The 55,538-nt window shown below is 69.1% G+C and carries 52 protein-coding genes (2 of these 52 only partly in view); 24 read left to right on the top strand and 28 right to left on the bottom strand.

Annotated elements, in window-relative coordinates; genetic code table 11:
* Positions 1 to 747, bottom strand: partial view of a CapA family protein gene (locus RZE79_RS04695; RefSeq protein WP_319359224.1) — the start only. 4,041 nt of this gene lie to the left of the window's left edge; 747 of the gene's 4,788 nt are visible here — the first part of the coding sequence; it begins with the start codon at positions 745 to 747; its stop codon lies beyond the left edge, outside the window.
* Positions 748 to 827: 80 nt separating this feature from the next.
* Positions 828 to 1,706: a LysR family transcriptional regulator gene (locus RZE79_RS04690; RefSeq protein ID WP_319359223.1), complete on the bottom strand. Its 879-nt coding sequence runs from the start codon at positions 1,704 to 1,706 to the stop codon at positions 828 to 830.
* Positions 1,707 to 1,847: 141 nt separating this feature from the next.
* Between RZE79_RS04690 and RZE79_RS04685 the strand changes: the two genes are divergently transcribed.
* Complete coding sequence (locus RZE79_RS04685) at positions 1,848 to 2,822, top strand: DMT family transporter (protein ID WP_319359222.1); 975 nt, start codon at positions 1,848 to 1,850, stop codon at positions 2,820 to 2,822.
* Between the two features lie 22 nt (positions 2,823 to 2,844).
* On the opposite strand, the gene RZE79_RS04680 is transcribed toward RZE79_RS04685, so the two are convergent.
* On the bottom strand, positions 2,845 to 3,375 hold the full coding sequence (locus tag RZE79_RS04680) for an N-acetyltransferase family protein (protein ID WP_373696537.1): 531 nt from the start codon (positions 3,373 to 3,375) through the stop codon (positions 2,845 to 2,847).
* Between the two features lie 2 nt (positions 3,376 to 3,377).
* Positions 3,378 to 3,980 carry an XRE family transcriptional regulator gene (locus RZE79_RS04675; protein WP_319359220.1) on the bottom strand — a complete coding sequence of 201 codons (603 nt, stop codon included), beginning with the start codon at positions 3,978 to 3,980 and terminating at the stop codon, positions 3,378 to 3,380.
* Between the two features lie 159 nt (positions 3,981 to 4,139).
* Between RZE79_RS04675 and putA the strand changes: the two genes are divergently transcribed.
* A complete protein-coding gene (gene putA, locus RZE79_RS04670; RefSeq protein ID WP_319359219.1) occupies positions 4,140 to 7,883 on the top strand; it encodes a trifunctional transcriptional regulator/proline dehydrogenase/L-glutamate gamma-semialdehyde dehydrogenase in 3,744 nt (1,247 codons plus the stop codon).
* Positions 7,884 to 7,889: 6 nt separating this feature from the next.
* Here putA and RZE79_RS04665 read toward each other — a convergent pair whose 3' ends face one another.
* A complete protein-coding gene (locus tag RZE79_RS04665) occupies positions 7,890 to 8,282 on the bottom strand; it encodes a carboxymuconolactone decarboxylase family protein (RefSeq protein WP_099795158.1) in 393 nt (130 codons plus the stop codon).
* A gap of 169 nt (positions 8,283 to 8,451) precedes the next feature.
* Here RZE79_RS04665 and RZE79_RS04660 point away from each other — a divergent pair, with 169 nt between their 5' ends.
* Entirely contained in the window at positions 8,452 to 9,921 is a 1,470-nt protein-coding gene (locus RZE79_RS04660) for a YadA-like family protein (RefSeq protein WP_319359218.1), read from the top strand.
* A gap of 5 nt (positions 9,922 to 9,926) precedes the next feature.
* Complete coding sequence (locus RZE79_RS04655) at positions 9,927 to 10,325, top strand: outer membrane protein assembly factor BamE (protein ID WP_319359217.1); 399 nt, start codon at positions 9,927 to 9,929, stop codon at positions 10,323 to 10,325.
* An 11-nt stretch (positions 10,326 to 10,336) separates the two neighbouring features.
* Here the strand turns inward: RZE79_RS04655 and RZE79_RS04650 are convergent, their stop codons facing one another.
* Complete coding sequence (locus tag RZE79_RS04650) at positions 10,337 to 10,774, bottom strand: YbaN family protein (RefSeq protein WP_319359216.1); 438 nt, start codon at positions 10,772 to 10,774, stop codon at positions 10,337 to 10,339.
* Positions 10,775 to 10,891: 117 nt separating this feature from the next.
* Between RZE79_RS04650 and RZE79_RS04645 the strand changes: the two genes are divergently transcribed.
* Complete coding sequence (locus RZE79_RS04645; RefSeq protein ID WP_101491125.1) at positions 10,892 to 11,404, top strand: bacteriohemerythrin; 513 nt, start codon at positions 10,892 to 10,894, stop codon at positions 11,402 to 11,404.
* A 40-nt stretch (positions 11,405 to 11,444) separates the two neighbouring features.
* On the opposite strand, the gene glmS is transcribed toward RZE79_RS04645, so the two are convergent.
* Entirely contained in the window at positions 11,445 to 13,325 is a 1,881-nt protein-coding gene (glmS, locus tag RZE79_RS04640) for a glutamine--fructose-6-phosphate transaminase (isomerizing) (RefSeq protein ID WP_319359215.1), read from the bottom strand.
* 141 nt (positions 13,326 to 13,466) lie between these two features.
* Between glmS and RZE79_RS04635 the strand changes: the two genes are divergently transcribed.
* Positions 13,467 to 13,949, top strand: coding sequence for an Lrp/AsnC family transcriptional regulator (locus RZE79_RS04635; RefSeq protein ID WP_153280583.1), 483 nt, complete (start codon positions 13,467 to 13,469; stop codon positions 13,947 to 13,949).
* Positions 13,950 to 13,967: 18 nt separating this feature from the next.
* Here the strand turns inward: RZE79_RS04635 and otsA are convergent, their stop codons facing one another.
* From otsA to RZE79_RS04615, 4 genes are all read right to left on the bottom strand, one after another.
* A complete protein-coding gene (otsA, locus tag RZE79_RS04630; RefSeq protein WP_153280584.1) occupies positions 13,968 to 15,353 on the bottom strand; it encodes an alpha,alpha-trehalose-phosphate synthase (UDP-forming) in 1,386 nt (461 codons plus the stop codon).
* Positions 15,350 to 17,284, bottom strand: a complete 1,935-nt coding sequence (locus RZE79_RS04625; RefSeq protein ID WP_153280585.1) for a glycoside hydrolase family 15 protein — start codon at positions 17,282 to 17,284, stop codon at positions 15,350 to 15,352. The genes otsA and RZE79_RS04625 overlap by 4 nt, the downstream gene beginning before the upstream one ends.
* Positions 17,281 to 18,075: a trehalose-phosphatase gene (gene otsB, locus RZE79_RS04620; protein ID WP_153280586.1), complete on the bottom strand. Its 795-nt coding sequence runs from the start codon at positions 18,073 to 18,075 to the stop codon at positions 17,281 to 17,283. Before otsB ends, RZE79_RS04625 begins: the two co-directional genes overlap by 4 nt.
* Positions 18,076 to 18,147: 72 nt before the next feature.
* Entirely contained in the window at positions 18,148 to 19,419 is a 1,272-nt protein-coding gene (locus RZE79_RS04615) for a multifunctional CCA addition/repair protein (RefSeq protein WP_319359214.1), read from the bottom strand.
* Positions 19,420 to 19,583: 164 nt separating this feature from the next.
* On the opposite strand from RZE79_RS04615, the gene RZE79_RS04610 reads away from it, so the two are divergent.
* A complete protein-coding gene (locus RZE79_RS04610; RefSeq protein WP_153280588.1) occupies positions 19,584 to 20,321 on the top strand; it encodes an OmpW family protein in 738 nt (245 codons plus the stop codon).
* Between the two features lie 16 nt (positions 20,322 to 20,337).
* Here the strand turns inward: RZE79_RS04610 and RZE79_RS04605 are convergent, their stop codons facing one another.
* From RZE79_RS04605 to RZE79_RS04595, 3 genes are all read right to left on the bottom strand, one after another.
* The gene (locus RZE79_RS04605) at positions 20,338 to 21,024 is read right to left on the bottom strand and encodes a glutathione S-transferase family protein (protein WP_319359213.1); all 687 of its coding nucleotides are present in this window, start codon (positions 21,022 to 21,024) and stop codon (positions 20,338 to 20,340) included.
* A 109-nt stretch (positions 21,025 to 21,133) separates the two neighbouring features.
* Complete coding sequence (locus tag RZE79_RS04600) at positions 21,134 to 21,685, bottom strand: MgtC/SapB family protein (protein ID WP_319359212.1); 552 nt, start codon at positions 21,683 to 21,685, stop codon at positions 21,134 to 21,136.
* A 1-nt stretch (position 21,686) separates the two neighbouring features.
* Entirely contained in the window at positions 21,687 to 23,717 is a 2,031-nt protein-coding gene (locus tag RZE79_RS04595) for a transglycosylase SLT domain-containing protein (protein ID WP_319359211.1), read from the bottom strand.
* Between the two features lie 9 nt (positions 23,718 to 23,726).
* Here RZE79_RS04595 and RZE79_RS04590 point away from each other — a divergent pair, with 9 nt between their 5' ends.
* Positions 23,727 to 24,344 carry a 5-formyltetrahydrofolate cyclo-ligase gene (locus RZE79_RS04590; RefSeq protein WP_319359210.1) on the top strand — a complete coding sequence of 206 codons (618 nt, stop codon included), beginning with the start codon at positions 23,727 to 23,729 and terminating at the stop codon, positions 24,342 to 24,344.
* Between the two features lie 120 nt (positions 24,345 to 24,464).
* Here the strand turns inward: RZE79_RS04590 and RZE79_RS04585 are convergent, their stop codons facing one another.
* On the bottom strand, positions 24,465 to 25,448 hold the full coding sequence (locus RZE79_RS04585; RefSeq protein ID WP_319359209.1) for a LysR substrate-binding domain-containing protein: 984 nt from the start codon (positions 25,446 to 25,448) through the stop codon (positions 24,465 to 24,467).
* A 173-nt stretch (positions 25,449 to 25,621) separates the two neighbouring features.
* Between RZE79_RS04585 and RZE79_RS04580 the strand changes: the two genes are divergently transcribed.
* On the top strand, positions 25,622 to 25,939 hold the full coding sequence (locus RZE79_RS04580; protein WP_319359208.1) for a DUF2917 domain-containing protein: 318 nt from the start codon (positions 25,622 to 25,624) through the stop codon (positions 25,937 to 25,939).
* 121 nt (positions 25,940 to 26,060) lie between these two features.
* Here RZE79_RS04580 and RZE79_RS04575 read toward each other — a convergent pair whose 3' ends face one another.
* Positions 26,061 to 26,495 (bottom strand): BLUF domain-containing protein, encoded by a 435-nt coding sequence (locus RZE79_RS04575; protein WP_319359207.1) that lies wholly within the window; start codon positions 26,493 to 26,495, stop codon positions 26,061 to 26,063.
* 91 nt (positions 26,496 to 26,586) lie between these two features.
* On the opposite strand from RZE79_RS04575, the gene RZE79_RS04570 reads away from it, so the two are divergent.
* The gene (locus RZE79_RS04570; RefSeq protein WP_194274005.1) at positions 26,587 to 27,357 is read left to right on the top strand and encodes a Crp/Fnr family transcriptional regulator; all 771 of its coding nucleotides are present in this window, start codon (positions 26,587 to 26,589) and stop codon (positions 27,355 to 27,357) included.
* A gap of 21 nt (positions 27,358 to 27,378) precedes the next feature.
* Here the strand turns inward: RZE79_RS04570 and RZE79_RS04565 are convergent, their stop codons facing one another.
* A complete protein-coding gene (locus tag RZE79_RS04565; RefSeq protein ID WP_319359206.1) occupies positions 27,379 to 28,227 on the bottom strand; it encodes a DUF6279 family lipoprotein in 849 nt (282 codons plus the stop codon).
* Between the two features lie 49 nt (positions 28,228 to 28,276).
* On the opposite strand from RZE79_RS04565, the gene glmU reads away from it, so the two are divergent.
* Positions 28,277 to 29,707, top strand: a complete 1,431-nt coding sequence (gene glmU, locus RZE79_RS04560; RefSeq protein WP_319359205.1) for a bifunctional UDP-N-acetylglucosamine diphosphorylase/glucosamine-1-phosphate N-acetyltransferase GlmU — start codon at positions 28,277 to 28,279, stop codon at positions 29,705 to 29,707.
* A gap of 46 nt (positions 29,708 to 29,753) precedes the next feature.
* Here glmU and RZE79_RS04555 read toward each other — a convergent pair whose 3' ends face one another.
* Positions 29,754 to 30,080 (bottom strand): hypothetical protein, encoded by a 327-nt coding sequence (locus RZE79_RS04555; protein ID WP_319359204.1) that lies wholly within the window; start codon positions 30,078 to 30,080, stop codon positions 29,754 to 29,756.
* 171 nt (positions 30,081 to 30,251) lie between these two features.
* On the opposite strand from RZE79_RS04555, the gene RZE79_RS04550 reads away from it, so the two are divergent.
* Positions 30,252 to 31,766: a PLP-dependent aminotransferase family protein gene (locus RZE79_RS04550; protein WP_319359203.1), complete on the top strand. Its 1,515-nt coding sequence runs from the start codon at positions 30,252 to 30,254 to the stop codon at positions 31,764 to 31,766.
* Here the strand turns inward: RZE79_RS04550 and RZE79_RS04545 are convergent.
* The 8 genes from RZE79_RS04545 to RZE79_RS04510 all read right to left on the bottom strand — a co-directional run bounded on the left by RZE79_RS04545 (position 31,739) and on the right by RZE79_RS04510 (position 39,179).
* Positions 31,739 to 32,665, bottom strand: a complete 927-nt coding sequence (locus RZE79_RS04545; protein WP_319359202.1) for an ROK family protein — start codon at positions 32,663 to 32,665, stop codon at positions 31,739 to 31,741. The genes RZE79_RS04550 and RZE79_RS04545 overlap by 28 nt on opposite strands.
* A gap of 40 nt (positions 32,666 to 32,705) precedes the next feature.
* Positions 32,706 to 32,900, bottom strand: a complete 195-nt coding sequence (locus RZE79_RS04540) for a DUF2905 domain-containing protein (RefSeq protein ID WP_056575522.1) — start codon at positions 32,898 to 32,900, stop codon at positions 32,706 to 32,708.
* Between the two features lie 10 nt (positions 32,901 to 32,910).
* Positions 32,911 to 33,687, bottom strand: a complete 777-nt coding sequence (gene hisN, locus RZE79_RS04535; RefSeq protein ID WP_319359201.1) for a histidinol-phosphatase — start codon at positions 33,685 to 33,687, stop codon at positions 32,911 to 32,913.
* Positions 33,688 to 33,787: 100 nt separating this feature from the next.
* Positions 33,788 to 34,657, bottom strand: a complete 870-nt coding sequence (locus tag RZE79_RS04530; RefSeq protein ID WP_319359200.1) for an ABC transporter permease — start codon at positions 34,655 to 34,657, stop codon at positions 33,788 to 33,790.
* A gap of 121 nt (positions 34,658 to 34,778) precedes the next feature.
* Positions 34,779 to 35,651, bottom strand: coding sequence for an ABC transporter ATP-binding protein (locus RZE79_RS04525; RefSeq protein WP_319359199.1), 873 nt, complete (start codon positions 35,649 to 35,651; stop codon positions 34,779 to 34,781).
* Between the two features lie 60 nt (positions 35,652 to 35,711).
* Positions 35,712 to 36,722: an ABC transporter substrate-binding protein gene (locus RZE79_RS04520; protein ID WP_319359198.1), complete on the bottom strand. Its 1,011-nt coding sequence runs from the start codon at positions 36,720 to 36,722 to the stop codon at positions 35,712 to 35,714.
* A gap of 39 nt (positions 36,723 to 36,761) precedes the next feature.
* The gene (locus RZE79_RS04515; protein ID WP_319359197.1) at positions 36,762 to 37,661 is read right to left on the bottom strand and encodes a TauD/TfdA family dioxygenase; all 900 of its coding nucleotides are present in this window, start codon (positions 37,659 to 37,661) and stop codon (positions 36,762 to 36,764) included.
* A gap of 405 nt (positions 37,662 to 38,066) precedes the next feature.
* Positions 38,067 to 39,179 carry an SAM-dependent methyltransferase gene (locus RZE79_RS04510; protein WP_319359196.1) on the bottom strand — a complete coding sequence of 371 codons (1,113 nt, stop codon included), beginning with the start codon at positions 39,177 to 39,179 and terminating at the stop codon, positions 38,067 to 38,069.
* A gap of 39 nt (positions 39,180 to 39,218) precedes the next feature.
* On the opposite strand from RZE79_RS04510, the gene RZE79_RS04505 reads away from it, so the two are divergent.
* The 6 genes from RZE79_RS04505 to RZE79_RS04480 all read left to right on the top strand — a co-directional run bounded on the left by RZE79_RS04505 (position 39,219) and on the right by RZE79_RS04480 (position 43,463).
* A complete protein-coding gene (locus RZE79_RS04505; RefSeq protein WP_319359195.1) occupies positions 39,219 to 40,001 on the top strand; it encodes an SDR family oxidoreductase in 783 nt (260 codons plus the stop codon).
* Positions 40,002 to 40,015: 14 nt separating this feature from the next.
* A complete protein-coding gene (locus RZE79_RS04500; protein ID WP_056576172.1) occupies positions 40,016 to 40,393 on the top strand; it encodes a dihydroneopterin aldolase in 378 nt (125 codons plus the stop codon).
* Positions 40,394 to 40,445: 52 nt separating this feature from the next.
* Positions 40,446 to 41,375, top strand: a complete 930-nt coding sequence (gene ttcA / locus RZE79_RS04495) for a tRNA 2-thiocytidine(32) synthetase TtcA (RefSeq protein WP_056575545.1) — start codon at positions 40,446 to 40,448, stop codon at positions 41,373 to 41,375.
* A 74-nt stretch (positions 41,376 to 41,449) separates the two neighbouring features.
* On the top strand, positions 41,450 to 42,055 hold the full coding sequence (locus RZE79_RS04490; protein ID WP_319359194.1) for a DUF4136 domain-containing protein: 606 nt from the start codon (positions 41,450 to 41,452) through the stop codon (positions 42,053 to 42,055).
* A 22-nt stretch (positions 42,056 to 42,077) separates the two neighbouring features.
* Complete coding sequence (locus RZE79_RS04485; RefSeq protein ID WP_153280607.1) at positions 42,078 to 42,728, top strand: histidine phosphatase family protein; 651 nt, start codon at positions 42,078 to 42,080, stop codon at positions 42,726 to 42,728.
* Between the two features lie 42 nt (positions 42,729 to 42,770).
* Positions 42,771 to 43,463, top strand: a complete 693-nt coding sequence (locus RZE79_RS04480) for a Crp/Fnr family transcriptional regulator (protein ID WP_319359193.1) — start codon at positions 42,771 to 42,773, stop codon at positions 43,461 to 43,463.
* Between the two features lie 239 nt (positions 43,464 to 43,702).
* On the opposite strand, the gene RZE79_RS04475 is transcribed toward RZE79_RS04480, so the two are convergent.
* Positions 43,703 to 46,867, bottom strand: a complete 3,165-nt coding sequence (locus RZE79_RS04475) for an efflux RND transporter permease subunit (protein ID WP_319359192.1) — start codon at positions 46,865 to 46,867, stop codon at positions 43,703 to 43,705.
* Entirely contained in the window at positions 46,864 to 48,018 is a 1,155-nt protein-coding gene (locus RZE79_RS04470) for an efflux RND transporter periplasmic adaptor subunit (RefSeq protein WP_373696563.1), read from the bottom strand. The genes RZE79_RS04475 and RZE79_RS04470 overlap by 4 nt, the downstream gene beginning before the upstream one ends.
* A 254-nt stretch (positions 48,019 to 48,272) precedes the next feature.
* Here RZE79_RS04470 and RZE79_RS04465 point away from each other — a divergent pair, with 254 nt between their 5' ends.
* The 6 genes from RZE79_RS04465 to mdoH form a co-directional block, all read left to right on the top strand.
* Complete coding sequence (locus RZE79_RS04465) at positions 48,273 to 48,731, top strand: hypothetical protein (RefSeq protein WP_319359190.1); 459 nt, start codon at positions 48,273 to 48,275, stop codon at positions 48,729 to 48,731.
* 90 nt (positions 48,732 to 48,821) lie between these two features.
* Positions 48,822 to 50,183: a tRNA (N6-isopentenyl adenosine(37)-C2)-methylthiotransferase MiaB gene (gene miaB / locus RZE79_RS04460; protein WP_319359189.1), complete on the top strand. Its 1,362-nt coding sequence runs from the start codon at positions 48,822 to 48,824 to the stop codon at positions 50,181 to 50,183.
* Positions 50,183 to 51,610, top strand: a complete 1,428-nt coding sequence (locus RZE79_RS04455; protein ID WP_319359188.1) for an ATP-binding protein — start codon at positions 50,183 to 50,185, stop codon at positions 51,608 to 51,610. The genes miaB and RZE79_RS04455 overlap by 1 nt, the downstream gene beginning before the upstream one ends.
* 86 nt (positions 51,611 to 51,696) lie before the next feature.
* Positions 51,697 to 52,308, top strand: coding sequence for a hypothetical protein (locus tag RZE79_RS04450; RefSeq protein WP_373696536.1), 612 nt, complete (start codon positions 51,697 to 51,699; stop codon positions 52,306 to 52,308).
* 61 nt (positions 52,309 to 52,369) lie between these two features.
* Positions 52,370 to 53,758, top strand: coding sequence for a sigma 54-interacting transcriptional regulator (locus RZE79_RS04445; RefSeq protein WP_101491163.1), 1,389 nt, complete (start codon positions 52,370 to 52,372; stop codon positions 53,756 to 53,758).
* Positions 53,759 to 54,160: 402 nt separating this feature from the next.
* Positions 54,161 to 55,538, top strand: the 5' portion of a protein-coding gene (mdoH, locus tag RZE79_RS04440) for a glucans biosynthesis glucosyltransferase MdoH (protein ID WP_319359186.1). The gene runs 638 nt beyond the window's last position; only the first 1,378 of its 2,016 coding nucleotides appear in the window; its start codon is at positions 54,161 to 54,163; the stop codon falls past the right edge of the window.

The following is a 55,538-nucleotide window of genomic DNA, read 5'->3' as shown; positions in this document are numbered from 1 at the left end:
AATCGCGCGATCGAAGCACGGGAACCAGCCGTAGTGGAACTCGCCCGTGGGCTTGACCTGCTCGGCCAGGTAGTCGCTCGCCGAATCGACCAGCGCGCGCACCTGCGCCGCGTTCCAGTCGGTGAGCGTGCGAAAGCCTGCGGCCTGCCCTTCGGCCGTCAGCGGCCAGGCGCCGTCGGCATCGACGTACACGGCGCGCGTGGTGAAGCACCACACGGGCGCGGCGTCGTCGGTGGGAAAGTCGCGCTCCTCGCCGAAGCGCCGCTGGGTGTGCGTGCGCAGGTTGCCGTTGTTGGGCTCCGCGTGGTCGACCGTGCCGTTGTAGAGCACGGCGCTGCCGTGCATCTCCTGTGCGAGCAGCGCGGTGTCGAAGTGCGCGTCGAGCGCGATGCCTTCGTTGAAGTAGTTGCGCTTGGTCTGCGCCAGCCGCGCCTTCAGTTCGCCCCAGGTCATCGGCGTGGTGCGATCGACGATCTCCGCGCGCAGCCGCTGCGCGGGCCGCTCGGCGCGCTTGGCCTTCACGGCCAGCGCCTCGGCGGCGGCCTGCCACGCGGCCTCGGTGTCGGGGCCGCGGCCCATGACGACGCGGGCGCGGCTCTCGCCCTCGCCGATGGCGAGGAACACCACGCAACCGGCTTCGTCGGTGGCGGGCGCGACCGGGGGCAGCGCCCCGTCCGGGGTGGCCAGGGCTTGCCTGGCGCGGTTCAACAGATCGGCGAGGGGGACGGGAGCTTCTTGGTGAGTCATGCGCCGCGAATGATGACAGGCCGCCGCGCGGCCTGCCACTGCGGAAATCCGGGGCGCGTCAGGTCCGGGTCGGGCGCGGGTCAGGCCCAGGCGTCGAACACCGCGCCGCGCACCGCATCGACCGCCGCCGAACGCTCGCCGCCGGCCGGCGCGAGCCAGCACAGCCACGTGTGTGAGCGCCAACCGTTCCAGACCGCGAGCTCGCCCTGGCGCTCGCCCTGCTCGGCCTGGTCGAGCCGCATCAGGCCCGCGCCCATGCCGCTGGCGACCATGCTGCGGATGGCGCTCTCGCCGTCGGCGGTGACGCCCTGGCGGTAGTCGCGCCCGGCCGAGGCGAACAGCTTTTCGAGGTGCGCGCGCAGGATGCACGAGGGCGGCGTGCCGACCCAAGTCAGGTCGGTGAGCTGGTCGAGCGTGAGCTCGGGATGCGCCTGCGCCACGGCCAGCGGCAGGCCCACGGCCAGGTCGACCACGCCCAGGCGCCGCAGCTCGAAGCCTTCGAGCCGCTCGGCGTCGCTGAGCACATAGGCGCAGTCGAGTTCGCCGCGCTGCACGGCCGCCAGGGTTTCGTACGACAGCCCCTGCTTGAGCTGCAGCGTGACCTGCGGATGCTGCTGCGCCAGCGTGACCAGCACGCTGCCCAGCCGCAGCGCCACCGGATCGACCACCGTGCCGAAGCGCACCACGCCCTGCGCCGCGCCGCGCAGCTGGTCGGCGGCCGACTGCATGCGCATCGCCGAGGCCAGCGTGCGCTCGGCCTCTTCGAGCAGGCGCTGGCCGGCCGCGGTGGGCGACATGCCGCGCGGCGTGCGCTCGAACAGGCGCACGCCGAGTTCGTCTTCGAGCGCCTTGAGTTGCGCGCTGGCGGCCGGCGCGCTGGTGAACACGCGCTCGGCGGCGCGGGTGAGGTTGCCCTCCTTCGCGATGGCGACGAAGGTCTTCAGTTGGTACAGCTCCATGACCGCGGATTGTGAGCGCGTGCGGCGCGGCGGTCCGTTCGCTTTTTCGGAAGCCCCTGTCCAAAGAAACGAATGGCCTTCGCGGGGCGGCGTCCCCATCCTTCAGGCCACGCACTCCGTGTTTTTCTGAAAGGTCTTCCCTTGTCCTCCCCTTCCTCACGCCTGCCGGGCTTTGCCGCCCTGCTCTTCGCCACCGCCAGCTGGGGCAGCCTGTTCCTCGTCGGCAAGGGCGTGCTGCACCACGTGGCGCCCGTGTGGCTCACGCTCATCCGCTACACCCTGTCGGCGCTGGTGTTCGCCGCGCTGCTGGGCCTGCGCGGCACCGGCGGCTGGCACAAGCTGCGGCGGCATGCGGTGCCGCTGGCGCTGCACGGCTTTGCGGGCTTCGGCGTGTTCAGCATCCTGCTGTTCATCGGACTCTCGCACTCGGAGCCTTCGCACGGCGCGGTGCTGATCGCGACCACGCCGATCACCACGCAGCTGCTGCGCTGGTGGCTCGACGGCGTGCGCCCGACGCGCACCACCTTGCTGACCGCGGCGCTGGCGCTGGCCGGCGTGGCGACGGTGGCCGGTCTGCTGTCGCCCGGCGGCGCGGCGCTGTCGCACGACTCGCTGTACGGCGACGCCATCGCCTTCGTCGGCACGCTGGGCTGGGTGGTCTACACGCGCGGCGCGGCGCGCCTTCCCACGCTCGACACGGTGGAATACACCGCGCTCACGGTGCTGGCCTCGTGGCCACTGCTGCTGGCCGTGGCGGTGGGCATGGCCGCGCTGGGCGCATCGCCCGCGCCCGACGCGCAAGGGCTGCGCCTGTCGTGGCAGGTGCTGCTGTACGCGGGGCTGGTGCCGTCGGCGGTCGCGGTGCTGGCCTTCAACCACGGCGTGCGCGCACTCGGCGCGGTCACGGGCACGGCCTTCCTGAACTTCGTGCCGGTGTCGACGCTGCTGATGGGCGTGGCGCTGGGCAAGCCGCCCGCCACGCATGAGATCGTCGGTGTGGCGATGGTGGTGGCGGCGCTGCTGCTGCATGTGATGGCGACGAAGCGCGCGGCGACGCCGGTGGCTGCGGTTCACAGCCCGGTGCCCAGTCAGCGCACCTGCGGCGTCACGCCCTAAGTGACCACAGGCCGCACGGCCGTCAGTCGCCGAGCGCCCGGTAGAAGTAGGTGGTGCCGCACGGCGTGCCGTCGGGCAGCAGCGCGTAGCCGGGGATCGTGCCCACGCGCTGCCAGCCGCAGCGGGTGTACAGCCGCTCGGCCTCGGGGCTGGAGGTGTCGAGCACGAGCAGCGTTTTGCCGTGGTCGCGCGCGCGCTGTTCGGCGCTCTGCATCAGCAGGGCGCCAAGGCCGAGCCGGCGTGCGCGGCGGTGCACCAGCATCTTCGCGACTTCGCCGCGGTGCGGCTGGTTCTCGGGCTGCGCCAACACCAGCTGCACGGTGCCGACGATGCCTTCGTCGTCCTCGGCCACGAGCAGCTCGCGCTCGCCGCGCGCCACGCCGTCGGCCACGTGGCGCCAGAAGGCCCGTGCGCGCTCGGGCGTGAGCGGCTGCATGAAGCTCACGGAGGCACCGCCTTCGACGCAGTCGATGAGCACGTCGGCCAGCGCGTTCAGCTCGGCCTCGTTGACGGTGGACAGGGCGCGCAGGCGCGGGGTGGTGGCAGCAGTCATGGTCATTTCCGGTTGGAGTGGGAGGGCGCGCTGGTGATGACGACCGCGTAGCGCGCCGTCTCGCGGGTGGGGTTGTAGTAACTCGTCGGCTGGTCAAGCACGAGCGCGAGGCAGTCGCCGGCGTCGAGCCGGTACTGCTGGTCGCCGACCGCGAGTTCGATGCAGCCTTCGAGCACCCACACCTGCTGGTGGATGCGCGGCTCGCGCGCGCCGGTTTCGTAGGCCACGCGCGCGCCGGGCGGAAACAGCACCTCGACGATCTGGATCGGCGAGGCGTCGCCGCCGGCCGAGACGTTGCGGCGCAGGTAGCCCGAATGCGGATCGCGCCACTCGAGCTGGTCGGCGCGGCGCGACACCGGGCTGGCCCTGGGCGCGTGGGGCTCGAACAGCGAGGCCAGCGGCACGCCCAGGCCGGTCGCGAGTTTTTCGAGCAGCACCGCGGTCGGACTGCTCTCGCCGCGCTCGATCAGAGAGATCATCGAGCGGCTGACGCCGCAGTGCGTGGCCAAGGCGTCGAGCGAGAGATCGCGTGCGGCGCGCAGCGCGCGCACGCGCTGGGCGATGCGGTCGTTGAGGCTGGGGGTCGAAGCTGATTCTTCTTTCATATTGGATGAAATATCCAATTAAATAGAACACCAGTCAACCCTGGATGAAAGCGTGTCGTCGCGACCTTCGGAGACTTGTTCGTCGAAGTGACTGTTCTTTGGAGAAATATTCATGCCCATCGCTGAAATCATCCAACACATCACCACCACCGACGCACCATGAGCGCCAACGATCCCGCCCCCCTGCCCTCGCGTTTCGCCACCTTCGCGGACGGCCCCGCTGCGCCGTCCGCGCTGCGCACCCGCATCACCGCCGCCTGCCGGCCGCCCGAATCCGAGGCGCTGCGGCCGCTGCTCGATCAGGCCCGGCTGCCCGCCGGCCAGGCCGCCGAAGCCCACGCACTCGCCCATCGCATCGCGCACCAGCTGCGCCAGCGCAAGAACGGCGGCGGTCGCTCCGGCCTCGTGCAGGGCCTGCTGCAGGAGTACGCACTGTCGTCGCAGGAAGGCGTGGCGCTGATGTGCCTGGCCGAGGCGCTGCTGCGCATTCCCGATGCCGACACGCGCGACGCGCTCATCCGCGACAAGATCGCGCAGGGTCAGTGGCAGGCGCACGCGGGCCGCAGCCCGTCGGTGTTCGTCAACGCCGCCACCTGGGGCCTGCTGCTCACGGGCAAGCTGGTGGCCACGCACAGCGAGACGGGCCTGTCGGCCACGCTGACGCGGCTGATCGGCAAGGGCGGCGAACCGCTGATCCGCAAGGGCGTCGACATGGCGATGCGCATGATGGGCGAGCAGTTCGTCACCGGCGAAACCATCGGCCAGGCGCTGGCGCATGCGCGCACGCTCGAGGCGCAGGGCTTTCGCTATTCGTACGACATGCTCGGCGAGGCCGCGCTCACGGCCGACGATGCACGCCGCTACCGCGCCGCCTACGAAGACGCGATCCACGCCATCGGCCGTGCCTCGAACGGGCGCGGCGTGTACGGCGGGCCGGGCATCTCGATCAAGCTGTCGGCGCTGCACCCGCGCTACAGCCGCGCGCAGTACACGCGCGTGATGGCCGAGCTGTACCCGGTGCTGCGCGATCTGGCACTGCTGGCGCTGCACTACGACATCGGCCTGAACATCGACGCCGAAGAAGCCGACCGGCTCGAGCTCTCGCTCGACCTGCTGGAGCGCCTGTGCTTCGAGCCCGCGCTGGCGGGCTGGCAGGGCATCGGCTTCGTGGTGCAGGGCTACCAGAAGCGCTGCCCCTTCGTCATCGACTGGGTGATCGACCTCGCGCGCCGCAGCGGCCATCGGCTCATGGTGCGGCTCGTGAAGGGCGCCTACTGGGACAGCGAGATCAAGCGCGCGCAGCTCGACGGGCTGGCGGGCTACCCGGTCTACACGCGCAAGGCCTACACCGACGTGTCGTACCTCGCGTGCGCGCGCCGTCTGCTCGACGCGCCCGACACGGTGTACCCGCAGTTCGCCACGCACAACGCCCACACGCTGGCCGCGATCTACACCATGGCCGACCCGTCGCGCTACACGCCGGGCCAGTACGAATTTCAATGCCTGCACGGCATGGGCGAGCCGCTGTACGAGCAGGTGGTGGGCCCGCTCGGCCGGCCCTGCCGCATCTACGCGCCGGTGGGCACGCACGAGACGCTGCTGGCCTACCTGGTGCGGCGGCTGCTGGAGAACGGCGCGAACACCTCGTTCGTGAACCGCATCGCCGATGCGTCGATTCCGCTCGACACGCTGGTGGAAGACCCGGTCGCGACCGTCGAGCGCATGGCTGCAGAGGAAGGCGCGATGGGCCTGCCGCACGCGGCCATTCCGCTGCCGGTCGCGCTTTATGGCGACCAGCGCGCGAACTCGCAAGGCCTCGACCTCGCAAGCGAAGACACGCTGCATGCGCTCGCCGCCACGCTGCAGGCCAGCGCGACCGAACCCTGGCGCGCCATGCCGATGCTCGCGGCGCCACGCGCCGAAGACGAAGCCGCCCGCATCTGGGCCGAGGTGCGCAACCCGGCCGACCGCCGCGACCTCGTCGGGCAGGTGCAGGACGCACTGCCGGGCGACGTGGCCTCGGCCATCGAACAGGCCGAAGGCATCGCCACCGCATGGGCCGCCACCTCGCCCGCCGAGCGCGCCGCCGCCCTCGACCGCGCCGCCGCATCGCTCGAAGCGCAGCAGCCGCGGCTGCTCGGCCTGTTGATGCGCGAGGCCGGCAAGAGCGGCGCCAACGCCATCGCCGAGGTGCGCGAAGCGGTCGACTTCCTGCGCTACTACGCGGCGCAGGCGCGCACCGATTTCGCCAACGCCACGCACCGCCCGCTCGGACCGGTGGTGTGCATCAGCCCGTGGAACTTTCCGCTCGCGATCTTCACCGGCCAGGTGGCCGCCGCGCTCGCGGCCGGCAACCCGGTGCTGGCCAAGCCGGCCGAGCAGACACCGCTGGTCGCCGCCGAAGCGGTGCGCGTGCTGTGGGAAGCCGGCGTGCCGCGTGCGGCGGTGCAGCTGCTGCCGGGCCGCGGCGAAACCGTCGGCGCCGCGCTGGTCGGCGACGCGCGCGTGCAGGGCGTGATGTTCACGGGCTCGACCGAGGTCGCGCGCCTGCTGCAGAAGACGCTGTCGGCGCGGCTCGGTGCGCACGGCGCGCCGGTGCCGTTGATCGCCGAGACCGGCGGGCAGAACGCGATGATCGTCGACTCGTCCGCGCTCGTGGAGCAGGTGGTGGCCGACGTAATGGCCTCGGCCTTCGACAGCGCGGGCCAGCGCTGCTCGGCGCTGCGCGTGCTGTGCGTGCAGGAAGAAGCGGCCGACCGCCTCGTCGCGATGCTGCAGGGCGCGATGGCCGAGAACTGCATCGGCAACCCCGCGCGGCTCGCGGTGGACGTGGGCCCCGTCATCGACGACGAGGCGCGCGACGGCATCGAGCGCCACATCGCCGGCATGCGCGGGCGCGGCCGGCGTGTGTTCCGCCAGGGCCGCGAGTTCGGCCACGACATGCGCCACGGCACCTTCGTGCTGCCCACGCTGATCGAGCTCGACCACCTGGGCGAGCTGGAGCGCGAGGTGTTCGGCCCCGTGCTGCACCTGCTGCGCTACCGCCGCCGCGACCTCGGCGCGCTCATCGGCCAGATCAACGGCAGCGGCTACGGCCTCACGCTGGGCGTGCACACGCGCATCGACGAGACCATCGCGCAGGTGGTGGCGCAGGCGCAAGCCGGCAACGTGTACGTGAACCGCAACATGGTCGGCGCCGTGGTCGGCGTGCAGCCCTTCGGCGGCGAGGGGCTGTCGGGCACCGGGCCGAAGGCCGGCGGGCCGCTGTACATGGCGCGCCTGCTGTCGACGCGGCCCGACGATGTGCTCGCGCGCGCCGTGGCCGACGGCGACGAGACCGCTGCGCCTTCCCACGGCCTCGCCGCGCTCGAAAGCTGGGCGCGTGACACAGGCCGCGATGCACTCGCCGCGCAGTGCCGACGCTTCGCCGGCCTCGCGCCGGTGGGCCGCGCACGCACGCTGGCCGGCCCGACCGGCGAGCGCAACGTCTACACGCTGCAGCCGCGCGAGGCCGTGCTGTGCCTCGCCGATGCAGAGGCCGACCGCCTCCTGCAACTGGCGGCCGTGCTCTCGGTCGGCAGCACCGCCATCTGGCCGGCCGATGCGCCCGGCGCGCACACGCTGCTGGCCGCGCTGCCCGACGAGGCGCGCCACGCGGTCGTGCTCGCCAACGACTGGTGCGCGCCCACCGTGGTGTTCGATGCCGTGCTGCACCACGGCGACGCAAGCCATCTCGCCACCGTGCTGCAGCAGGTGGCGGCGCGGCCCGGCCCCATCGTCGGCGTGCGCGGCTTCGCGCCCGGTGACACCGGCATCCCGCTCGAAAGCCTGGTGCTGGAGCGCGCGCTGAGCGTCAACACCGCCGCGGCCGGCGGGAACGCGAGCCTGATGACGATCGGGTGAACGGGCTTATTTGTCGAACGCCGGATCGATCGGTACTCGGTACCCGTTGACCAGCCGATTGGTCTCGTTCGCCATGCCGACCACGGCCATCAGCTCGGCGAACATGGCCGGCGTCATGCCGGCCTTTTCCGCGCCCGCGTGGTGGCTCGCGATGCAGTAGCCGCAGTTGTTCGTGACGCTCACCGCGAGGTAGATCATTTCCTTCACCACCGGGTCGAGCGCGCCCGGCGCCATCACCTCCTTGAGGCTGGCCCAGGTGCGCTTCAGCGTGGCCGGGTCGTTGGCCAGGTACTTCCAGAAGTTGTTGACGTCGGGCACGTGGCGCGACGCCTTGATGTCGTCGAACACCGCGCGGACCTCGTCGGAAGCGGCGGCGTGCTCGATGGGCTGGGGTTTCATGCGATCTCCTGAGGGAAGTGTGAATGCGGGTCGGAAAGCAACATTTGCTTTCGGTACCTTCACATTTATTGTGAATTAGGTCCTAGGTTCACGCGGCCTCCGATTCATACAGTCGAAGCGTCACACATCCAGCGCGCCATCAGCGCCATCTCAGGGAGCAGAGAGAACCATGGAACACGTCATCCAGCACGTGGGGAGCGGTGCGCGCGTCGCATGCGTCCACAAGAAGAAACCACAGGGCATCGCGGGCGCCGTGCTCGCACTGGCCGCCAGCTTCGCGGGACCATCGGCCTGGGCCGACGTGAGCCTGGGCGGCACCAGCTACACCACCGGCTCGGGCGCGGTGTGCAGCTCCGGCAGCACCGGCCCGACATGGGCCTGCCAGGTGCCCAACGGCAGCGGCGGCTTCGCGCTCATCACCGGCGTGCCGACCGACCCCGTGAACGGTGGCCCCGATGCAACGGCCTTGCAGGGCATGGTCAGCGGCAACCTCGGCGGTGAGGCGCTGCTGCTCGGCGGCACGTCTGCCAAGGCCACCGGCTTCGGCAGCGTGGCGGCGGGCTCCGACGCGCGCGCCACCGGAACCTACGCCACCGCCATCGGCTCCACCACCGTGGCCGCGGGCGTCAGCAGCACGGCCGTGGGCAACGTGGCCCAGGCCTTCGGCACCAACGCCACCGCCATCGGCGCCAACACCACCGCGGTGGCCACCAGCAGCCTCGCAGCAGGCGACCGCGCCACCGCGAGCGACATCAATTCGACCGCACTCGGCGCCAACACGCAGGCGCGCAAGAAGAGCAGCCTCGCGGCCGGCGACAAGGCGATTGCCGATGGCATCAACGCCGCCGCGCTCGGCGCGAACACGCAGGCACTGGCCGACAGCGCCGTCGCCGTGGGCGACCGCGCCACCGCGAACGCCGAGTCGGCCGTGGCCGTGGGCCGGCAGAGCACGGCATCGGCTGCGTCGGCCGTGGCGATCGGCACCGGCGCGACGGCGAACGCCGTCAACGGCGTGGCGCTGGGCGCCGGCGCCGTTGCCGACCGCGCGGGCATGAACGGCCAGAAGGAACGCTTCTCGAACATCGCCGTGGGCTCGACGCAGGGCGCGGTCTCGGTCGGCAGCGCGGGCGGCGAACGGCAGATCACCAACGTGGCGGGCGGCACGCAGGCGACCGACGCAGTCAACGTGCGCCAGCTGCAGGCGGTGCAGGCCGGCGCGGTCAACTACGTCACCAATGTCGACGGCAGCGTGAACCACAACCAGATCGTGCTGGGCAACGGCCAGGCGCCGAACGGCACCACCGTGTCGAACGTGGCGCCCGGCGTGGCCGGCACCGATGCGGTCAACGTCAACCAATTGAACGCGCAGGGTGCGCAATGGCGCGACGCCATCCGCCTGAACCAGCGCGACGCCAACGCCGGCACCGCCGGTGCGATGGCCATGGCCGGCATGCCGCAGGCCTACATGCCGGGCAAGAACATGCTCGCGGCCGGCGTGGCCGGCTACGAAGGCCAGAGCGCCATCGCGCTGGGCTTCTCGAGCATCTCGGACAACGGCAAGTGGGTGATGAAGTTCACCGGCTCGGCCAACTCGCGCGGCAACGTCGGCGTGTCGGCCGGTGCGGGCTTCCAGTGGTGAGGCGCATGAATTTCCTCCCCATCGCCACGCTGTTGACCGTGCTGTCGCTCACCGGCTGCACCTCGTACGTGAGCCGCGGCATCGACAGCGACGGCAAGGCCACCGAACTCGTCTGGCCCGGCGCTGATCAACAGCAGACCTGGCAGACCGAAGGCAGCTTTCCGAACCGAGAGAACCTGCGCGCCATCGGCCCCGGCGCGACGAAGGACCAGCTCTACGCCCTCATCGGCCGCCCGCACTTCGACGAAGGCATGGCGGCCGTGCGCGAGTGGGACTACGTTTTTCACTTCCGCTCGGGCGGTGGCATGACCAGCTGCCGGTACAAGGTGATCTTCGACACGGCCTACAAGGCGCGCAGCTTCCACTGGAACCCTGCGATCTGCGCGGAACTGGCGAAGGGCTGACCGGTTGCTGGTCAGCAACCGTGCGGCGGCGGCTCCGGCCGCCGCCACAGCCACGCCAGCACGACCGCCATCGACCCGATGCCCACGCCCGCGAGCCACGGCTTGTGCGCGGTGAACGCGATGACGACCGCGCAGAACGCCATCGCCGCGGTCGCGCTCCACTTGGCGCGGCGGCTCACCGTGCGGCCGTTTTCCCAGTTGCGCAGCAGCGGGCCGAAGAGCCGGTGATTCAGCAGCCAGCGATGCAGCCGCGGCGAGCTGCGCGCGGCGGCCCATGCCGCCATCAGCACGAAGACCGTGGTCGGCATGCCCGGCGCCACCACGCCGATGGCGGCCAGCACCAGGCACAGCGCGGCAAAGACCAGCAGCAACCACCGCACGACGAGCGGCAACGGCCGAGGCTCGACAACAGTGGGCGGGTTGTGGTGAGGGTCTTCGTCGGGCGTCACCGGACGATTGTCTTTCTTTCTCCTGCGCCCCCGGACGCGCTTGATTCAGATCAACCGCGTGCGGGTTAGCGCTGCGGATACTGGACTTTTACATCCACCTGTAAAGTTCTGAAGACCATGGCCCACCTTGTATGGAAGACCGAGCTCAATACGGGGATCCATGAGATCGACACGCAGCACCAGCGCATCGTGCAATACATCAATGCGCTGGACGACGCCCGGCGCACCAACGACCGCAAGGTCGTGGGCCGGATCATCGAAGAGACCATCGACTACACCGCCTCGCACTTCGCGTTCGAGGAGGCCATGATCGAAGACGCGGGCTACCCCTTCTCGGGTCCGCACCGGAAGGTGCACGAGATCTTCGTGCGCCGCGTCACCGAATTCCGCGCCCGCTTCGAGTGCGGCGAAGAGGTGCTGGCGGAGCTGCACGACATGCTCTCGCGGTGGCTGTTCAATCACATCCGCCATGAAGACGGCGCGTACGTGGCGACCGTGAAAGCGCACCTGCGCACGACGGATTCGTCGGCGGAAGTTCTGGTGCATGCGCAGGTGCGCCAGGCGGTGCAGCAAGGGGGTGCTGCGGGGCAGGTCAAGCTGGGGTGGATGCGGCGGTTGTTCGGGGGGTGAGCGCGAGGGGCGGCCTCGCATCGCGCCGCCCCCGCGCCCCTCACTCCACCGTCACGCTTTTAGCGAGGTTCCGCGGCTTGTCCACGTCGGTGCCGCGCGCACACGCCGTGTGATACGCCAGCAGCTGCAGCGGCACCACGTGCAGCAGCGGCGACAGCGCGCCGTAGTGCTCGGGCATGCGGATCACATGCAGGCCTTCGCCGCTGGCGATCTGCGTGTCGCCGTCGGCCAGCACGTAGAGCACGCCGCCGCGGGCGCGCACTTCCTGCAGGTTGCTCTTGAGCTTTTCGAGCAGCGCGTCGTTCGGCGCCACGGCCACCACGGGCATCTCGCTCGTGACGAGCGCGAGCGGGCCGTGCTTGAGTTCGCCGGCGGCATAGGCCTCGGCGTGGATGTAGGTCACTTCCTTGAGCTTGAGCGCGCCTTCGAGCGCGATCGGGTAGTGCAGGCCGCGGCCGAGGAACAGCGCGTTGTCCTTGCGCGCAAAGTCTTCGGCCCAGCCGATGAGCTGCGGCTCGAGCGCGAGCACCGACTGCAGCGCGACGGGCAGGTGGCGCATTTCCTTCAGGTAGCGCGCCTCGTCGACGGCGCTCAGGCGGTCCTTGGCCTGTGCGATGGCGAGCGTGAGCAGGAACAGGCCCGCGAGCTGCGTGGTGAAGGCCTTGGTCGAGGCCACGCCGATCTCGACGCCGGCGCGCGTGATGTAGGCCAGCTTGCATTCGCGCACCATGGCGCTGGTGGAGACGTTGCAGATGGTCAGCGTCTGTTCCATGCCCAGCGAGCGCGCGTGCTTGAGCGCGGCCAGCGTGTCGGCGGTTTCGCCCGACTGGCTGATGGTGACGACCAGCGTCTTGGGGTCGGGCACGGAGTCGCGGTAGCGGTACTCGCTGGCGATTTCGACCTGCGTGGAAATCTTCGCGATGCTCTCGAGCCAGTACTTGGCGGTGCAGCCGCTGTAGTAGCTGGTGCCGCAGGCCAGGATGAGGATCTTGTCGATGTCCTGGAACACGCGGTGCGCGCTCGCGCCGGTGGCGCCGTCCTGGCCGATGCCGTCGAACAGCTCGGGCACGATGCCCTCGACGCCTTCGAGCGTGTCGCCGATGGCGCGCGGCTGCTCGAAGATTTCCTTCTGCATGTAGTGGCGGTACGGGCCCAGCTCGGCTGCGCCGCTGTGGGCGTGCACGGTGCGCACGGTGCGGGTGACGGGCTTGTGGTTCTTGTCGACGATCCAGTACTTGCCCGGCTGCAGGTCGACCACGTCGCCTTCTTCGAGGTACACGATCTGGTCGGTCACGCCGGCCAGCGCCATCGCGTCGCTGGCCAGGAAGTTCTCGGTGCCGTCCTTGCCGGCGCCGAGGATCAGCGGCGAGCCGGCGCGCGCGCCGATGACGCGCTGCGGTTCGTCGCGGCAGATGACGGCGATGGCGTAGGCGCCGTGCAGCTGCAGCACGGCGGCCTTGACGGCTTCGAACAGGTCGCCGTTGTAGAGGCTGTCGACGAGGTGGGCGATGACCTCGGTGTCGGTCTGGCTCTCGAACACATAGCCCTTGGCTTCGAGCGCGGCGCGCAGCGGCTCGTGGTTCTCGATGATGCCGTTGTGCACGAGCGCGATGCGGCCCGGGCGTGCAGCCGGTGCATCGGCGCCGGGGCCGTGGCTGAAGTGCGGATGCGCGTTGTGCACGGCCGGTGCGCCGTGGGTGGCCCAGCGCGTGTGGGCGATGCCGGTGAGGCCTTCGATCTTGTCGTCGCGCACCTGGGTCAGCAGTTCGGCCACGCGCGAGGTGGTGCGCGCACGGCTCAGGCCGCCCGCATGCACCGCGACGCCGCAGGAGTCATAGCCGCGGTACTCGAGCCGCTGAAGGCCCTGGACCAGGACCGGAACGATGTCGCGATGGGAGGCTGCGCCGACGATGCCGCACATAGGGAGTACCTTGTCTTAAAGAACAGAAGGGCTCGATGGTAGGGAGCCATCGGGGAAATAAGGCGTCTAAATTCCCACAGTTTTGGAGTTTTATTTCATTCAAACCTGTAGATGGAGTTTTATTCCATAATTCCAACCGATATGGAATCAATCTCCCTCGACGCGATCGACCTCAAGCTGCTCGACGCGCTCCAGCAGGACGCCTCGCAGACCAACCAGCGCCTGGCGGCCGAGGTGGGCATTTCGCCGCCGACCTGCCTGCGCCGCGTGCAGCGCCTGCGGCAGGAGGGACTCATCGAGCGCCAGGTCGCCCTGCTCTCGCCCGACCGCCTCGCCGCGGTGCTGGGCCACGGCCTGCAGGCGGTGGTGGAGATTTCGCTCGACCGGCAGGACGCCGCCGCGCTCGACGCCTTCGAGGCCCGCGTGATCGCGGACGATGCGGTGCAGCAGTGCTGGCGCGTGTCGCCGGGGCCCGATTTCGTGCTGGTGGTGGTGGCGCGCGACATGCCCGGCTACGGCGCGCTGACGCAGCGGCTGTTCACGGCCGACGCCAACGTGCGCAATGTGAAGGCGTTCTTCAGCCTGAAGCGCGCGAAGTTCGGGGCCCGCGTGCCGCTGGGCTGACGCGGGCTCCAGGCGCGATCAGCGCTCGCTCGCCGCAGCGCGCAGCGCTTCGAGAAATTCGCGCCGCCACCAGTGGATGTCCTGCGCCCGGATGCGCGACAGCAGCTTCTGGTGCCGTTCGCGCCGCTCTTCCAGCGGCATCTGCAGCGCCTGCTGCACCGTCTCGGCGGTGCCGTGCGTGTCGTACGGATTCACGAGCAACGCTTCCTTCAGCTGCTCGGCCGCACCGGCAAAACGCGACAGCACCAGCACGCCGGGGTCGGCCGGGTCTTGCGCCGCGATGTATTCCTTGGCGACGAGGTTCATGCCGTCGCGCAGCGGCGTGACCAGCCCCACGGCCGCCGCGCGGCACAGCCCCGGCACCCGCTTGCGCGCCACCATGCGGTGGATGTAGCGCACCGGCATCCAGTCGAGCTCGCCGTAGTCGCCGTTGATGGCGCCGCACAGCGATTCGAGTTCGCGGCGGATGTCGCCGTACGCATCGACCGTCTCGCGCGTGGGCGAGGCGATCTGGATCAGCGTGGCGCTGCGCCGGTTCTCGGGGTAGTGGGCCAGCAGCTCGCGGAAGGCGCGCACGCGCTGCGGGATGCCTTTCGAGTAATCGAGCCGGTCGATGCCCAGCAGGAGCCGGCGGCTGGAGTACTCGCGCTTCATGGTCTCGTACATGTCGCGCGATTCCTTGGCGTGCGTGAGCGCCGCGAACTCGTCCACGTCGATGCCGATCGGAAAGGCCGCTGCGCGCACGGTGTTGCCGTAGGCGCGGAACAGGTCGCCGCCCAGCGCTTCGCCGTGCGCCTCGTTGTGCACGTAGTGCGCGAAGTGCTGCACGTCCTGCTCGGCCTGGAAGCCGATCAGGTCGTACGAGAACAGCGAGCGCATCAGCCACTCGTGCTGCGGAATGGCCGCCATGATGATCTGCGGCGGCAGCGGGATGTGCAGGAAGAAACCGATGCGCTGCTTGCAGCCCATGGCGCGCAGCTCGGCCGCGAGCGGGATCAGGTGGTAGTCGTGCACCCAGAGGATGTCGTCCTCGCGCAGCAGCGGCAGCAGCTTGCGCGCAAAGAGCTGGTTCACGCGCCGGTAGCCGCCGATGAAGCCGGCCTCGAAGTGCGCCAGGTCGAGCCGGTCGTGGAACACCGGCCACAGCACGTCGTTGCTGTAGCCCAGGTAGTAGCTGTCGTGGTCGTCGCGGCTCAGGTCGATGGTGGCAAGCGTGACCTTGCCGGCCTGCTGCGTGTGCAGTTCGCCTTCGCCCGTGGGGCCGCCTTCGACGATCTGCCCGCTCCAGCCGAACCACAGGCCGCCGCTCTGTTGCAGGCTTTCGCCCAGCGCCACGGCCAGGCCACCGGCAGCGGGCTTGCGTGGGTCGGCCACGCGGTTCGAGATGACGACGAGGCGGCTCATATGCACGAATCCCAGGGAGCGGATAAACGCACGGCCGCATTGATGATGCCGACCATCGAATAGGTCTGCGGAAAGTTGCCCCACATCTCGCCCGTGACCGGGTGCGTGTCTTCCGACAGCAGGCCCAGCGGATTGCGCGCGGCGAGCATGGTTTCGAAGATCTGCCGCGCCTCGGCCTTGCGGCCGATCTTGGCCAGCGCGTCGATGCGCCAGAAGGTGCAGATGTTGAAGGCGGTCTCGGGCTTGCCGAAGTCGTCGGCGGCTTCGTAGCGGCGCATGTAGGGGCCGTCGCAGAGCGACTTTTCCATCGCGTCGACGGTCGAGATGAAGCGCGGATCGCGCGCATCGATCAGGCCCACCTCGACCATCAGCAGGATGCTGGCGTCGAGCTCGTTGCCGCCGAAGCTCTCGGCAAAGGCCTGGCGCTCCTCGCTCCACGACTTGGCCAGAATTTCTTCCTTCATGCGCGCCGCATGGCCGTGCCAGTAGGCGGCACGTTCGGGCAGCTCCAGCGTGCGCGCGATCTTGGCGAGCCGGTCGCAGGCGGCCCAGCTCATGAGCGCCGAGCTGGTGTGCACGCGGGCGCGCGTGCGCAGCTCCCACATGCCGGCGTCGGGCGTGCCGTACACGCGCACCGCCTTTTCGCCGACCGCCTCGAGGTGCGGAAACTCCGCCACGCCCGCGCGGCTCAAAAGCCGATGGTCATGAAAAGCCTGCGCCGCGCCGAGCACGATGTTGCCGTACACGTCGTGCTGGAAGTGCTCCTGCGCCTGGTTGCCCACGCGCACCGGGCCCATGCCGCGGTAGCCGGGCAGGCCGTCGACAAAAGACTCGGGCAGCTCGCGCTCCAGCCCGATGCCGTACAGCGGCTGGATGTGCTCGCCGTGCGAGCCGATCACCACGTTGCCGAGCCAGCGCAGGTAGTCTTCCATCGTGCCCACCTCGCTCAGCGAGTTGAGCGCACGCACCACGAAGAAGGCGTCGCGCAGCCAGCAGTAGCGGTAGTCCCAGTTGCGCTGGCTGCCCGGCGCCTCGGGGATGCTGGTGGTCATGGCGGCGACGATGGCGCCGGTGTCCTCGTACAGCGAGAGCTTGAGCGTGATGGCCGCGCGGATCACCGCGTCCTGGTACTCGAAAGGAATGGCCAGGCGCTTGCTCCAGGTGCGCCAGTAGGCGATGGTTTCCTGCTCGAACTTGCGCGCGGTGTCGGCGATGCCTTCGAGCAGCGTCTCGTCCACGCCGAACATGAAGTTGTACTCGCGCGAGATCACGAAAGGCTGGCGCGACAGGATGTGCGAAATCGACGCGTCGGTGTTGAGCCGCAAGGTCACGTCGGGCCCGACGTAGCGGATGTGGTTGCTGCCGCGCGTGACCTCGGTGGGTTCCGAGGCGCCCCACTGGAAGCGCGGATCGAGCGCCACGCGGATGCGCGGCGCGCCGGCAATGGGACGCACGCGGCGCACCATCATGAGCGGACGGAAGTAGCGCGAGCGGCTGTAGAAGCGCGGCGCGAAGTCGGTGATCTCGATGCCCTGCCCCGCGCTGTCGAACAGCTGCGTGCGCAGCACGGCGGTATTGGGTTCGTACCACTGCTTGCTGGAAGCGAAGTCCTCGATCTCGATGGCCCAGGCGCCAGCTTCCTCGCCGGGGTGCAGCAGCGCGTTGAAGACCGGGTCGCCGTCGAAGCGCGGCAGGCAGCACCAGACGGCGCGGGCGCGCGCATCGATGAGCGCGCTGTACGCGCAGTTGCCGATCACGCCGACATTGAGCGAGGGCTCGGCCGGCGGCGCGAAGCCGCGCGGCGGCGTTGCGGCCACCTGCGCCGCAACTTTCGCGACGTCCGCGGGCGCCGTGTCGTCGGGGCCCGCCGCGCCGGCCAGTGCGTCGCCCGCGCGGTCCTCCGGGGCCTCCGGCAGTTGGTGTTCGCTCATGCAGGCTTCCTCGGTGATGCTTCTGGGGTGTTGTCAGGTGCGGCGAGCAGGTCGCGTGCCTGCACCAGCCATTCGTAGACCGCGCGCGGCGATTCGAGCCGGTGCAGCGCCAGGCTGGGCCCGGCGCCGACCTTGATCGCGACACCGCCGCGCGGCTGCACGACGGCGAAGCCGCTCTCGTCGGTGGTGTCGTCGCCCGCGAAGACCGGCGTGCGGCCCACGAAGGGCGCTTCGTTCATGAAGGCTTCGATGGCGATGCCCTTGTTGACGCCCGAAGGCTTCACCTCGAACACGAACTTGCCGTGCAGCAGCTCGAGCTGCGGATGGCCTTCGATGGCGCGCGTCATCGCGTCGCGGCACACGGCCTCGAGCTGCGGCGCGAGCCGGTAGTGCAGCGCGATGGCGGCGTGCTTGCGCTCCACCAGCAGGCCTTCGTGGATGCGCGCGAGTTCGTTGGCGATGTCCAGGATGGGCACGAGGTCGGGCGGGCGCTGCTCCTGCATGCCGCCCTTCGCGTCGCGGCGCTGCACGCCGTGCTCGCCCGCAGCGGGCAGCCGCAGCGGCGCCAGAAAGCGGTCGATGGCGTCGATCTGGCGGCCCGACACCACGGCGAGCGCGCCGCCGAGCAGGTCGCGCAGGTCACTCAACAGGGGCACGAGGGCGGGCGGCACCTCGATGGCTTCAGGCGTGGCGGCAAGGCCGACCAGCGTGCCGTCGAAATCGAGAAAAAGGGCGGCGTCCCGGCCCGGCGGAGGAGGCAACTGTGCGTTGCTGCTGGAGGACTTTGGCATTGGGAAAAACCATAGCACGGCTCGCACGCGGCGCGTGTCGGCCAAAGTCCCGGCGTGTGCCGATGGTGCTGTTCAGTCGCCGGTCGCCGGCAGCGACGCCGCCACCGCCGCGATGCGCGCCCGGTGGATCGCCTCGCCGATGCGCGGCCCGGTGGCGCCGGCCTGCTGCGCCTCGCGCGCCACCGCATCGGTGGCCACCGCCTGGGCCGCCGCGAGCACGGCGAGCAGGCGGGGCCGCTGCGGGTAGGCCCGGTCCTCGAAGCCAAGCCGGCCGCGCGCGTCGCATTCGCAGGCCAGCAGCGCCTCGGCAAAGCGCGCCGGCTTGCGGAAGGCGTCGCAGCGCTCGAGCAGCCGCACCAGCGGCGTCGCGCCGAGGGATTCGCTGCGGTGGATGTTGCCGTGCTCGCGCGCCACCACCTCGGCCAGTTCGCGCAGCTCCACCGGCACGCGCCAGCGTTCGCACACGTCTTGCAGCAGGTCGACGCTGCGCAGCTCGTGGTTGATGTGGCGCGGCAGCATGTCGGCGGGCGTGGTGCCCTTGCCGAGGTCGTGCATGAGGCAGGCGAAGCGCACCGGCAACGTGGCGCCCAGCCGCGCGCTGGTGTCGAGCACCATCATCAGGTGCACGCCGGTGTCGATCTCGGGGTGGTGCTGCGCCGGTTGCGGCACGCCCCAGAGCCGGTCGACCTCGGGCAGCAGCACGGCGAGCGCGCCGCAGTCGCGCAGCACGTCGAACATGCGGGAGGGCCGCGTTTCCATGAGGCCGCGCGCGAGCTCCTGCCACACGCGCTCGGGCACCAGCGCATCGACCTCGCCGGCCGCGACCATCTCGCGCATGAGCGCCATGGTTTCGGGGGCGACGGTGAAGTCGTCGAAGCGCGCGGCAAAGCGCGCCACGCGCAGGATGCGCACGGGGTCTTCGCGGAAGGCGTCGGTCACGTGGCGCAGCACCTTGTCGCGCAGGTCGCGCTGGCCGTGGAAGGGGTCGGCCAGCGTCTCGGGGCGCGGATCGAAACTGCCGTCGTCGCCCACGTGCTCGGCGGGCAGCGCGATGGCGTTGACGGTGAGGTCGCGCCGCGCGAGGTCTTGCTCCAGCGTGACGTCGGGCGCCGCATGCACGACGAAGCCGCGGTAGCCCGGCGCGCTCTTGCGCTCGGTGCGGGCCAACGCGTACTCCTCGCGCGTGCGCGGATGCAGGAACACGGGGAAATCGCGCCCCACGGGCAGGTAGCCGCGCGCCACCATGGCCTCGGGCGTGGCGCCCACCACCAGCCAGTCATGGTCGGAAACCGGGCGGCCCAGCAATCGGTCGCGCAGTGCACCGCCGACGAGAAAAATGTTCATGAGTGCAGTGTAGGGATACTCGCCCTGCACAAAAAGAACGGTCGTTCGATAATCGCCGAGCGATGCGAACGACCGTTCGTAAATTCGCGTCGCGCGAAGCGCCGGTCGCGGCCGGCGCCCCCGTGCGCGGGGCTGTTTTCAACACCCAAGGAGCATTCACACGTATGAAAAAACTCACAACAACAGCATCGTTGGCTTTGGCGGCATTCGGGGGCCTGGCATCGGGCAGCGCCTTGGCGCAGAACGCCGGCGACTGGGTCGTCGGCACCGGCTGGTTCCACCTGTCGCCGCAGGATTCAAGCAAGCCGTTGACCGTGACCTCGCCCGTGCACAGCGTGCTGGCCGGCTCGGGCGCGAGCGTCAGCAACTCGGACACGCTGGGCATGAACATCGCCTACTTCGTCGACAGCCACTGGGCCGTCGAAGGTGTGCTCGGCGTGCCGCCCAAGTTCAAGCTTCAGGGCACCGGCACGCTGGCGCGCGTGGGCGAACTCGGACAGGCCCGCCAGTGGAGCCCCACGGTGCTGGCCAAGTACTACTTCAACGAAGGCAACGACGCCTTCCGTCCGTTCGTGGGCCTGGGCGCCACCTATGTCTGGTACAGCGACGTGAAGCTCACGCCGAACCTGCAAGGCGCGCTGGCCAGCCAGTTCCACGTGCGTCCGTCGTCGGTGAACACCACGGCCAAGCTCGACAGCGCGTTCGCGCCCGTGCTCAACGCCGGCGTGGCCTACCAGTTCGACAAGCACTGGGGCGTGTCGTTCTCGGTGTCGTACATCCCGCTGAAGACCAAGGCCAAGCTCACGACGACCAGCATCACCGGCCTGCCGGTGGCGCGCAGCGAGTCGAGCCTGAAGCTGAACCCGATCGTCACCTACCTGGCGGCGACGTACCGGTTCTGATGACGTCCGGCGAGCCTTAGTCGCGCGAGGTGCGGTAAGGCTCGTCGAAGGCCACGAAGGTCTTCTCGGCCAGGGCGCCCGCGATCCATGCAGCGACGCCCGGCAGGGCCGCCACGCGCGCGATGTACGCGTCGATGGCCGGCGGCACCGGCAGGCCGTAGCCGCGGATGCGCATGCCCACCGGCGCGAAGAAGGCGTCGGCGATGGTGAAGGCCCCGAACAGCATCGGGCCGCCGTGCGTCTCGAGCAGCTCGGTCCACATCTGCACGATGCGGTCGAGGTCTTCCTGCACGCCGGGCTGCTCGGCCAGCAGCCGCGCGCCCACCTCGGGCAGCGAAGCCTCGATGTTCATCGGGCAGGCGCCGCGCAGATTGGTGAAACCCGAATGCATCTCGGCGCAGATGCTGCGCGCGCGGGCCCGCTCGGCCACGCCCTGGGGCCACAGCTGCTTCTCGGGAAAGCGCTCGGCCAGGTACTCGGCGATGGCGAGGGTGTCCCAGATGGCGAGGTCACCGTCGACCAGCACCGGCACCTTGGCGACGGGGTTGATGGCGCCGATCACGTGCTTGAACTGCGAGGTGGCATCGAACGAATCGAAGCGCACCATCACCTCTTCGAAGGGAATGCCGGCCTGGGTCATGAGCACCCAGGGGCGCATGGACCACGACGAGTAATTCTTGTTGCCGATGTAGAGCTTGGACATCTGTCAGGGTCTCCGGGTCAGTGCGGGAATGCGGGGCAAAGCCTTCGATGCTAGCCGGGCGGCGCGCTGCGATTGATGCCGAAGGCGGCGCGAATTGATGCGGGCCGCGTCAACGTTCGTCGTCGCGACGCGATTCGGGCGGCACGATCACGCGCGGGCCGGCGCCGTTCGGCTTCACGACGCGCTCGATGAGGTTCACGAGGCGCGGCACCAGCGACAGCACCGCGAGCGCCAGCAGCGCGCTGAGCACGGCCGTGACCTCGCGGCCGAGCCCGCAGGCCATGCCGATCGCGGCCGTCATCCAGAGCCCGGCGGCGGTGGTGAGGCCCTGCACGTGGGATTCGTCTTTGCCCTGCTTGAGGATGGTGCCGGCGCACAGAAAACCGACGCCGGCCACCAGCCCCTGGATCACGCGGCTCATGTCGGCCGGCACGATGCCGGTCTGCTGCGGAATCAGCACGAACAGCGCCGAGCCGATCGCCACCAGCATGTGGGTGCGCACGCCGGCCGCCTTGCCCTGCTGCTCGCGCTCGAAGCCCAGAAAGAAGCCCAGCACGGCTGCGAGCAACAGTCGCACCGCGATGCGCGTGAGCTGCGCGACGTCGCCCACGTCCGAAAACTCGGACGCGACGGTGTCGAGCACCTCATCGCGCCAGGTCATCTCAGGGCAGGTCCTTGTTGGGCTCGGGCTCGGCGGCGTTGCGCGGGCCCACGCGGCCCAGGCGCTCCTTCAGCGACTGCGGCTTGCCGCTGATGATCGCAGCGTAGTGGGTGGTGTTGGCCAGCACCTTCTTCACGTAGTCGCGCGTCTCGTTGAAGGGCACGTTCTCGGCCCAGATGGCCGCGTCGATCACCGGGCCGTTGCGCCAGTTGCGCGGCCGGCCGGGGCCGGCGTTGTAGGCCGCGGCAGCCAGCGCCATCGAACCGTCGAAGTCGTCGAGCGCGAGCTTCAGGTAGTTGGTGCCGATCGTGATGTTGGTCTCGCGGTCGTTGATCTGGCCGGGCGTGAAGTCGGTCATGCCGATCTTGCGGGCGGTCCAGCGCGCGGTGGCGGGCATGACCTGCATGAGGCCCGAAGCGCCGACGCCCGAGCGCGCGTCCATGATGAAGCGGCTTTCCTGGCGGATCAGGCCATACACGTAAGCCGGGTCGAGGCCGATGTCCTGGCTCTTGCGCAGCACCGTGTCGTGGAAGGGCATGGGAAAGCGCTGCTCGACGTCGATCACGCCCTTGGTGCGCTCGCTGGTGTTGATGCAGCGGTCCCACACCTCGCGCTGGCAGGCCAGGTCGGCGGCGGCCAGCAGGGCGCGGTCGTCCATGCCGCCCTTCTCGTGCAGGTTGGTGGCGTAGTTCCACTCGCGCGTGCCTTCGGAGCGCAGGCCCATGCCGATGGCCTGCAGGCCGCGCTGCAAGCCGGGGTTGGTGCGCGCGGCGTTCTTTTCTTCGGGCGTGAGCGGCGCGGGGCGCGTGGCCGCGACGACGCGCTGGCCCAGCTCTTCGAGCGCCAGCATTTCGTAGAAGCCGCGCGTGCCGGCGATGCTGGTGTACAGCTCGCGGGCCTGCGCGCGGCGCTCGTCGCCGCCGGCGGCGCTGAGCGCGCGGGCCTTCCAGTAGACCCAGGTGGGGTCTTGCTGGGCGGCGTCGCTCATGGCGTTGATGGCGGGCGCGACGTCTTTCCACTGGCTGGCGCGCAGGGCGGCGCGCACGCGCCAGCCGAGCATGTCGTCGGACAGGTCGCTGTTCTTCGTGACGTTGCCGAAGTAGCTCACGGCCATCGGCGAGAGCTTGTTCGCGGCCGCGCGGCCGATGGTGCCCCAGACCCAGTTGCGCTCTTCGGCGGAGAGCATCGGGCTCCACTTGCTGTCGAGCTGTGCGGCGCCCTGGTCGGGGTCGGCGACCGCGATCTTGATGAGCGCGAGCACCACCAGTTCCTTGCGCGACTTGGCGGCCACGAAGGCGCGGCCGGTGAGGAACTTGGCGGCGCTGGCGTTGACCTCTTCGAACAGCGGCAGCGCGTCGGGGGCGGCGATGGTGACGGCGCCGCGCGCGGCCGCGGGCCGGTTGGCCTCGATGGCCAGGCGCGCCTTCTTCCAGGCGTCGTTGGTCGTCATGAGGCGGGCCGCGACCATGCGGTCGGCGGCGGTGAGGCAGCCGTCGTCGCTGTCCTTCTGCGCGAACCAGTTGCGGCGTACTTCGTCGGCCTGTGCCTGCGTGGCCGTGCCGGTGCGCAGCGTGTCGACCAGCACCGCGTAGCAACGCACCTGGGCGTCGTCGCCCATGCGGAAGCCGGCGATGTTGGCGGCAAAGCCGTCCCAGTCGCGACGCTGGCCGAGCAGCAGCAGCCAGTCGTTGCGCAGGCGGTCTTCCTGGTAGGTGTTGGGGTAGCGGGCGTAGAAGTCCTGCACCTCGTTGGGTGCGGCTTCCTGCAGGCGGGCCTTGAGCTCCCAGTAGGCGGCCCAGGGTTCGAGTGCGTGGCCGCGGGCCTGCGGCAGCAGGGCCGTGAGGCGGGCCTTGTCGCCGCGCTGGAAGGCCTGCTTCATCTGGACCAGCACGTCGTCGTTGGTGTTGTTCTGCGCGGCGGCGGGCTGTTGCGACAGCAGCGCGGCGAGCGCAAGAACGGCGGAAAAAACCAGGGCGGGCGCGCCGCGGCGCTGACGAGCGCGCGCGGATGCCAAAATGCTTGGGAACTGCATCGGGGGATTATGGACAAGTCAAAGGATGCCGACACCTCGGCCACGGCGAGTTTTCTGAAGGGTCAACTGCGAAAGGCGCTCATCGAGCAGCGCCTGGCGTTGCCCGACCGCCTCGCGCGGGCCGACCTGTTGCAGCGTGTGATGCGGATCTGGCTGGTCGGCCGGCCCGACACCGTGATCGGCGCCTACTGGCCGATCAAGGGCGAGTTCGACCCGCTGCCCGCCCTGCATCGCTGGAAGGAAGACGGCGAGCTCATGGAAGAAACGCAGCGCCGCCGCATCGGCCTGCCGGTGATCGACAAGGTCCACAAGACGCTCACCTTCCATGCCTGGTACCCGGGCTGCCAGATGGAAGAAGACGCCTACGGCATTCCCAAGCCCAAGGACACCGAACTGATCGTGCCGACCCTGCTGTTCGTGCCCTGCGTGGGCTACAGCGCCGGCGGCTATCGGCTGGGCTACGGCGGCGGCTTCTACGACCGCACGCTGGCGGCGCTCGAGCCCCGGCCGTTCACCGTGGGGCTGGGCTTCACGAACGGCTTTCTGGACGACTTCGAGCCCGAGGCGCACGATCTGCCCCTGGACGCGATCCTCAACGACAACGGCGTCGTCTGGCCAGTCACTTGACTCTCCCCCAGGCTTCGCGCACTTCGTGTCGCTTCGCCAACCCCCTCGCCGGGGGCAACACCAGCGGCCCGGCAAAGCCGGTTCCGCGGTGTTCCTGGAAGGGACAACGCATCCTTTCCGTCAGTCGAGGTTGTCGACGGTGTCCGGGTCGGGCACCTCGCCCACCGTTTCACGCGTGGTGGCGGCCTGCGCCTCCAGCCAGTCGGAAAAGGCCTTGATCTCCGGCCGCAGCGCATTGCGCGGCCCTGAAATGAGCCAGTAGGCCATCGGCGAATCGAGGCGGTGCTGCGGCAGCACCTCGATCAGGTCGCCATTCGCCAGGCTCTCGGCCACCAGCGAGTTGCGGGCCAGCACCACGCCCTGGCCGGTGAGCGCGGCCTGCACCATCTGGTAGGCGTAGTTGAAGTAGAGCCAGCGCTTGGGCTGGGCGCGCTCCATGCCGTTCACCTCGAACCAGCGCCGCCACGTGAGCCATTCGAGGTGCGTGCGGTGCGCGTCGCCGGCCTCGATGAGCGTGAAGCGCGCGATGTCGGCCGGCGTCTTGATCGGCGGGTTGCTCTTGATGAGCCACGGGCTCGCCACCGGCGTGAGGTTTTCGCCGAACAGGCGCACGGCGCTCGCGGGCATGACCTCGGGCGGGCCGTAGCGCAGCGCGATGTCCACGTCGGCCACGTCGAGGTCGACCGCGATGTCGCTGGCGTCGATGCGGATGTCGATCTCGGGGTTGTCGCGCTGGAAGGCTTCGAGCCGTGGAATCAGCCACATCGAGGCGAACGAGGCAAAGGTGGTGAGCGCCACGCTCTTGCGCCCCGCGCTCTGGCGAATCTGGCGCACCGCCATGTCGATGCGCGGCAGCGCCTGCTGCACCGACAGCAGCAGCTGCGCCCCGGCGCTGGTCAGCTCGACCGCCCGCGTGTGGCGCAAAAACAGCGACACGCCCACCTCTTCCTCGAGCGACTGGATCTGCCGGCTCACGGCCGACTGGGTGAGCGCCATTTCCTCGGCGGCGGCGCGGAAATTGAGGTGCCGCGCGACCGCCTCGAAGGCCCGCAGGTGCCCCGCGGAAATCGGGCGGGAGCGCAGGTGGGTTTGCGAATGTTGCATGGGTATGACTTTGGTGTGCGTCCCGGCGGCCAGTCGATTGATGCGGGAATCGCATCAGTAGGCTACCTCGTTTTCATTGGACCTCCAAGGCCGCAAAAACGATCATTCATTCCCGAACTGCGCCAACCTCTCTGTCTGTCAATGCGCTTCGGACCAGCTTAGGAGTCCACACCATGTCCACCGCCGTCTGCACCAACGAATCGCTCGCTTCCCTGTCCCGCTCCACCCGCACCGCGGCCATTCCGCCGGCCGTGCGCCGTGGCGCCTGGCAGATCGCGCCCGGCGAGGCGATGAGCCTGAAGGCGCGGTCGGCGAGCGTGCTGCGCGTCAAGCAAGGCCGCGTGTGGGTCACGCCCGACGCCACGGCCCGCGGCCCCAGCGAAGACATCGTGCTGGCCCCGGGCGAGTCGCTCGCCGTGGCCGCCGGCCAGCGCATCGTGATGGAAGCCTGGGATGGCTACGGTGCCACCTACGTGTGGGACCCCGTCTGACCGGCCGCCCGCGCGACCGGCAGCTCCCGCACTCCTGATCCAAGGCGGCTTCGGCCGCCTTTTTCTTTGCCCGGCGTTGTCGTGCGCCGCAGCAGCAGCAGCAGCAGCAGCAGCGCCGGGCTCAGCTGCTGATGTCGAAACTCGCGCGCAACGCCAGAAAGTACGCCAGCGCGGCCTCGCCGCGCAAGGCCTGCAGGGCCGAGATCGGGTCGGGCCCCTCGCACTCGGCCAGCCCCATGGCAAAGCCCGTATAGCGCCGGGCGGCCAACGGGCCGTCGTGGACCACCACGAGGTCCGCATGCCTGGGATCGCGCTGCAGCCGCGCCATCAGGCCTTGCGCCGCCTCGTGCGGCCCCTCGAAATGCTGGCAGAAGAACTGGCCGTCGAACACCAGGAGGCCGGAGATGCCGTCCACGGCATTGCGGGCGCGGGCCTGGGTGACGATGGCGCCCACGGTGGCGGGCGGCAGGTCCTGCGTGAGCAGGCTGCAGTAAAGGAATTCGTGCAGTTTTTCCGGTTCTGCGGGAGTGGATGCGGGTGATTGTTCTTGTGTCATTCGGTGCGGAAGGGTAAACGCTTCCGAGTCTAGGGAGCTGCCCGGCGTCCCGATATGTAAAAAGACACAGCGCCGCGGCCTATAGTGCGGCGTGAAATTCGAGGACTACCCCATTGCCGCCGCGCCGCCCCAGGGCGCGAACGCGTGCGAACACTGCGCCCTGCGCCGTCTCGAGGCCTTTTTGCCGGTGACGGCGCAGCAGCTGCAGGCCATCGGGGCCTTTCGCATCGGCACCCGGCGTGTCGAGGCGGGCGGCACCGTCATCGAGGAGCACCGCGCCAGCCCGCAGCTGTTCACGCTCTACGCAGGATGGGCCTTCCGCTACAAGACGCTGAGCGACGGCCGCCGGCAGATCCTGAGTTTCCTGCTGCCGGGCGACTTCATCGGCCTGCAGGACGAGTTTGCAGACGGCCACACGCACGGTGTCGAGGCCGTGACCGACGCCACGCTCTGCGCCTTCCCGCGCGACCGCCTGTGGGAGCTGTTCCATGCCGAGCCCCGGCTGGGCTACGACATCACCTGGCTCGCCGCACGCGAGGAAAAGATGGTCGACGACCACCTCGTCACTGCGGGCCGCCGCAACGCCGGCGAGCGCGTGGCCATGCTGCTCATGCACCTGTACCGCCGGGCCCAGCGCCTGGGCATGGTGCGCGACGAGTGGGTCGAGTTTCCGTTCAACCAGCAGCACATCGCCGATGCGCTGGGGCTGTCGCTGGTGCACACCAACAAGACGATGCGGCGGCTGCAGGGCCTGGGCCTGTACAAGCTCGACGGCGGATGGCTGCGCATCCTGGAGCCGCATGCGCTCGAAACGCTGGGCGACTACTTCGAGCGCCCGATGCGGCCCGTGCCGATGCTCTGAGGGCGGCGTCCGCCCGCTGCCTCAGCGCGCGGCCACCAGCTGCCGCAGGTCGCCCTGGTAGGCCTGCAACCGCCGCACCGCCTGCTCGCGCTGCGCGGCGCTGGTGGTGTTGTGCAGCGCCGCCAGGTTGCGGCAGCCTTCCTGCAGCAGCGCCTGCTGCTGGTCGCGCCACGGGCCGGGCGGCGGATCGGCGATGCGCAAGATATAGGCATGCAGCGCGGCGCGGGCCTCGGCCTGCGAGGTGCGTGAGCCGCCATTGCTGCCAAGAAAGCCCCGCAGCAGCACCAGCGCCTCCTGCTGGCGCAGGCGCCGTTCTTCATACGCCAGCCGCGGGCTGAACACCGACTGCGCGACCTGCTGGCGCAAGAGCGCGCGCTGCTCGGTCGTCAGGCGGCCGTAGAAGTCTTCCTGCCGCTCGAGAAACTGGTCGTAGCGCTTTTCCTGCACCTGCGCGGGGCTGCGGTCGAGCCAGTCCTTGCGGTACTCGGCGTTGTTCTTGGCGTACTTGCGTTCGAGCTGCTGCAGCTGCGCCTCGCTCAGGCTCAGCACGAGTTCGGCGCTGGCGGCCTCGGCACGCTCGGTGACGGCCAGCAGCCGCTCGCGCACCCGGTCGGCCAGCTGGCAGGCCTGGGCCGGCGTCACGTCGGCCGACGCCAGGCCCTGGGCCTCCTGCAGGAGGCCGATGAGGCGCGGCAGCTCGTTCTGGCGGTGCCAGGCCAGCAGCTGGGCCAGTTCGTCGCGCACCTTGGGGGTCTGGGCGTCGTCGAAGTCGAAGTAGCCGTCGAGCCACCAGTAGCTCAGCTCGGGCAGGTTGTTGTAAGCAAGCTTGACCGCGCTGCAACCCCCCAGGGCAGCAGCCAGCAGGAGCACACCGATAATCCGGGCCAGTCCAGCACAACGAATCCGGGAAGAAAAGCGCATGAATCAGACTCCGCAGCAGAGCAACCAGGGACCGGTCGACGTCGTCATCATGGCGGCCGGCAAGGGCACGCGCATGAAGAGCAAGTTGCCCAAAGTGTTGCATCGTTTGGCCGGCCGCGCCTTGCTGGCCCATGTGACCGACACCGCCGCGCGCATCGGCGCGCGCCATGTCGTGGTCGTGACGGGCCACGGCGCCGAGCAGGTCGAGACCGCGATCAAGGCCACCGCCGTGAACGCCGCCGCGCTCGGCTTCGCGCGCCAGGAGCCCCAATTGGGCACCGGCCACGCCGTGCAGCAGGCCACGCCGCAGCTGCCGGACGACGGCACCGTGGTCATCCTGTCGGGCGACGTGCCCCTGATCGCCGAAGACACGCTGCGCACCCTCATCGCCGCCAGCAGCGGCGAGCGGCTCGCGCTGCTGACCATCGAACTCGACGACCCCACCGGCTACGGCCGCATCATCCGCACGACGGCGGGCGGCGAAGTGACGGCCATCGTCGAGCACAAGGACGCCACCGAAGCACAGCGCACCGTGCGCGAGATCAACAGCGGCGTGATGGCCGCGCCCGCGCGGCTGCTCAAGGGCTGGCTCGCGCGGCTGGACAACAAGAACGCCCAGGGCGAGTACTACCTGACCGACATCGTGAAGTTCGCGGCCGACGACCGCGTGCCGGTGGTGGCGCATGTCACGACCGACGCGCTGCAGGTGGCGGGCATCAACAGCCCGGCCCAGCTTGCGGCGCTGGAACGCGCCTGGCAGCTGCGCCAGGCCAACGCGCTGATGGAACAGGGCGTGCGGCTGGCCGATCCGGCGCGCTTCGACCTGCGCGGCACGCTGAGCTGCGGCGGCGACGTCGACATCGACGTCAACTGCGTCTTCGAAGGCACGGTGTCGCTGGGCGAAGGCGTGCGCATCGGCGCGAACTGCGTCATTGCCAACGTGCGCATCGAGGCAGGCGCGGTGATCCACCCCTTCACCCACATCGACGGCGAGAAGGCCGGCGTGACGGTGGGCCCGGGCGCGCTGGTCGGGCCCTTTGCGCGGCTGCGGCCCGGCGCCCAGCTGGGCGCCGAGGTGCACATCGGCAACTTCGTCGAGGTCAAGAACTCCACGCTGGCGGCGGGCGCCAAGGCCAACCACCTGGCCTACCTGGGCGACGCCACGGTGGGCGAGCGCGTGAACTACGGCGCGGGCAGCATCACGGCCAACTACGACGGCGCCAACAAGCACCGCACCGTGATCGAGGCCGACGTGCACGTGGGCAGCAACTGCGTGCTCGTGGCACCCGTGACCATCGGTGCGGGCGGCACCATCGGCGGCGGCTCGACCGTGAACAAGTCGACCGAACCCGGCGCACTGACCGTGGCGCGGGGCAAGCAGGTCAGTTTTGCGAACTGGAAGCGGCCGCAGAAGTTGCCGAAGAACTGACGGCGGCTTCGGGCGTGGGTTCGGGGCAGGCGCCCTGCCCCGGACCTCACCAGCCCGTCAGCAGGCGCACGAAGCGCATCACCGGCCGTGTCGCTTCTACCGGCGCGGCCCGCACCGGCGCATGCACCCGCAGGTGCACCGGCGTGATCGCCGACACCTCGATCCACCCGCCCTGCGGCACGCAGTGCACGTCGCCTTCGCCGAGCAGGGTCTCGGTCATGAACACCCGCTCGCCCAGCCAGCCCGGCGGCGACACCACGCGGGCGCGGCCTTCGGCCAGCTGAAGCCAGGCGCCCGCATCGACGGCGGTGCGCAGGCTCTGGCCGGGTTCAAGGACGATGGAATCGGGCGCTTCGCAGAGGGTGGTGATCATGGCGGACCTCGGGTGGATGAGGCTTCATCGTAGGAATTTCGCCGCCCAGAAAACAGGCACACCCGATGGCTATTGCGACCGGAACAGCCGGGCCGCCGCGCCATCTGTTATGGTCATTTTCCCGAGCAACTGCATCTGTTTTCGGATGCCCGATGCGGGGAACATCGACCCATGGACTCGCTACCGCTCTACCGCCAGCTCGCGGCGCACTACGTGGACGCGATCCACGCCGGCTCGCTCAAGGCCGGCGACAAGCTCCCGTCGCTGCGCAGCCTGATGCGGCTGCACGACATCAGCCTCTCGACCGCGCTGCAGGTCTGCCGCGCCATGGAAAGCGAAGGCTGGGTCGAGGCGCGCGACCGCTCCGGCTACTTCGTGCGCCGCCCGCAGCGGCTGGCCATCGCGGCCATGGAAGAGCCCGTGTCCGGCCTGCCGCCCGACCCGGCGCAGTTCGTCAACATGCGCACGCGCATGGCCAACTTCATGGCGCGCGGGCGGCTCAACGACGTGAAGCTCAACTTCGCGATCTCGCGCGCCGCGCCCGAGCTCTACCCTGCCGAGGCGCTGCGCAACGCCATGACGCGCGCGCTGCGCCAGCGCCCCGAGCTGCTGACCACCGCCTCGTCGCAAAAAGGCCACGAGCAGTTCCGCCAGGTCGTGGCCCAGCGCAACCTGCGTGTGGGCATGACCGTGGCGCCCGACGACGTGCTGGTCACCAACGGCTGCATCGAGGCACTGAACCTCGCGCTGCGCGCCATCGCCAAGCCCGGCGACACCGTGGCGGTGGAATCGCCCACCTTCTACGGCCTGCTGCAGGTGCTCGAAAGCCTGGGCCTGCGGGGGCTGGAGATTCCCACCAGCCCGCAGACCGGCATTTCGCTGGAGGCGCTCGACCTGGCCATCCACACCTACGACGACATCAAGGCCGTGGTGGTGGTGCCGCACCTGCAGAACCCCATCGGCAGCGTGATGCCCGACGCCCACAAGCAGCGGCTGGTGCAGATGTGCGAGAACCACGGCATCGCGCTGGTCGAGGACGACACCTACAGCGACCTGGTGGAAACCGAGGTGCCGCTGCGCGCCATCAAGTCCTGGGACCGCACGGGCAACGTGGTGTATTGCGCCTCGCTGCACAAGGTGCTGGCGCCGGGCCTGCGGCTGGGCTGGATCACGGCCGGGCGCTGGCATGCGCAGGTCGAGATGCTCAAGTACGCGCAGACGCGCAACAACGAGGCGCTGGCGCAGATCGCCGCGGGCGAGATCATTGCCAGCGGCGGCTACGACCGCCACCTGCGCCGGCTGCGCGAACGCCTGCACACGCAGCGCGACCAGACGGCCGACGCCATCGCCCGCTACTTCCCGGCCGGCACGCGGCTCAACCTGCCGCGCGGCGGCTTCCAGCTGTGGGTGGAGCTGCCCGATCGGCTGTCGTCGGTGGCGGTGTTCGAGGCGGCGCTGCGCGAGCACATGCTGGTGGCGCCGGGCGCGCAGTTCTCGAACGCCTCGCGCTTCGACCATTACCTGCGCATCAACTGCGGCTGGCCCTTCAGCGAAGCGGTCGATGCAGGGCTGCGGCGGCTCGGACGGATCGTCGAGGAAGGCTGCGCGGCGCAGAAGAACCAGCCAGCCCCGCGGGGCCGGTCGCCGCGCGCCGCGACTCAGTCGAGCAGCGCCAGGGCCGCGTAGTCGCCCACCTTGTCGCCGAGCCCGGCGGGCACCAGCAACACGCCGCGCGTGAGCGGCAGCAGCTTGCCGTCGACCTGCGCCTGCAGCCGCGGCAGCACGAAATCGCGGTGGTGCAAGAACACACTGCCGCCCAAGCTGATGCGCTGCAGGTCGAGCGTGATGACCAGGTTGTAGAGCATGCGGCCGATCACGCGGCACAGCGCGTCGGCTTTCTCGAGTGCAGCGGCGTCACCGGCCGCGGCGGCCGTGAACAGGTCGGCCGCGGGCTGGCCGAAGCGGTGCGCGATCGAGTTGCCGCCGGCCAGTGCTTCCACGTCGCCCAGGTTGCCGCAGCCGCACAGCGCGCCGCTGTCGTCGTCGACCACGAAGCTGTGGCCCGCGTGGCCCGCGTTGCCGTTCTTGCCGCGCAGCGCCTTGCCGTCGACGCACAGGCCCACGCCCACGCCGGTGCTCCACGTGGCGTAGGCGCAGTTGTCGAGCCCCTTCAGCGCGCCCCAGTGGCGCTCGGCCTCGAGCGCCGCCACGGCGTCGTTCTCGACGCGCACGCGGCCGAAGCGGCGCGCCAGCGGCGCCTCGACGATGGCCGTCATCCAGTCGTTGGGCAGCCCGCGCGACGGGCCGGCGATGCCGCCGCAGATGTTGGGCGTGGCCAGCTCGACCATGCCGTCGTGCAGCTCGAAGGGCCCGGTCGACGACACGCCCACGCGGTCGATGCTCGCCGGGTCGACGCCCTGCTCGGCGCAAACCTCGTCGATGAGCCGCAGGATCTGCACGGCCACGGCATCGTTGCTGCCGGTCTTGGCGGTGGGCTCGCTGCGGCGGCCGATCAGCGGCGCGTCGCTCGAAGCGGAAAGGCTCACGGCCACCTTGGTGCCGCCGATGTCTACGCAGGCTCTCATTGCGGGGTTCTCTTCTTTCTCTGTCTTGCCCGCGCCGTGCTCAGAGCAGCCGCGCCACCAGCGCCGCGATCATGCTGAGCACCACCGTGCTCGCGATCGGCAACTGCCAGTCGCGGCCGAAGGCGCGAAACTCGAAATCGCCGGGCAGCCGTCCGAAGCCGAAGCGGCGCAGCCAGGCGGTCAGGCCGCTCATGAGCACCAGCGCGAGGACGACGACGATCAGCCAGCGGAACATGGAAAACAGTCTAGGCCGCGAGAACGGCCAGGGCTTGTCGGTGAAGTTCGGGTGTGGCTGCAGCGATCACGCGCTGATCGGCGTTCAGCCCCAGCGGCCGGCCTTCCCAATCGGTGACGACGCCGCCCGCCGCTTCGATCAAGCCCGCCGGGCCCAGGAAGTCGTAGGGCTGCAGGCCCGTCTCGACCACGAGGTCGATGGTGCCGCCCGCGAGCTGGGCGTAGCCGTAGCAGTCGCCGCCGAAACGGCGCATCGCGCACTGGCGGCTCAGGCGGTCGAAGGCGCTCCAGTCGGCCGGCGAGAAGATGTCGGGCGAGGTGGTCACGATGCGGGCCTTGGCGATCTCGGTGCAACCGCTCACGCGCACGGGCTGGCCGTCGCGCGTCGCGCCCTTGCCGGCTTCGCCCACCCAACGCTCCTTGAGCACCGGCATGTCGACCATGCCGAACACCACGCGACCGCCCTGCAGCACGCCGATGAGCGTGCCCCACAGCGGCGAGCCGGTGATGAAGCTGCGCGTGCCGTCGATCGGGTCGAGCACCCAGATGCGGTCGGCGTCGAGCCGCTCGGGGCCGTGCTCTTCGCCGAAGATGCCGTCGACCGGCACACGTGCGCCGAGGATCTCGCGCATGGCGGTTTCGGCGGCACGGTCGGCCAGCGTGACCGGGCTTTCGTCGGCCTTGGTGATGATGTCCAGCGGCGTGCGGAAGTAGCGCATCGACTGGGCGGCGGCGGCATCGGCCAGCGCACCGGCGATCGCGGAAAGGTCGGGGGCGGAAGAGCTCATGGGAAGGAGAACGCGTGCCAAAAGCTGCGATTAGACCCGAGCCCGCGCCCGTTTCGCCATCACCGGGGCATTCGTGCGCCCCGCTCCGCTCACACGCCGGTTATCGCTGCTGGCCCCAGCGCCGCACCGTGAGCCGCTCCAGCGTGCGAAAGCCCAGGCTTTCAACCAGCAGGCCGATCAGCACCACCATCGCCAGGCCTGCGAACACGCGATCGGTGTACAGCTCGTTGCGGTTCTGGAAGATGTACCAGCCCAGCCCGCCCTTGCCCGACGAGGCGCCGAACACCAGCTCGGCCGCGATCAGCGTGCGCCATGCAAAGGCCCAGCCGATCTTCAGCCCCGACAGGATCGACGGCAGCGCGGCCGGCACGAGGATCTGCAGCACGTAGCGCAGGCCCTTGAGCCCGTAGTTGCGCCCCGCCATGCGCAGCGTCTCGGGCACGCCCTGGAAGCCCGCATAGGTGTTGAGCGCCAGCGGCCACAGCACCGAGTGGATGAGCACGAACACCAGGCTGCCGCGCCCGAGCCCGAACCACAGCAGCGCCAGCGGCAGCAGCGCGATCGCGGGCAGCGGGTTGAACATCGAGGTCAGCGTGTCCAGCAGGTCGCGCCCGATGCGCGTGGACACCGCCAGCGTGGTGAGCCCGAAGGCCAGCAGCACGCCCGCGAGATAGCCCTGCAGCAGCACGGCCAGCGAGATGCGCACCTTCTCGACCAGCTCGCCGCTGGCCAGCCCTTCGACCAATGCGCGGGCGGTGGCGGTGAAGGTGGGCAGCAGCAGGTCGTTGTCCTGCCAGCGCGCCGCCAGCTCCCAGAGCACGGCGATGACGGCGAGGATCAGGCCCTTGCGCAGCCAGGTCTGCGAGGCGAGGCGCGTGGTCAATGGCAGCGCGCGTTCGACCGGCAGTTCGGTGAAAGGCTCGAGCGTGCGTTCGTATTCGGGGCGGATGGGAGGCGAAAGAGTGCTCATCGTGTATTGCTCCTTCCCCCTCTGGGGGAAGGTTGGGATGGGGGCAGGCAGAGCGCCCGATGGGTACGCCGCTTGCCCCCACCCCCGCCCTCCCCCGGAAGGGGAGGGAGAAAGACCGGGGTCATGGTGCGCTCACCGCTTCGGGCTCTTCCTCGAACAGCATGTCGTGAATGCGCCGCGCCGTCGCCTGAAAGTCCGCACCGCCCAGGCTCTCGAGCGAGTACCCGTGGCTGTTGAGTTCGGCGCGCATGCGCCCCGGATGCGGCGACAGCAGCGCCACGCGGTTGCCCACCACCAGCGCCTCTTCGATCGAGTGCGTGACGAACAGCAGCGTGAAGCGCACCTCGTCCCACAGTTCGAGCAGCTCCTGCTGCATGCGACGGCGCGTGAGCGCGTCGAGCGCGGCAAAGGGCTCGTCCATCAACAGCACGCGCGGCTGCATCGCCAGCGCCCGCGCAATCGCCACGCGCTGCTTCATGCCACCCGAAAGCTGGTGCGGATGCACGTCGGCGAACTTCGAAAGACCCACTTTTTCCAGGTAGTGCAGCGCGCGCTCGGCCGCTTCCTTGCGGCCCAGCGTGCGCGAGGCGAGCAGCGGGAACATCACGTTCTGCTTCACCGTCTTCCACGGCGGCAGCTGGTCGAACTCCTGGAACACGACGATGCGGTCGGGGCCCGGTTGCGACACGCGCCGGCCGTCGAGGCGGATCTCGCCCTCGACCGGCGGGATGAACCCGGCCACGGCCTTGAGCAGCGTCGACTTGCCGCAGCCCGAAGGCCCGAGCAGCACGAAGCGATCGGCGGCGTGCACGTCGAAGCTCACGCGGTGCGTGGCGCGCACCACGCGCTCGGGCGTGCGGTACTCGAGGCTGACGTTGTCGACCTGGAGCAGCGGGGCGAGGTCTTGGCTGAGGTCTTCCTCCCTCCCCTCCCGGGGGAGGGCCGGGGTGGGGGCAGACGGCGCCAGCTTCGCCACCGCTCTGCCCGCCCCCATCCCCGCCTTCCCCCAGAGGGGGAAGGAGTCAAACCCCGAGCGCACCTTCGCCGTGCTCACTCAATTCCCCGAAGCCGTATGCGCGTCGTCGAAGAAATAGTCCTTCACCGACGCCGGCTTGTTCTTGATCGCTCCCACGCGGTGCATGAACTCCGCGAACACATAGGTGTTCTGCGGCGCGGTCTTGAACTGCACCTCGGGGTTCTTGATGATCTTCAGCAGCAGCGCGCGGTCGAGCTTCGCGTTGCTCACCTTGAGGTAGATGTCCGCCGCCTTCTCGGGGTGGGCCGTGACGAACCTCGCCGCCTCGTCGAGCGCATCGACGAAGGCCTTGTAGGTCTTCGGGTTCTCGTTGCGGAATTTCTCGGTGGCGTACAGCACCGTGGCCGACGACGGCCCGCCCAGCACCTGGTACGAGTTCAACACGATGCGCGCGTTCGGATTGCCCGCGAGCTCCTGCTCCTGGAACGGCGGATTGCCGAAGTGCCCCGTGATCTCCGTGCCGCCCCTGATGATGGCCGCCGCCGCATCGGGGTGCGGCAGCGCCACGCTGATCTTGTCGAGCCGGTTGAACTCCTTGTCGCCCCACAGCTTGGCCGAGGCAATCTGCAGCACACGCGACTGCACCGACACCCCCACCGCAGGCAGCGCGATGCGGTCCTTGTCCGTGAAGTCGGCAATCGTCTTCACGTTCGGGTTGTTGCTCACCAGGTAGTACGGAAAGTTGCCCAGCGAGGCCACGCCCTTCACGTTCTGCTTGCCCTTGGTGCGGTCCCACAGCGTGAGCAGCGGCCCCACCCCCGCGCCCGCGATCTCGATGTTCCCCGACAGCAGCGCGTCGTTCACCGCCGACCCGCCCGAGAGCTTGACCCACTCCACCTTCGCATCGACCCCCGCGGCCTTCGCGTGCTTCTCGATCAGCTTCTGTTCCTGCGCCACGTTGAGCAGCAGGTAGACGATGCCGAACTGCTCGGCGATGCGGATCTGCCCTTCGGCCTGCGCGGCCAGGCTGCCGGCGAGAAGGCCGAGGCCGGTGACGAGCGCGGCGGCGCGGCGTGTGAAGCGGTTCATTGAAAAGTCCGAGAGAAAGAAGGAAGAAAAAGAAAAAAATCAGAACGGCGTATCGCCCACGACCGTGGTGCGGTTGAGCCGGCGCCGCAGGTGATCGGGCGTGCCCGCCGCAAGGTGCATCAGCGAGCGGTTGTCCCAGAACACCAGATCGTGCGGCGCCCATGCATGGCGGTACACGAACTCGGGCTTCACGCTGTGCGCGAACAGCTCGGCCAGCAGCGCATCGCTCTCGTCCTGCGGCAGCCCGACGATGCGCGTCGTGAAGTGCTCGCTGACGAACAGCGCCTTGCGCCCCGTCTCCGGGTGCGTGCGCACCACCGGCTGCACCGCCGGCGCGACCTGGTCGATCTGCGCTTGCGAGAGCTTGGGCCGCCACGGGTTCTTCGCACGCAGCTCTTCGTACTTCGCGAGGTAGCTGTGCTCCGCCTTCAGCGGCAGGATGCGTTGCTGCAGCGCCGGACTCAGCGCGTCCCACGCCAGGTGCTGGTCGGCGAACAACGTATCGCCACCTTCGCTCGGCAGCTCTTGCGCATGCAGCAGCGAGCCCAGGCTGGGCTTGGGTTTGTACGAAATGTCGGAGTGCCAGTACACGCCCGCATCGCCGAGACCGATCGGTTCGCCGTTCTCCTTGATGTTCGAAACGATCAGGATCTCGGGGTGGTTCTTCAGCTGGAACTGGTGCAACACGTGGATCTCGAGCGGCCCGAAGCGGCGGCTGAAATCGATGTGCTGTGCGGGCGTGATGCGCTGGTCGCGAAAGACCAGCACATGGTGGTCGAGGTGCGCGCGGTGGATGCGTTGGAAGTCGGCGGCGTTGATCGGCTCAGCAATGTCGAGCCCGACGATCTCCGCACCGACCGGCGCATCGAAAGGCCGCACCTCGAAGTGCTGCGCAGGGGCATCTGCAGTGGGGGTTGCGCGAGAAAGAACGGCAGTCATGCCGCCAATGTAGGAGCGCAAGCAGCGTTCCCCAACGAAGTCTTTGTTGCTTGCTTATGACCAAGTTTTCTCGTTGAAAGCACAAGGCACCAACGGCGCGCAGCGCCGTCGGTGCCTTGGTGGCCGAGCGCAGCAATGGCCCGTCCGGCATCGAAGCCCCTCTGTATGCGCCGAGGAGCGCAGCGTTTCGCGGATCAGGGCTCGCCCTTGTTTGAGCGAAGCGAGTTTGGGCGAGACCCCGCGAAACGCGAGCACCGCAGGTTGCCCGCAGCGAAGCGCAGGGACGCAGACAGTGGGGTCGCCTTTTCTTTGCTTACTTTCTTTTGGCGAAGCAAAAGAAAGCAAGTCGCCCGCCGGGGCGAGTCCCGGCCTCGGGAAGCAAAAGCTCGGCAAGAACCAAAGCCCTCAGAGCGTATGACTCCGATCCCCTTCAGAAAACCCAACGGCGTCCCAAGGCTCCCCCACAGCAAACCCCACCACCTTGAACAACTCCCCCATCTCATGCTCATGAATCAACCGAGCCGCCATCCCCCGCTGCGCCACAGTCCCGCGTTCCATCAACCCCAACATCCCGCAGTTCAAAAGAAACCGAGCCTGGCTCGTATAGCCAAGCACAGAAAGCCCCGCCTCCTGCCCCGCCACAGCAATCCCCGTGAAGTCGACGTGCGCCGTGATGTCCTTGTACCCCACCTCCGACAGCGGATCGCCATCCGCCTGGTGCCCCCGATGGCACATCACCGTCCCCATGTGCCGCTGCGGGTGGTAGTACTCGCCCTCGGGAAACCCATAGTCGATGAGAAACGCCGCGCCCTTCTCCAGCCGATCCGCCAGCGTCGCAATAAAAGCCTGCGCCTGCGGATGCACCTCGGTCAGGTAGTCGTGAACTCCTGACACCTCGACTGGTGGCCGCAATTCGGTAGGCCGGTCCGCCCAGGTCCACCCATCCCCCGCCGGATTGCGCACCACCCCCCGCTCGAACCACGCCCCCTTCACCCGCGCCAGCAGCTGCACCGGCATCGCATCGAGCACTTCATTCCCGACCACCACGCCCTGCATCACCTCAGGCAGCTCCCCCAGCCATTCAACCCGCCCCGCATGCCCCGCCAGCGCCTGCTGCTGCCGCTCCCGCAAGGTCCCCGACAGATCGACGATGCGATAGCGCACATCGCTGCGCCCCATCTCGCCCAGCGCATGCAACAGCTGCACCGCCAGCGCCCCCGAGCCCGCGCCGAATTCCCACACCGTGTCGGTGCCGGTTTTCTCCAGCGCTTCGAGCACCTGCACCGCCAGCGTGTGGCCGAACATCGGCGTCAGCTCGGGCGCGGTCACGAAGTCGCTGCCAGATGAGGGCATGTGGCCGAACTTGGCCGAGGTGTTGGCGTAGTAGCCGAGCCCCGGCGCATACAGGGCCAGGGCCATGAAGCGGTCGAAGCCGATCCATCCGCCCGCACGTTCGACAGAACGGGTAATCAGATGGTCGAGGGCGATGGGTAAACTGTTTGTCGTTGGCGTCGTCACGGCGCCATTGTCCTCTTCCTCCTCGTTTTCTTCCCTCGCATGAGTGCCACTCCACCCTCCTCCCCCGATCGCCGCCGCACCGTCCTTGTCACGGGCGCGGGCCGCCGGCTGGGCCGCGAGATCGCGCTGGCGCTCGCGGCGGGCGGCTGGCAGGTGGCGGTGCACTACCGCAGCTCGCGCGCCGAAGCCGAGCAGACCGTGGCCGACTGCGCCGCGCGCTCGGGCGACTCGGCGCTGTTCGAGGCCGACCTGGCCGACGAGCAGGCCACGCGCGCGCTGCTGCCACGCGTGGCAGCGCGCTTTCGCACCGTGGATGCGGTGGTGCACAGCGCCGCCCTCTTCGAACACGACGACGCCGCCAGCTTCAGCTACGCGCTCATGGAACGCCACGCGCGCAGCAACACGGGCGCGGCCATCCTGCTGGCGCAGGCGCTGCACGACCACCTGGCCCGGCGCGACGCGCAAGGCGCCGTGGTCCACCTGCTCGACCAGAAGCTCTGGAACCCGAACCCCGACTTTCTGAGCTACACGCTCTCCAAGGCCGCGCTCGAAGCCGCCACCCCGATGCTGGCGCTGGCACTGGCGCCGCGCGTGCGCGTGGTGGGCGTGGCGCCCGGCCTCACGCTGGCGAGCCACATGCTCGACGACGACAGGTTCGCGCAGCTGCACAAGCTGTCGCCGCTGGGTCGCTCGTCCACATCGGAAGACGTGGCCGCCACCGTGAAGTTCGCGCTGGAGAACAGCTCGGTCACCGGCACCACGCTGCTCGTCGACGGCGGCCAGCACCTCATGAAATTCGAGCGCGACTTCTCGCTCATGTGACGAGCACCACCACCATGTCCACCAACACACCGCACGGCCACCAGACACTCACCCTCCAGGGCCTGCGCTTCGACGCCAACCTGGGCATCCTGGAGCAGGAAAAAACCGCGCCGCAACCGATCCTGGTGGATGCCGAACTCAACCTCGGGCCGCAGCCGCTGCTGCCGCAGGACGACGACATCTTCCACGTGCTCGACTACCGCAAGGTGCGCCGCATCATCATCGACGAGTGCACCGCCGAGCACGTCAACCTGCTCGAAAGCCTGATCGGCAAGCTCGCGCAACGCCTGCTGCAACTGCCCGGCGTGCGGGGCGTGCGCGTGAAGATCGCCAAGCTCGAAATCTTCGACGACTGCGAAGTCGCCATCCGCATCGAAGCCGGGGAATGGTGATCCAAGGCAAAATCGGGGGTCTTTCCCCCGATTTGCCCGAAGTAGCCACCCAATGAACGCCGTCTGGATCGACGAAACGCCCGAAGCCGGCGCGCCCCCCAATTCGCTCAAGATCGAGCGCGAGACGCACAAGCTTGAGAAGCGCCTGTGCCGCCAGGTCGGCCAGGCCATCGTCGACTACAACATGATCGAAGAGGGCGACAAGGTCATGGTGTGCGTCTCGGGCGGCAAGGACAGCTACGCGCTGCTCGACATCCTGCTCAAGATGAAGGCGCGCGCGCCCATCCACTTCGACATCGTCGCGGTCAACCTCGACCAGAAGCAGCCCGGCTTTCCCGAAGAGGTGCTGCCCAAGTACCTGAGCGACCTGGGCGTGGCCTTCCACATCGAGAACCAGGACACCTACAGCATCGTCAAGCGCGTGATCCCCGAGGGCAAGACCACCTGCGGCCTGTGCAGCCGGCTGCGCCGCGGCATCCTGTACCGCGTGGCCGACGAGCTGGGCGCCACCAAGGTCGCGCTGGGCCACCACCGCGACGACATGCTGCAGACCTTCTTCCTCAACATGTTCTTCGGCGGCAAGTTGAAGAGCATGCCGCCCAAGCTGGTGAGCGACGACGGCAAGCACATCGTGATCCGCCCGCTGGCCTACGTGGCCGAAAAAGACACGGTGCGCTGGGCGCAGCACCGCGAATTTCCGATCATTCCCTGCACGCTGTGCGGCAGCCAGGAAAACCTGCAGCGCAAGCAGGTCGGCGAAATGCTGCGCGAGTGGGACAAGAAGTACCCCGGCCGCGTGGAAAACATGTTCACCGCGCTGCAGAACGTCGTGCCTTCGCACCTGCTCGACGGAACGCTGCACGACTTCCAGGGTCTGAAGGCGACGGGCGTGGCCGACGAGAACGGCGACAAGGCCTTCGACACGCCCGCTTTCGACCTGCTCTCCCAGGCACCCTCGGCCCTGCGCATCGTCCAGGGCTGACTCGGGCAACCCAGGGGACTTTGAGGGCCACAGGCCCGGAGACCCTTATGTATCGTGCGTTTTCAGCTCTATTTTTGGTAGCAACCCTGAGCGGCTGCGCCACCTCCTGGGTGGTCGACAGCAACGTCAAGAGCTTTGCCACGCCGGGCACGACCGTGCCGCCCGGTGCCACCTACCGCTTCGAGCGCCTGCCTTCGCAGCAGGCCGACACGGCGCGCCAGGACGGGCTCGAGGCCATGGCCGCGGCCGCGCTCGACAAGGTCGGCCTGCGCCGCGACGACTCCCGGCCGCAGTACACGGCGCAGATCGGCGCACGCGTCACGGCGGCGCTGTCGCCTTGGGCCGATCCGTGGCTGTACGGGCCCGGCCCCTGGGGCTACGGCTATGGCGGCTACAGCGGCTACTACGGCCACCGCTGGCATGGCGGCGGCTGGTACGGCGGCCCGATGTTCACGCCGCCGGCCAATCCCTGGTACCAGCGCGAGGTGAGCGTCGTGCTGCGCGAGGCAGGCGGCAGCCACCGCGTGGTGTACGAGACCCGCGCGCGCAACGACGGCCCCTACAGCTCGAGTGCGGCGATCCTGCCGGTGATGTTCGAGGCCGCGCTGCAGGGCTTTCCGAACCCGCCGCCGGGCGAGCGCCGCGTGAACATCGAGCTCACGCCGGCCGCCAAGAAATGACGCACTTCTAGAATTCGGACGGATGGAAGCCCACCTCACCCGCCTGATCGCCGTGCGCCACGGCGAAACCGCCTGGAACGTCGACACCCGCATCCAGGGCCACCTCGACATCGGCCTCAACGCCACCGGCCTGTGGCAGGCGCAGCGCGCCGGACGGGCGCTGGCCGACGAGCCGATTGCAGCGGTGTACGCGAGCGACCTTTCGCGCGCCTGGCAGACCGCCCAGGCCATCGCCGCGCCCCACGGCCTCGACGTGCAGCCCGACCTGGGCCTGCGCGAGCGCGCTTTCGGCCGCTTCGAGGGCATGAGCTTCGCCGAGATCGAGGCCACGCTGCCCGAAGACGCCCGCCGCTGGCGCGAGCGCGATCCCGAGTTCGAGCCCGAAGGCGGCGGTGAAAGCCTGCTGACCTTTCGCGACCGCGTGACAGGCACCGCCTCGGCCATCGCCGCGCGCCACCCGGGCCAGCTCGTGGTGCTGGTGGCCCACGGCGGCGTGATGGACGTGCTCTACCGCGCCGCCACGCGCCAGGAGTTGCAGGCACCGCGCACCTGGCAGCTCGGCAACGCAGCCATCAACCGCATGCTGTGGACGCCCGAGGGCTTCAGCCTCGTGGGCTGGAGCGACATCACGCACCTGGCCGCGGACACGCCGCTCGACGAGTCCACGACCTAGCGTGACGGACCGCCTGCCGTTCCGCCCCGGCAAGACGCTTCCATGAAAAAAACCAATCCCACCCCCTCGGCATACGCCAGCTGGGATGCCGCCCAGACGCTGTCTGCGCCATGGATCGAAGCCACGCAGCTGGGAAGCTTCGTCACCCTGGAGGCCGGCGACACCATTGCGCGCGAGGGCGAACGGCACGACTACTTCTATCTGTTGCGATCGGGGTTCGTGCATTCGACGATCCACCGAAGCAACGGCTCGGAGTTCCTGCTCGAGATCTTCGGACCCGGCGCGATCTTCGGCGAAGGCCCCGCCTTTGCCGACAGCCCTCGGCCGACGACGACGCGCGTCGTAGCGCCGGCCGTCCTCAGCCGCTATCGCCCGGCGGATGTCGCGCAGCAGTTCTCGGCGCTTCCCGAACTCGCGACCTCCCTGATCCGGCTGCTCGGGTTCAAGAACCACATGATCGTCGCCAAGCTGGCCGGCGTGGCCTCGGCGGCGCCCAAGGAGCGGATCATCGATCTGCTGCTGCGCGTGGCACGCCTGCCGTCGGCGCAGGCATCGAAACCGCTCACGGTCGACCTGACGCACGAGCAGATCGGCGCCATGACGGCCTTGAGCCGCGTCACCGTCACCCGCACGTTGAATCTGCTGGCGGGACACGGCCTCATCGAAACGCGGGCCCGGCAGGTCAGCATTCCGGACGCGCCGGCCCTGCGTCGTTTCCGCGATACATCATCGTAAGAAAAACCTGCTTCCTGTATCGCTGGATACCGTCAAGACTTTCACCCCTGGCGATCATTCATCCAGTCACACACATGGACGGGAAGAGGGCAGGAGGAGAGAACGGAGGGACCGTTGAAGAGAAGGCCAGAGCGCCTTCACATGGCGATCGCCCGGGTGTGACGTTTCGCAGGACTGCAGAAGTTCTTTCAGGCCGGATGGCGCACGCGCGTGGCCATCCGGCATCTTTTGAATCGCCGTCAGGCGTGCGAGGCGGCGCGGCCGCCGGCCGCTGCCTCGGCCTTCGCCTCGCCCGGCAGGTCCACCATCGGCCCGCTGCCGCTGTAGCGATCAAGCGCCAGGTAGATCGCGGGCGTGATGTACAGCGTGATCACCTGCGAAAAAATCAGCCCGCCCACCACCGCCACGCCCAGCGGCTGGCGCAGCTCGGCGCCGGCGCCCAGGCCCAGCGCGAGCGGCAGCGCGCCCATCAACGCGGCCAGCGTGGTCATGAGAATCGGGCGGAAGCGCAGCCGGCAGGCCTCGCGGATCGCATCGACCGGCTTCATGCCCTCGGTGCGCTGCGCGTCGAGGGCGAAGTCGATCATCATGATCGCGTTCTTCTTCACGATGCCGATCAGGAGCAGGATGCCGATGGTCGCGATCAGCGTGAGGTCGAAGCCGAAGAGCTTCAGCGAAAGCAACGCGCCCACCGCCGCCGAGGGCAGGCCCGCCAAAATCGTCAGCGGGTGGATATAGCTCTCGTACAGCACGCCCAGCAGCACATAGATGACCAGCACCGCGAGCACCAGCAGCACGGCCTGGCTGCCCTGCGAACTCTGGAACACCGCCGCGTCGCCGCCGTAGGTCGTGATGATCGACTGCGGCATCTTCAGCTCGTCCTTGAAGCGGTCGATCTTCGCGGTCGCGTTGCCCAGCGGCACATCGGGGCCGAGGTTGAACGACACCGTCACCGCCTGCAGCTGGCCCTGGTGGTTGACCGAGGTCGGGCCGACGGTGCGCTTGACGGTCGAGAAGGCCGACAGCGGCACCAGCTTGCCGGTGGTGCTGCGCACCGACAGCCGCGCCACGTCTTCCTCGAACTGGCGGTCGCTGTCGGCCGCCGACAGGATGACCTGGTAGGTGTTGTTGGCGCCGTAGATGCTGCCGATCTGGCGGTCGCCGTACGCGTTGTACAGCGCGGTGCGCAGGTCGCCCACGGCCACGCCGAGCACGCCGGCCTTGTCGCGGTCGATCTCGAGCGTGGCCTGCAGGCCGCGGTTCTGCGAGTCGCTCGTCACGTCGCGGAAGTCGGGGTCGGCGCGCATGCGCTCCATGAGTTTGGTCGACCATGGCACCATTTCGCCGGCGTTGACGCTTTGCAGCGTGTACTGGAAGCGCGCCTTGCTCTGGCGCCCGCCCAGGCGCAGGTTCTGCACCGGCTGCATGTAGACGGCCACGCCCGGAATTTCGCGGAAACGCTGGCGCAGCGACTCGAGCACCTTCGGCATCTTCGGACGTTCGCTGCGCGGCTTGAGCACCGCGAACAATCGGCCCGAGTTCTGCGTGGCGGTCGGGCCGCCCACGCCGACAAAGGAGCTCACGTAGGCCACGCTCGGGTCGGCCTGCAGCGTCGCGGCCACGCGCGCCTGCAGCGCCTTCATGGCGGTGAACGAAATGTCTTCGGCCGCTTCGGTGGTGATCTGGATCTGGCCGATGTCTTCCTCGGGGAAGAAGCCCTTGGGAATGCTGATGAACAGCCACGCCGTGACGACGAAGGTCAGCCCCGCCATGACGAGCATGAGTGCGCGGTGCCCGAGCGTCCAGTCGAGCGTGCGCATGTAGGTGCCGTGCACCGCGCGGTAGCCGCGCTCGAAGGCGCGGCCGATGGCCGTGCCGGGTTCGGGATGTTCCTCTTCGTGGTCCAGCGCGCCTTCCCTGCGCGGCACCTGCTTGAGCAGCCGGCTCGCGAGCATCGGCACGAGCGTGAGCGACACCACGGCCGACACCAGCACGGCCAGCGCCACCACCACGGCGAACTCGTGGAACAGCAGGCCGATCACGCCCGGCATGAAGAAGATCGGAATGAACACGGCCACCAGCGAGATCGAGATCGACACGATGGTGAAGCCCACCTCGCGCGCACCGCGCAGCGCGGCGGCCATCGGCTCCATGCCCTTCTCGACGTAGCGCATGATGTTTTCGAGCACCACGATGGCGTCGTCCACCACCAGGCCCACGGCCAGCGTGATGCCCAGCAGCGAGACGTTGTCCAGGCTGTAGCCGAAGGCGTACAGCAGCGCCACCGCGCCGATGAGCGAGATCGGGATGGTGGCGGCCGGAATCAGCGTGGCCACCAGCCGGTGCAGGAACAAAAAGATCACCAGCACCACCAGCGCGATGGTGCCCAGCAGCGTGAGCTGCACGTCGTGCACCGCCTCGCGGATCGAGAGCGAGCGGTCGTTGACCATGTGGATCTCGACCGACTGCGGCAGCTCGGCCTTGAAGCGCGGAATGAGCGCACGCACCGCGTCCACCACCTGCACGGTGTTGGCGTTGGGCTGGCGCTGCACGGCCAGCGAAATCGAGTCTTGCCCGTTGAAGCTGCTGGCGGTCTTGACCGACTCGAAGCTGTCTTCGAGCGTGGCCACTTCGTCGAGCCGCACCGGCGCGCCGTTGCGCTGCGCGATGATGAGCTTGGCGAAGTCGGCCGCCTTCATGAGCTGGCGGTTGGCCTGGATGGTGAGCGTCTGGCGCGGACCGTCGAGCGTGCCGACCGGCGTGTTGGCGTTGGCCGAGTTCACGGCCTTGGCCAGTTCGTCGAGCGTGATGTTGCGCGCGTTGAGCAGGTCGGCATTGGCCTTGATGCGCACCGCGAAGGCCTTGCGCCCGTACACGCCCACCTGCGCCACGCCGTCGATCGTCGAGAGCGTGGGCGAAATGAGGTTCTCGGCGTAGTCGTTGAGCTCCGACGGGTTCATCGACGGCGAGATCAGCGCAATGAACAGCACCGGCGCGTCGGCCGGATTCACCTTGCGGTACGAGGGCAGCTGCGTGAGTTCTTGCGGCAGCTGGCGCTGGGCGCGCAGCAGCGCGGCCTGCACGTCGACGGCGGCGGCGTCGATGTCGCGGCTGCTGACGAATTCAAGGGTGAGCGAGGTCACGCCCTGCGTGTTCACCGAGCTGATGGTCTGCAGGCCGGGAATGGTCGAGAACTGCTTTTCGAGCGGGAGCGCCACCGAACTCGCCATGGTCTCGGGGCTGGCGCCCGGCAACTGCGCGTTGACGTTGATGACCGGCGTGTTGTAGCTCGGCAGCGCCGCGACGGGGATGCTGAAGTACGCAAAGATGCCGATGACCACGACGGCCGCCGACAGCAGCACCGTCATCGCCGGACGGCGGATGCAGAGCTCTGAAATGTTCATGCGCGTTCTCGCGCCGGCTTGATGTCCGACGAGGCTGCGCTGCCGGGCGTGACGCCCGTGGTGCCGTTGGCGGGCGCCCCGCCCGGTCCGGCCGGCGCCTTGACGTCGATGCGCACCTTGCCGCCCGGGCGCACGTTCTGGCTGCCTTCGATCACGACCTGCTCGCCGGGCGTGACGCCGCTCACCGCGACCTGGGTGCCGAAGGTGTGCAGCACCTTGACCTGGCGGCGCGCCGCGTTGCGCTCGGCATCGACCACGTACAGCGAGGTGCCGTCGGACAGCATCATGAGCGCCGCGGCCGGCACCACGGTGACGCCGTCGAGCATGCGCACGGTGATGCGCGTGTTGACGAACTGGCCGGGCCACAGGCTCTGGTCGGCGTTGGCGAACACGGCCTTGGCGCGCACGGTGCCGATCTGCGGATCGACCGTGTTGTCGACGAAGTCGAGCGTGCCGAACAGCGGCTCGCGCCGGCCCGTGACCAGCGCCTCGACCTTGGCGCGCGTGCGCGCGGCGGCCAGCAGGTCCTGCAGGTTGCCCTCGGGCACCGGGAAGCTCACGGCGATGGGGTCGAGCTGCGTGATGGTGACCAGCGACAGCGTGGGCTGCACCAGCGTGCCCGGGTAGATGTTGACGGCGCCGATGCGCCCGGCGATGGGCGCGCGCAGCGTGGCGTAGCCCAGCGCGACCTGCGCCGACTGCACGGCCGCGCGGTCGGCCGCCACGCCGGCGCGCTGCGCCTCGAGCTGCGACAGCGTGGCGTCGCTGGCGCTCTTGGAAATGAAGTTCTGCGCCAGCAGCTCCTGGCTGCGCTTGTACTGCCGCTCCAGGTCGGCCAGCGTGGCTTCGTCTTTCTTCTGCTGGGCCCGGGCGCGCGCCAGGTTGGCCTGGTCGTTGCGGTCGTCGAGCGTGAAGAGCAGTTGCCCTGCTTTCACGAACTGGCCTTCCTTGACGTGCACCGCGCTCACGGTGTTGGTGACCTGCGGACGCAGGTCGACACTGTTGAGCGAAACCACGCTGCCGTTGACCTGCACGGTGACCGGCACGTCCTTTTTTTCGGCCGTGGCCAGCGCGACCAGCGCGGCGGGAGGCCCGGCGTTCGCGGACCTGGCGTCTTTCGTGTCTTTGGTGGCGGGCCGATCGCCCGACATGCGCCACCAGCCGCCCGCGACGGCTACGATCAACACGCCCGCGAGGGCGAAGGCGGCAGTTTTCTTCATGGGTTCTTGTGCACTTTGGGCTGACAGCAACTATTGCAGCAGTGGCCGACGCGCAGTGTTCATGGGCGCCGTAAAGAAATGTAAAGCAGGTCGACAGAAAGCCCCTCACCACCCGCTGCGTCCCGGCATGAGGGAAAACACCCCCTCGCTAAAATCGCCGGTTCCACAGCCTCTGGATATACCCCATGAACCGCTGCAAGACACCCACGAAAACGCTCACTTCCCTCGCTCTTTGCGCAGCCCTTGCCGGCGCCGCAGGTCTTTTCTCCCTCCACGCCAGCGCCCAGGACGAGGTGCCCCGTCCGCAGACGCAGAACGAGTCGCTCAACGGCGGGCGCAACTTTCCCATCGGCACGCTGCGCGGCAAGTTCATGGTGACCAGCGCCCCGGACGTCGAACTCGACGGCCGGGCCGATCGCCTGGGCGCCGGTGCGCGCATCCGCAGCCCGCAGAACATGCTGGTGATGCCCGGCGCCATCGTCGGCCAGAAGTACCTCGTGAACTACACGCGCGACGCCGCCGGGCTGCTGCGCGAAGTCTGGATCCTGACGCCCGACGAGGCCATGGCCAGCCGCGAATCGCTGAACAAGCCGTTCCTGAACATCTGGCCGTTCGTCTCGAACGACACGGTGAACACGCAGTAACGCGGCCACCCCTCAAGCAAGCAAAAATCCGCGGGCGCCACGCGCGCCTCGCAGCCCTTCACCTTTTCGAAGGGCACAGAGAACTCCCCCATGAAAAAAGTATTCATCAAGACCTTCGGCTGCCAGATGAACGAGTACGACTCGGACAAGATGGCGGACGTGCTCCACGCCGCGCAGGGCTACGAGCCCACGCAGAACGTGGACGAGGCCGACCTCATCCTGTTCAACACCTGCTCGGTGCGCGAGAAGGCGCAGGAGAAGGTGTTCTCCGACCTCGGCCGCGTGAAGCACCTGAAGGCCAAGGGCGTGAAGATCGGCGTGGGCGGCTGCGTGGCGAGCCAGGAAGGCCAGGCCATCATTGCGCGCGCGCCGTACGTCGACATCGTGTTCGGCCCGCAGACGTTGCACCGCCTGCCCGAGATGCTGAACGACCGCGACAGGCTCGACCGCCCGCAGGTCGACATCAGCTTCCCCGAGATCGAGAAGTTCGACCACCTGCCGCCCGCGCGCGTCGACGGCGCCACCGCCTTCGTGTCGATCATGGAAGGCTGCTCCAAGTACTGCAGCTACTGCGTGGTGCCCTACACCCGCGGCGAGGAAGTGAACCGCCCGCTCGACGACGTGCTGGTCGAGATCGCCGGCCTGGCCGACCAGGGTGTGCGCGAGATCACGCTGCTGGGCCAGAACGTGAACGCCTATCGCGGCAAGATGGGCGACACCGCTGAAATTGCCGACTTCGCGCTGCTCATCGAGTACGTGGCCGAGATCCCCGGCATCGAGCGCATCCGCTACACCACCAGCCACCCGAACGAGTTCACGCCCCGGCTCATCGAGGCCTACGCCAAGGTGCCGCAGCTCGTCTCGCATCTGCACCTGCCGGTGCAGCACGGCAGCGACCGCATCCTCATGGCCATGAAGCGCGGCTACACAGCCATGGAATACAAGAGCACGGTGCGCAAGCTGCGTGCCATCCGCCCCGACCTCGCATTGAGCAGCGACTTCATCGTCGGCTTCCCCGGCGAGACCGATGCCGACTTCGACAAGATGATGAAGCTCATCGACGACTGCCAGTTCGACAACAGCTTCAGCTTCATCTTCAGCCCGCGCCCCGGCACGCCCGCAGCCGCGCTGGCCGACGACACGCCGCACGAGGTGAAGCTCGCGCGCCTGCAGACGCTGCAGCGCGTCATCGATGGCAACGTGCGCCGCTTCGGCGATGCGCTCGTGGGCAGCACGCAGCGCGTGCTGGTCGAGGGCGCCTCGCGCAAGGACGCGAACGAACTCATGGGCCGCACCGCCTGCAACCGCGTCGTCAACTTCGAAGGCGACGCCCGCCTCGTGGGCCAGATGGCCGACCTGCGCATCACCCGCTCGCTGGCGTACACGCTGCGCGGCGAAGTGGTCACGCGCGAATCGGCCCTGGCTGCCGCCGCCACGGCGCTCGCCCACTGATGGCGAAACGTCCGTCCGTCCGGGGCTCGTTCCAGCAGCTCCTGCTGTTTGCCTTTTTGCTCATCACCGCGCTGCTGGTGGGCGTGGCGCTGCGCTCGGTGCTGCAGTACGACGCGCTCGTCACGCAAAGCCGCGACGCCGCCGCGCGCGCGCTGCGCCTGTCGGGCGCTTCACAGTCGCTGGCCGAACGCAGCGCGGCCATGGAGCGCGCGGGTCGCCAGTCGCTGGTGCTCAACGACGCCGTGCTGCGCCGCCGCTTCGATGAAGCGGCGCGCGAAGCCCACCAGGTGCTGGAGCGCCTGGAGCGCAACGGCCTGCCGGCCGCCGGCATCGACATGTGGCGCGGCCAGCTCGGCGTGATCGAAGGGCTGCTCAGCGGCAGCCCCGACAGCGCCCTGGCGCGCGAAAGCACGATGGCGATGCAGTTTCGCGAGCTCGACGCGCTGAACACCAACCTCGCGCAGCAGGCCCAGTTCCTCATCGAAACGCAGAACGACGCGCTGGCCAAGCGCATCGAGAACGCGCGCCGCCGGCTGATGCGCGAGGTGGTGGCCGCCAGCGTGCTGGCCGTGTCGCTGGCGCTGGCCTTCGGCATCTGGCTCGCGCGCCCCTTCAAGCGGCTCGAGAACGCCATCGTCGGCCTGGGCCAGAACCGGCTCGACGAACCGATCGACATCCGCGGCCCGGCCGACGTGCGGCGCGTGTCGCAGCAGCTCGAATGGCTGCGCCTGCGCCTGACCGAACTCGATGCCGACAAGGCACGCTTTCTGCGCCACGTGTCGCACGAGCTGAAGACGCCGCTGGCGGCGCTGCGCGAAGGCGTCTCGCTGCTCGAAGACGGCGTGACCGGCCCGCTGAATCCGGCGCAGCTCGAAGTCGCGCAGATCCTGCAGCAGAACACCGTGTCGCTGCAGAACCAGATCGAGGCGCTGCTGCGCTTCAACGCCGCCGCCTTCGAGGCGCGCGAGCTGCGCCGCGAGCGCACCGAGCTGCTGCCGCTGATCGAAGAACAGATCGAGGCCCAGCGCCTGCAGTGGCAGGCGCACGGCCTGCGCGTGCGCGCCGAGGGCGAGCCGATCACGCTGACGGTCGACCGCACCAAGCTCGGCACCGCCATCGCCAACCTGCTGTCGAACGCGATCCGCTTCTCGGCCGCGGGCGGCATCATCACGCTGGCCGTGTCGGGCACGCCCGAGGCGGTGCACATCGACGTGTGCGACGCCGGCCCCGGCATTGCCGCGGGCGACCGCGACCGCATCTTCGAACCCTTCTTCCGCGGCGAGCGCCAGCCCGAGCACACGGTGAAAGGCACCGGCATCGGACTTTCCATCGTGCAGGAGTACATTGCAGCCCATGGGGGCCGCATCGCCCTGCTGCCGGACGGCCCCGGTGCACGCTTTCGCATCGAACTGCCGCGCACGACCTGACCCCGGACACCCCCACCCAACACCGCCCCGCGCTTTTTCGACCCATGTTCCTTTCGTTCGTCCGCAGATCCACCTTCGCCGGGGCCATGGCCGTGCCATGCGCCCTGCTGCTGGCGGCCTGCGCCTCCCAGCCCAAGCCGCCGGCCGAAGCCGACGCGCTGCCGCCGCCCGTGGCCGCGCCGCGCGTGGTGCCGGTCGAGGCCGAGCCCCGCGCACCGGCCACGCAGCCGGCCTCGCTGTTCACGCAGCTCACGCAGGGCCCCGTCGCGGCCCTGCTGGCCTACGCCGACAAGGTGCGCCCGCTGGGCGGTGCCGACCTGAGCGCCGAAATTTCGCGCGTCGGCGAACAGGGCGAAACGCCCGCGGCGCAGATGCAGCTCGCGATCCTGCTCGCGCAGACCCGCGTGCCGGCCGACCTGGCGCGCGCGCTGGGCCTGCTGCAGCGCGTGATCGGCAACCCGGCGCCCGAGGCGCAGCCGCTGCACCCGCTCGCGCGGGCGCTGGCGGCGCGTTACATCGAGCAACGCCGCGTCGAGGACGACCGCGACAAGCAGGTGCAGCAACTGCGCGACAGCCAGCGCCGCATCGACCAGCTCAACGAGCGCATCGAGGCGCTGCGCGCCATCGAGCGCAGCTTCGCCCGGCCGAACACGCCGGCACCCGTCACTGCCCCCAGCGGAAGCCGAACCAATCCATGAGCGGCGTGCCGGGCCGCCCCAAACAAGCTCGCACCAAAGTGCGAAGCACGGAGGTAGATCGATGAGTACAACCGGCGCCCGCCTCCTCGTGGTCGATGACGACCCGGACATGCTGCGGCTGCTCTCGATGCGGCTGGTGTCGGCGGGCTACCAGGTCACGGCCGTCACGTCGGCCGAAACCGCGCTCACGCAGCTCGAGATCGAGCACCCGCAGCTGGTGCTCAGCGACGTGCGCCTGCCCGGTCGCGACGGCCTGCAGCTGTTCGACGAGATCCGCAAGCGCCATCCGACGCTGCCCGTCATCCTGCTGACCGCGCACGGCACCATTCCCGACGCGGTCGAAGCCACGGCGCGCGGCGTGTTCACCTACCTCACCAAGCCCTACGACGCGCGCGAACTGCTCGAGAAGATCTCGCAGGCGCTGGCGCTCGGCGCGCCCACCACCACGCCGAGCAAGACCGGCGACGACAGCTGGCGCTCGGAAATCGTGAGCCGCAGCAACCGCATGGCCGAGCTGCTGGCCGAGGCGCGCATGGTCGCCAAGTCGGACGCCTCCGTGCTGCTGCGCGGCGACTCCGGCGCCGGCAAGGAACTGCTGGCGCGCGCCATCCACAAGGCCAGCGCGCGCGCCGACAAGCCTTTCGTGGCGGTCAACTGCGGCGCCATTCCCGAGGCGCTGCTCGAATCCGAGCTGTTCGGCCACATGAAGGGCGCCTTCACCGACGCCCACGCGAACCACAAGGGCCTGTTCCAGCAGGCCGACGGCGGCACGCTGCTGCTCGACGAAATCGGGGACATGCCGCCCGCGCTGCAGGTCAAGCTGCTGCGCGTGCTGCAGGAGCGCGCGGTGCGCCCGCTGGGCGCGAGCCAGTCGATCGAGGTCGACGTGCGCATCGTCTCGGCCACCCACCGCGACCTGGACGCCGCGATGGAAGCCGGCCAGTTCCGCGAAGACCTCTATTACCGCCTGAACGTGGTGACGCTCACGCTGCCGCCGCTGTCGGCGCGGCGCGAAGACATCCCGCTGCTGGCGAACCACTTCCTGCAGAAGCTGTCGACCAAGTACGGCAAACGGCTGTCGGGCTTCGCGCCCGAGGCGCTGAAGGCGCTGACCACCGCCGCGTGGCCGGGCAACGTGCGCCAGCTCTACAACGTGGTGGAGCAGGTCTGCGCGCTGTCGGGCTCGCCGCTGATCCCGCTGGCGCTGGTGCAGCGCGCGCTGCGCGTGCCGAGCGTGGAGGTGCTCACCTATGCCGAGGCCAAGCAGCGTTTCGAGCGCGATTACCTCGTCGGCCTGCTCAAGCTGACCGACGGCAACGTGGCCGACGCCGCCCGTCTGGCCGACCGCAACCGCACCGAGTTCTACCGTCTGCTGCAGAAGCACGAGCTCACGCCGGGCAACTTCAAGGCGGACGTTGTCGCTCCCGGCGGCGACCCTGTCGCCGAGTAGCGACAGGCCTAAGTCGTTGATTTGAAAGGCTGTTTTCCGAGGGGCCCCAGGGCTTGTCGGGATTCGGCGACAAAAACAGGGGTTTCGGGGGCCTGACGGGCCCCTCCCCCACGAAAAACAGCTCCGAGTCGCGCCAAGTCGTTGATTTGAAAGCGTTTTTCCAGGCTGGCACAGGGTTTGCCCCTGTACTGGCATGACAGCACTTACCAGCCCATCTTTCGCACTGCGTCCGCAGCGCGACGGCCTGCGTCAAAAGCAGTTTTCCTCCTCGCGGCCCCGTGCCGCGGGCCATTCGCTGACCGCGCTCCCGGGCGTCGGCGGCGCCGCCACGGACTGCGTCTTCAAGCGCCTTCCGGCCATTGGCGACACCCCCCTCGACAAGCAACGTTGGTGAATGAAACGATGAAGCCGAACGACTTCTCCCAACTCAACGTCCTCGCCGAATCCGATTTCGCGCGCCGCAGCGCGCTGCGCGAGGAACGCCACCCCAACGCCGTCACCGCACCGCCGGTGAACCGCGGTTCCATGGCACCGCGCCCCTGGCGCGGTTTCTGGAACAGCCTGGGCACCGCCATGCTCGTGCGCCTGGGCGCCGGCCGCAACGCCGACAGCGCCCCCGCCGCCAAGCAAGCCGCCCCGGCCCCGCAGGCCTGGGAACGCGCCGCCGGCCAGCGCCGCCTCGCCTTCATGATGCTCACGCTGCTGAGCACGGTGATCGCGTCGTCGCTGTTCGCCAGCGTGCAACCCGACTACGACAACGTCTGGCTCGAATACGGCCAGATCGGCCTGTACGGCCTGCTGTCGGGCTGGGTCGTCACCGGTTTCGTGACGGCGCTCATGGGCTTCTACGTTTCGGTGCGCGGTGACAAGCACGCGCTGTCGGCCAAGCAGGTCGCCAACCATCCGATGAACCCCGAGGCACGCACCGCGATCATCATGCCGATCTGCAACGAAGACGTTGCCACGGTGTTCGCCGGCCTGCGCGCCACCTGCGAATCGGTCGCCACCACGGGCCACGCCAGGCAGTTCGACGTGTTCGTGCTGTCCGACAGCTACAACCCCGAGACCGCCGCCGCCGAGCGCGCCGCCTGGGAAGACCTGCGCGCCGCACTGGCCGAAAGCCCGAACCAGCCGCAGGTCGAGGTGTACTACCGCCTGCGCACCCGCCGCACGCACCGCAAGGCCGGCAACGTCGCCGACTTCTGCCGCCGCTGGGGCAAGGACTACCGCTACATGGTCGTGCTCGACGCCGACTCCGTGATGAGCGGCGACTGCCTGGCCTCGATGGTCAAGCTGATGGAAGCCAACCCCACCGCCGGCATCATCCAGACCGCGACGCAGGCCATCGGCCACGTCACGCTGCACGCCCGCGCACAGCAGTTCGCTTCGCGCGTGACGGGTCGCCTGTTCACGCTGGGCATGCAGTTCTGGCAGCTCGGCGAGTCGCACTACTGGGGCCACAACGCGATCATCCGCGTCGAAGCCTTCATGAAGCATTGCGCGCTGGCCCCGATCAAGGGCACCGGCGGCATGTCGGGCGGCATCATGTCGCACGACTTCGTCGAAGCCGCGCTGATGCGCCGCGCCGGCTACCACGTGTGGCTGGTGTCCGACCTGGTCGGCAGCTACGAGCAGCAACCGCCGGACCTGCTGGCCGAGCTGCAACGCGACCGCCGCTGGTGCCAGGGCAACCTGCAGAACGCCCGCCTGATGGCCGAACCCGGCATCCACCCCGTGCACCGCGCGATGTTCGTGACCGGCACCATGGCGTATGCCTCGG

The sequence above is a fragment of the Variovorax sp. EBFNA2 genome (assembly GCF_033802765.1).
Lineage (GTDB): Bacteria > Pseudomonadota > Gammaproteobacteria > Burkholderiales > Burkholderiaceae_C > Variovorax > Variovorax paradoxus_H.
Note: the sequence above shows the minus strand (reverse complement) of the source record. Positions and strands in the feature narration are given on the sequence as shown.

What these genes read in the sequence shown, in the direction of transcription:
- RZE79_RS04545 (WP_319359202.1), bottom strand. Translation starts at nt 32,665, where the DNA reads ATGAGAGCCTGCGTAGACATCGGCGGCACCAAGGTGGCCGTGAGCCTT.
- glmS (WP_319359215.1), bottom strand. Translation starts at nt 13,325, where the DNA reads ATGTGCGGCATCGTCGGCGCAGCCTCCCATCGCGACATCGTTCCGGTC.
- RZE79_RS04500 (WP_056576172.1), top strand. Translation starts at nt 40,016, where the DNA reads ATGTCCACCAACACACCGCACGGCCACCAGACACTCACCCTCCAGGGC.
- otsA (WP_153280584.1), bottom strand. Translation starts at nt 15,353, where the DNA reads ATGAGCCGCCTCGTCGTCATCTCGAACCGCGTGGCCGACCCACGCAAG.
- RZE79_RS04595 (WP_319359211.1), bottom strand. Translation starts at nt 23,717, where the DNA reads ATGCAGTTCCCAAGCATTTTGGCATCCGCGCGCGCTCGTCAGCGCCGC.
- RZE79_RS04615 (WP_319359214.1), bottom strand. Translation starts at nt 19,419, where the DNA reads ATGAACATTTTTCTCGTCGGCGGTGCACTGCGCGACCGATTGCTGGGC.
- RZE79_RS04555 (WP_319359204.1), bottom strand. Translation starts at nt 30,080, where the DNA reads ATGATCACCACCCTCTGCGAAGCGCCCGATTCCATCGTCCTTGAACCC.
- glmU (WP_319359205.1), top strand. Translation starts at nt 28,277, where the DNA reads ATGAATCAGACTCCGCAGCAGAGCAACCAGGGACCGGTCGACGTCGTC.
- RZE79_RS04655 (WP_319359217.1), top strand. Translation starts at nt 9,927, where the DNA reads ATGAATTTCCTCCCCATCGCCACGCTGTTGACCGTGCTGTCGCTCACC.
- RZE79_RS04515 (WP_319359197.1), bottom strand. Translation starts at nt 37,661, where the DNA reads ATGACTGCCGTTCTTTCTCGCGCAACCCCCACTGCAGATGCCCCTGCG.
- RZE79_RS04645 (WP_101491125.1), top strand. Translation starts at nt 10,892, where the DNA reads ATGGCCCACCTTGTATGGAAGACCGAGCTCAATACGGGGATCCATGAG.
- RZE79_RS04600 (WP_319359212.1), bottom strand. Translation starts at nt 21,685, where the DNA reads ATGACCTGGCGCGATGAGGTGCTCGACACCGTCGCGTCCGAGTTTTCG.
- RZE79_RS04665 (WP_099795158.1), bottom strand. Translation starts at nt 8,282, where the DNA reads ATGAAACCCCAGCCCATCGAGCACGCCGCCGCTTCCGACGAGGTCCGC.
- RZE79_RS04585 (WP_319359209.1), bottom strand. Translation starts at nt 25,448, where the DNA reads ATGCAACATTCGCAAACCCACCTGCGCTCCCGCCCGATTTCCGCGGGG.
- RZE79_RS04520 (WP_319359198.1), bottom strand. Translation starts at nt 36,722, where the DNA reads ATGAACCGCTTCACACGCCGCGCCGCCGCGCTCGTCACCGGCCTCGGC.
- hisN (WP_319359201.1), bottom strand. Translation starts at nt 33,687, where the DNA reads ATGAGCTCTTCCGCCCCCGACCTTTCCGCGATCGCCGGTGCGCTGGCC.
- RZE79_RS04675 (WP_319359220.1), bottom strand. Translation starts at nt 3,980, where the DNA reads ATGAAAGAAGAATCAGCTTCGACCCCCAGCCTCAACGACCGCATCGCC.
- RZE79_RS04575 (WP_319359207.1), bottom strand. Translation starts at nt 26,495, where the DNA reads ATGACACAAGAACAATCACCCGCATCCACTCCCGCAGAACCGGAAAAA.
- RZE79_RS04485 (WP_153280607.1), top strand. Translation starts at nt 42,078, where the DNA reads ATGGAAGCCCACCTCACCCGCCTGATCGCCGTGCGCCACGGCGAAACC.
- RZE79_RS04660 (WP_319359218.1), top strand. Translation starts at nt 8,452, where the DNA reads ATGGAACACGTCATCCAGCACGTGGGGAGCGGTGCGCGCGTCGCATGC.
- otsB (WP_153280586.1), bottom strand. Translation starts at nt 18,075, where the DNA reads ATGCCAAAGTCCTCCAGCAGCAACGCACAGTTGCCTCCTCCGCCGGGC.
- RZE79_RS04455 (WP_319359188.1), top strand. Translation starts at nt 50,183, where the DNA reads ATGGCGAAACGTCCGTCCGTCCGGGGCTCGTTCCAGCAGCTCCTGCTG.
- RZE79_RS04530 (WP_319359200.1), bottom strand. Translation starts at nt 34,657, where the DNA reads ATGAGCACTCTTTCGCCTCCCATCCGCCCCGAATACGAACGCACGCTC.
- RZE79_RS04475 (WP_319359192.1), bottom strand. Translation starts at nt 46,867, where the DNA reads ATGAACATTTCAGAGCTCTGCATCCGCCGTCCGGCGATGACGGTGCTG.
- miaB (WP_319359189.1), top strand. Translation starts at nt 48,822, where the DNA reads ATGAAAAAAGTATTCATCAAGACCTTCGGCTGCCAGATGAACGAGTAC.
- RZE79_RS04505 (WP_319359195.1), top strand. Translation starts at nt 39,219, where the DNA reads ATGAGTGCCACTCCACCCTCCTCCCCCGATCGCCGCCGCACCGTCCTT.
- RZE79_RS04470 (WP_373696563.1), bottom strand. Translation starts at nt 48,018, where the DNA reads ATGTCGGGCGATCGGCCCGCCACCAAAGACACGAAAGACGCCAGGTCC.
- RZE79_RS04550 (WP_319359203.1), top strand. Translation starts at nt 30,252, where the DNA reads ATGGACTCGCTACCGCTCTACCGCCAGCTCGCGGCGCACTACGTGGAC.
- ttcA (WP_056575545.1), top strand. Translation starts at nt 40,446, where the DNA reads ATGAACGCCGTCTGGATCGACGAAACGCCCGAAGCCGGCGCGCCCCCC.
- putA (WP_319359219.1), top strand. Translation starts at nt 4,140, where the DNA reads ATGAGCGCCAACGATCCCGCCCCCCTGCCCTCGCGTTTCGCCACCTTC.
- RZE79_RS04450 (WP_373696536.1), top strand. Translation starts at nt 51,697, where the DNA reads ATGGCCGTGCCATGCGCCCTGCTGCTGGCGGCCTGCGCCTCCCAGCCC.
- RZE79_RS04605 (WP_319359213.1), bottom strand. Translation starts at nt 21,024, where the DNA reads ATGTCCAAGCTCTACATCGGCAACAAGAATTACTCGTCGTGGTCCATG.
- RZE79_RS04465 (WP_319359190.1), top strand. Translation starts at nt 48,273, where the DNA reads ATGAACCGCTGCAAGACACCCACGAAAACGCTCACTTCCCTCGCTCTT.
- RZE79_RS04590 (WP_319359210.1), top strand. Translation starts at nt 23,727, where the DNA reads ATGGACAAGTCAAAGGATGCCGACACCTCGGCCACGGCGAGTTTTCTG.
- RZE79_RS04625 (WP_153280585.1), bottom strand. Translation starts at nt 17,284, where the DNA reads ATGAGCGAACACCAACTGCCGGAGGCCCCGGAGGACCGCGCGGGCGAC.
- RZE79_RS04580 (WP_319359208.1), top strand. Translation starts at nt 25,622, where the DNA reads ATGTCCACCGCCGTCTGCACCAACGAATCGCTCGCTTCCCTGTCCCGC.
- RZE79_RS04610 (WP_153280588.1), top strand. Translation starts at nt 19,584, where the DNA reads ATGAAAAAACTCACAACAACAGCATCGTTGGCTTTGGCGGCATTCGGG.
- RZE79_RS04480 (WP_319359193.1), top strand. Translation starts at nt 42,771, where the DNA reads ATGAAAAAAACCAATCCCACCCCCTCGGCATACGCCAGCTGGGATGCC.
- RZE79_RS04540 (WP_056575522.1), bottom strand. Translation starts at nt 32,900, where the DNA reads ATGTTCCGCTGGCTGATCGTCGTCGTCCTCGCGCTGGTGCTCATGAGC.
- RZE79_RS04680 (WP_373696537.1), bottom strand. Translation starts at nt 3,375, where the DNA reads ATGACTGCTGCCACCACCCCGCGCCTGCGCGCCCTGTCCACCGTCAAC.
- RZE79_RS04445 (WP_101491163.1), top strand. Translation starts at nt 52,370, where the DNA reads ATGAGTACAACCGGCGCCCGCCTCCTCGTGGTCGATGACGACCCGGAC.
- RZE79_RS04525 (WP_319359199.1), bottom strand. Translation starts at nt 35,651, where the DNA reads ATGGGGGCGGGCAGAGCGGTGGCGAAGCTGGCGCCGTCTGCCCCCACC.
- RZE79_RS04690 (WP_319359223.1), bottom strand. Translation starts at nt 1,706, where the DNA reads ATGGAGCTGTACCAACTGAAGACCTTCGTCGCCATCGCGAAGGAGGGC.
- RZE79_RS04635 (WP_153280583.1), top strand. Translation starts at nt 13,467, where the DNA reads ATGGAATCAATCTCCCTCGACGCGATCGACCTCAAGCTGCTCGACGCG.